The sequence below is a fragment of the Mesorhizobium sp. M8A.F.Ca.ET.218.01.1.1 genome (genome assembly GCF_004791165.1).
GTDB lineage: Bacteria > Pseudomonadota > Alphaproteobacteria > Rhizobiales > Rhizobiaceae > Mesorhizobium.
The window spans coordinates 1-55864 of the sequence record NZ_SRUZ01000006.1 but is presented as its reverse complement, the minus strand read 5'-3'; the positions used below and the strand labels follow the sequence as shown (position 1 = coordinate 55864).

At 63.3% G+C, this 55864-nt stretch carries 54 protein-coding genes, 1 tRNA gene and 1 pseudogene (1 of these 56 cut by a window edge); 22 read left to right on the top strand and 34 right to left on the bottom strand.

What is annotated here, in order from left to right:
* The 4 genes in view from EN861_RS21585 to EN861_RS21570 are tightly spaced (at most 47 nt apart) and all read left to right on the top strand, a layout consistent with a single transcriptional unit that may run on beyond the window.
* Window positions 1-846 carry the 3' portion of an ABC transporter permease gene (locus EN861_RS21585; protein WP_127275680.1) on the top strand. The gene continues 90 nt to the left of window position 1, outside the view, so only the last 846 of its 936 coding nucleotides appear in the window; the start codon falls outside the window, past its left edge; it ends in the stop codon at window positions 844-846.
* Between the two features lie 47 nt (window positions 847-893).
* Complete coding sequence (locus EN861_RS21580; protein WP_127275679.1) at window positions 894-1700, top strand: 4-pyridoxolactonase; 807 nt, start codon at window positions 894-896, stop codon at window positions 1698-1700.
* Between the two features lie 26 nt (window positions 1701-1726).
* Window positions 1727-2905: an alanine--glyoxylate aminotransferase family protein gene (locus EN861_RS21575; RefSeq protein ID WP_135865486.1), complete on the top strand. Its 1179-nt coding sequence runs from the start codon at window positions 1727-1729 to the stop codon at window positions 2903-2905.
* Window positions 2906-2942: 37 nt separating this feature from the next.
* Complete coding sequence (locus EN861_RS21570) at window positions 2943-3689, top strand: SDR family NAD(P)-dependent oxidoreductase (protein ID WP_135865483.1); 747 nt, start codon at window positions 2943-2945, stop codon at window positions 3687-3689.
* Between the two features lie 206 nt (window positions 3690-3895).
* Here the strand turns inward: EN861_RS21570 and EN861_RS21565 are convergent, their stop codons facing one another.
* Complete coding sequence (locus EN861_RS21565; protein ID WP_135865481.1) at window positions 3896-5206, bottom strand: Nramp family divalent metal transporter; 1311 nt, start codon at window positions 5204-5206, stop codon at window positions 3896-3898.
* A gap of 232 nt (window positions 5207-5438) precedes the next feature.
* Window positions 5439-5552 (bottom strand): annotated as a pseudogene (locus EN861_RS36850) (MucR family transcriptional regulator); the annotation flags it as partial.
* 305 nt (window positions 5553-5857) lie between these two features.
* On the opposite strand from EN861_RS36850, the gene EN861_RS21555 reads away from it, so the two are divergent.
* Window positions 5858-7903 (top strand): flotillin family protein, encoded by a 2046-nt coding sequence (locus EN861_RS21555; RefSeq protein ID WP_135865479.1) that lies wholly within the window; start codon window positions 5858-5860, stop codon window positions 7901-7903.
* 187 nt (window positions 7904-8090) lie between these two features.
* On the opposite strand, the gene EN861_RS21550 is transcribed toward EN861_RS21555, so the two are convergent.
* Window positions 8091-8167, bottom strand: a tRNA-Met gene (locus tag EN861_RS21550).
* A gap of 239 nt (window positions 8168-8406) precedes the next feature.
* On the opposite strand from EN861_RS21550, the gene EN861_RS21545 reads away from it, so the two are divergent.
* The gene (locus EN861_RS21545; protein WP_127275674.1) at window positions 8407-9366 is read left to right on the top strand and encodes a Gfo/Idh/MocA family oxidoreductase; all 960 of its coding nucleotides are present in this window, start codon (window positions 8407-8409) and stop codon (window positions 9364-9366) included.
* 93 nt (window positions 9367-9459) lie between these two features.
* Here the strand turns inward: EN861_RS21545 and mnmA are convergent, their stop codons facing one another.
* Complete coding sequence (gene mnmA / locus EN861_RS21540; RefSeq protein WP_135865476.1) at window positions 9460-10650, bottom strand: tRNA 2-thiouridine(34) synthase MnmA; 1191 nt, start codon at window positions 10648-10650, stop codon at window positions 9460-9462.
* 289 nt (window positions 10651-10939) lie between these two features.
* Between mnmA and EN861_RS21535 the strand changes: the two genes are divergently transcribed.
* Complete coding sequence (locus EN861_RS21535) at window positions 10940-11215, top strand: DUF1153 domain-containing protein (RefSeq protein ID WP_006203587.1); 276 nt, start codon at window positions 10940-10942, stop codon at window positions 11213-11215.
* Window positions 11216-11285: 70 nt separating this feature from the next.
* On the opposite strand, the gene EN861_RS21530 is transcribed toward EN861_RS21535, so the two are convergent.
* The gene (locus EN861_RS21530; RefSeq protein WP_135865474.1) at window positions 11286-12212 is read right to left on the bottom strand and encodes an NADP-dependent oxidoreductase; all 927 of its coding nucleotides are present in this window, start codon (window positions 12210-12212) and stop codon (window positions 11286-11288) included.
* Window positions 12213-12299: 87 nt separating this feature from the next.
* On the opposite strand from EN861_RS21530, the gene EN861_RS21525 reads away from it, so the two are divergent.
* The gene (locus EN861_RS21525; RefSeq protein WP_127279336.1) at window positions 12300-12698 is read left to right on the top strand and encodes a helix-turn-helix domain-containing protein; all 399 of its coding nucleotides are present in this window, start codon (window positions 12300-12302) and stop codon (window positions 12696-12698) included.
* A gap of 109 nt (window positions 12699-12807) precedes the next feature.
* On the opposite strand, the gene EN861_RS21520 is transcribed toward EN861_RS21525, so the two are convergent.
* Window positions 12808-13185 carry a flagellar export protein FliJ gene (locus EN861_RS21520; protein WP_027146385.1) on the bottom strand — a complete coding sequence of 126 codons (378 nt, stop codon included), beginning with the start codon at window positions 13183-13185 and terminating at the stop codon, window positions 12808-12810.
* Between the two features lie 451 nt (window positions 13186-13636).
* Between EN861_RS21520 and ctrA the strand changes: the two genes are divergently transcribed.
* A complete protein-coding gene (gene ctrA, locus EN861_RS21515; RefSeq protein ID WP_006203583.1) occupies window positions 13637-14332 on the top strand; it encodes a cell cycle two-component system response regulator CtrA in 696 nt (231 codons plus the stop codon).
* Window positions 14333-14460: 128 nt separating this feature from the next.
* Here the strand turns inward: ctrA and EN861_RS21510 are convergent, their stop codons facing one another.
* A complete protein-coding gene (locus EN861_RS21510; protein WP_127279335.1) occupies window positions 14461-14829 on the bottom strand; it encodes a response regulator in 369 nt (122 codons plus the stop codon).
* Window positions 14830-15076: 247 nt separating this feature from the next.
* Window positions 15077-15706 carry a histidine phosphotransferase family protein gene (locus EN861_RS21505; RefSeq protein WP_127279334.1) on the bottom strand — a complete coding sequence of 210 codons (630 nt, stop codon included), beginning with the start codon at window positions 15704-15706 and terminating at the stop codon, window positions 15077-15079.
* A gap of 387 nt (window positions 15707-16093) precedes the next feature.
* Here EN861_RS21505 and EN861_RS21500 point away from each other — a divergent pair, with 387 nt between their 5' ends.
* Both EN861_RS21500 and EN861_RS21495 read left to right on the top strand, forming a co-directional pair.
* Complete coding sequence (locus EN861_RS21500; protein ID WP_245458768.1) at window positions 16094-16630, top strand: EipA family protein; 537 nt, start codon at window positions 16094-16096, stop codon at window positions 16628-16630.
* 156 nt (window positions 16631-16786) lie between these two features.
* Complete coding sequence (locus EN861_RS21495) at window positions 16787-17941, top strand: hypothetical protein (RefSeq protein ID WP_135865472.1); 1155 nt, start codon at window positions 16787-16789, stop codon at window positions 17939-17941.
* A gap of 50 nt (window positions 17942-17991) precedes the next feature.
* Here the strand turns inward: EN861_RS21495 and EN861_RS21490 are convergent, their stop codons facing one another.
* The 5 genes from EN861_RS21490 to EN861_RS21470 all read right to left on the bottom strand — a co-directional run bounded on the left by EN861_RS21490 (window position 17992) and on the right by EN861_RS21470 (window position 21679).
* Complete coding sequence (locus tag EN861_RS21490) at window positions 17992-18786, bottom strand: RNA methyltransferase (RefSeq protein ID WP_135865469.1); 795 nt, start codon at window positions 18784-18786, stop codon at window positions 17992-17994.
* 101 nt (window positions 18787-18887) lie between these two features.
* Window positions 18888-19232, bottom strand: coding sequence for a metalloregulator ArsR/SmtB family transcription factor (locus EN861_RS21485; RefSeq protein ID WP_127280947.1), 345 nt, complete (start codon window positions 19230-19232; stop codon window positions 18888-18890).
* A gap of 164 nt (window positions 19233-19396) precedes the next feature.
* Complete coding sequence (locus EN861_RS21480) at window positions 19397-20167, bottom strand: HugZ family protein (RefSeq protein ID WP_135865467.1); 771 nt, start codon at window positions 20165-20167, stop codon at window positions 19397-19399.
* 76 nt (window positions 20168-20243) lie between these two features.
* Window positions 20244-21005 (bottom strand): 3-hydroxyacyl-CoA dehydrogenase, encoded by a 762-nt coding sequence (locus EN861_RS21475; protein ID WP_135865465.1) that lies wholly within the window; start codon window positions 21003-21005, stop codon window positions 20244-20246.
* Between the two features lie 149 nt (window positions 21006-21154).
* Window positions 21155-21679, bottom strand: coding sequence for an N-acetyltransferase (locus tag EN861_RS21470; protein ID WP_135865463.1), 525 nt, complete (start codon window positions 21677-21679; stop codon window positions 21155-21157).
* A gap of 267 nt (window positions 21680-21946) precedes the next feature.
* Here EN861_RS21470 and EN861_RS21465 point away from each other — a divergent pair, with 267 nt between their 5' ends.
* Window positions 21947-22939, top strand: coding sequence for a glutathione S-transferase family protein (locus EN861_RS21465; protein WP_135865461.1), 993 nt, complete (start codon window positions 21947-21949; stop codon window positions 22937-22939).
* A 1-nt stretch (window position 22940) separates the two neighbouring features.
* Here the strand turns inward: EN861_RS21465 and EN861_RS21460 are convergent, their stop codons facing one another.
* Window positions 22941-23438, bottom strand: coding sequence for an NUDIX domain-containing protein (locus EN861_RS21460; RefSeq protein WP_135865459.1), 498 nt, complete (start codon window positions 23436-23438; stop codon window positions 22941-22943).
* Between the two features lie 53 nt (window positions 23439-23491).
* Between EN861_RS21460 and EN861_RS21455 the strand changes: the two genes are divergently transcribed.
* Entirely contained in the window at window positions 23492-24421 is a 930-nt protein-coding gene (locus tag EN861_RS21455; RefSeq protein ID WP_135865457.1) for a metallophosphoesterase, read from the top strand.
* Here EN861_RS21455 and EN861_RS21450 read toward each other — a convergent pair.
* From EN861_RS21450 to leuA, 4 genes are all read right to left on the bottom strand, one after another.
* A complete protein-coding gene (locus EN861_RS21450; RefSeq protein ID WP_135865455.1) occupies window positions 24405-25019 on the bottom strand; it encodes a hypothetical protein in 615 nt (204 codons plus the stop codon). The two genes, EN861_RS21455 and EN861_RS21450, sit on opposite strands and share 17 nt — an antisense overlap.
* Window positions 25020-25138: 119 nt before the next feature.
* A complete protein-coding gene (locus tag EN861_RS21445) occupies window positions 25139-25924 on the bottom strand; it encodes an alpha/beta fold hydrolase (RefSeq protein ID WP_135865453.1) in 786 nt (261 codons plus the stop codon).
* A 223-nt stretch (window positions 25925-26147) separates the two neighbouring features.
* Window positions 26148-27914, bottom strand: a complete 1767-nt coding sequence (locus EN861_RS21440) for a hypothetical protein (protein WP_135865451.1) — start codon at window positions 27912-27914, stop codon at window positions 26148-26150.
* A 255-nt stretch (window positions 27915-28169) separates the two neighbouring features.
* Window positions 28170-29909 (bottom strand): 2-isopropylmalate synthase, encoded by a 1740-nt coding sequence (gene leuA / locus EN861_RS21435; protein ID WP_127869802.1) that lies wholly within the window; start codon window positions 29907-29909, stop codon window positions 28170-28172.
* Between the two features lie 401 nt (window positions 29910-30310).
* On the opposite strand from leuA, the gene EN861_RS21425 reads away from it, so the two are divergent.
* The 3 genes from EN861_RS21425 to EN861_RS21415 are packed head-to-tail and all read left to right on the top strand — an operon-like array spanning window position 30311 to window position 32572.
* On the top strand, window positions 30311-31477 hold the full coding sequence (locus tag EN861_RS21425) for an ATP-grasp domain-containing protein (RefSeq protein ID WP_127869801.1): 1167 nt from the start codon (window positions 30311-30313) through the stop codon (window positions 31475-31477).
* Window positions 31478-31481: 4 nt separating this feature from the next.
* The gene (locus tag EN861_RS21420; protein ID WP_127278818.1) at window positions 31482-32258 is read left to right on the top strand and encodes an alpha/beta hydrolase-fold protein; all 777 of its coding nucleotides are present in this window, start codon (window positions 31482-31484) and stop codon (window positions 32256-32258) included.
* Window positions 32258-32572 (top strand): nuclear transport factor 2 family protein, encoded by a 315-nt coding sequence (locus EN861_RS21415; protein ID WP_127278817.1) that lies wholly within the window; start codon window positions 32258-32260, stop codon window positions 32570-32572. The genes EN861_RS21420 and EN861_RS21415 overlap by 1 nt, the downstream gene beginning before the upstream one ends.
* Before the next feature lie 15 nt (window positions 32573-32587).
* Here the strand turns inward: EN861_RS21415 and EN861_RS21410 are convergent, their stop codons facing one another.
* Window positions 32588-34123 (bottom strand): MFS transporter, encoded by a 1536-nt coding sequence (locus EN861_RS21410; protein WP_135865448.1) that lies wholly within the window; start codon window positions 34121-34123, stop codon window positions 32588-32590.
* A gap of 147 nt (window positions 34124-34270) precedes the next feature.
* On the opposite strand from EN861_RS21410, the gene EN861_RS21405 reads away from it, so the two are divergent.
* The gene (locus tag EN861_RS21405; RefSeq protein WP_127278815.1) at window positions 34271-35158 is read left to right on the top strand and encodes a LysR family transcriptional regulator; all 888 of its coding nucleotides are present in this window, start codon (window positions 34271-34273) and stop codon (window positions 35156-35158) included.
* Window positions 35159-35176: 18 nt separating this feature from the next.
* Here the strand turns inward: EN861_RS21405 and EN861_RS21400 are convergent, their stop codons facing one another.
* The 4 genes from EN861_RS21400 to EN861_RS21385 all read right to left on the bottom strand — a co-directional run bounded on the left by EN861_RS21400 (window position 35177) and on the right by EN861_RS21385 (window position 38008).
* Window positions 35177-36280, bottom strand: coding sequence for an AbrB family transcriptional regulator (locus EN861_RS21400; RefSeq protein ID WP_135865445.1), 1104 nt, complete (start codon window positions 36278-36280; stop codon window positions 35177-35179).
* A 68-nt stretch (window positions 36281-36348) separates the two neighbouring features.
* A complete protein-coding gene (locus tag EN861_RS21395) occupies window positions 36349-36657 on the bottom strand; it encodes a putative quinol monooxygenase (protein WP_023770344.1) in 309 nt (102 codons plus the stop codon).
* 58 nt (window positions 36658-36715) lie between these two features.
* Window positions 36716-37501, bottom strand: coding sequence for an SDR family oxidoreductase (locus EN861_RS21390; protein ID WP_127278952.1), 786 nt, complete (start codon window positions 37499-37501; stop codon window positions 36716-36718).
* Window positions 37502-37570: 69 nt separating this feature from the next.
* Window positions 37571-38008 carry a DsrE family protein gene (locus tag EN861_RS21385; RefSeq protein WP_127278953.1) on the bottom strand — a complete coding sequence of 146 codons (438 nt, stop codon included), beginning with the start codon at window positions 38006-38008 and terminating at the stop codon, window positions 37571-37573.
* Window positions 38009-38113: 105 nt separating this feature from the next.
* Between EN861_RS21385 and EN861_RS21380 the strand changes: the two genes are divergently transcribed.
* The 3 genes from EN861_RS21380 to EN861_RS21370 all read left to right on the top strand — a co-directional run bounded on the left by EN861_RS21380 (window position 38114) and on the right by EN861_RS21370 (window position 39906).
* A complete protein-coding gene (locus EN861_RS21380) occupies window positions 38114-39211 on the top strand; it encodes a hypothetical protein (protein ID WP_127278954.1) in 1098 nt (365 codons plus the stop codon).
* Between the two features lie 66 nt (window positions 39212-39277).
* Window positions 39278-39523, top strand: a complete 246-nt coding sequence (gene vapB / locus EN861_RS21375; protein WP_127278955.1) for a type II toxin-antitoxin system VapB family antitoxin — start codon at window positions 39278-39280, stop codon at window positions 39521-39523.
* Window positions 39520-39906, top strand: a complete 387-nt coding sequence (locus EN861_RS21370; RefSeq protein WP_127278956.1) for a type II toxin-antitoxin system VapC family toxin — start codon at window positions 39520-39522, stop codon at window positions 39904-39906. The genes vapB and EN861_RS21370 overlap by 4 nt, the downstream gene beginning before the upstream one ends.
* 6 nt (window positions 39907-39912) lie before the next feature.
* On the opposite strand, the gene EN861_RS21365 is transcribed toward EN861_RS21370, so the two are convergent.
* The 7 genes from EN861_RS21365 to EN861_RS21335 all read right to left on the bottom strand — a co-directional run bounded on the left by EN861_RS21365 (window position 39913) and on the right by EN861_RS21335 (window position 48424).
* Window positions 39913-40860: a cation diffusion facilitator family transporter gene (locus EN861_RS21365; RefSeq protein ID WP_127278957.1), complete on the bottom strand. Its 948-nt coding sequence runs from the start codon at window positions 40858-40860 to the stop codon at window positions 39913-39915.
* A 5-nt stretch (window positions 40861-40865) separates the two neighbouring features.
* The gene (locus tag EN861_RS21360; protein WP_127278958.1) at window positions 40866-43055 is read right to left on the bottom strand and encodes an anthranilate synthase; all 2190 of its coding nucleotides are present in this window, start codon (window positions 43053-43055) and stop codon (window positions 40866-40868) included.
* A gap of 221 nt (window positions 43056-43276) precedes the next feature.
* On the bottom strand, window positions 43277-44332 hold the full coding sequence (locus EN861_RS21355) for a succinylglutamate desuccinylase/aspartoacylase family protein (RefSeq protein ID WP_127869794.1): 1056 nt from the start codon (window positions 44330-44332) through the stop codon (window positions 43277-43279).
* Window positions 44333-44484: 152 nt separating this feature from the next.
* Complete coding sequence (locus EN861_RS21350) at window positions 44485-45663, bottom strand: MFS transporter (RefSeq protein ID WP_135865443.1); 1179 nt, start codon at window positions 45661-45663, stop codon at window positions 44485-44487.
* Window positions 45664-45777: 114 nt separating this feature from the next.
* Window positions 45778-47154, bottom strand: a complete 1377-nt coding sequence (locus EN861_RS21345) for an FAD-containing oxidoreductase (RefSeq protein WP_135865866.1) — start codon at window positions 47152-47154, stop codon at window positions 45778-45780.
* Window positions 47155-47165: 11 nt separating this feature from the next.
* Entirely contained in the window at window positions 47166-47627 is a 462-nt protein-coding gene (locus tag EN861_RS21340; protein WP_135865441.1) for a DUF4126 domain-containing protein, read from the bottom strand.
* A gap of 149 nt (window positions 47628-47776) precedes the next feature.
* Window positions 47777-48424 (bottom strand): glutathione S-transferase family protein, encoded by a 648-nt coding sequence (locus tag EN861_RS21335; protein WP_127281053.1) that lies wholly within the window; start codon window positions 48422-48424, stop codon window positions 47777-47779.
* 247 nt (window positions 48425-48671) lie between these two features.
* On the opposite strand from EN861_RS21335, the gene EN861_RS21330 reads away from it, so the two are divergent.
* On the top strand, window positions 48672-49229 hold the full coding sequence (locus EN861_RS21330; RefSeq protein WP_135865438.1) for a sugar O-acetyltransferase: 558 nt from the start codon (window positions 48672-48674) through the stop codon (window positions 49227-49229).
* An 18-nt stretch (window positions 49230-49247) separates the two neighbouring features.
* On the opposite strand, the gene EN861_RS21325 is transcribed toward EN861_RS21330, so the two are convergent.
* Window positions 49248-50243 (bottom strand): helix-turn-helix domain-containing protein, encoded by a 996-nt coding sequence (locus EN861_RS21325; protein WP_135865436.1) that lies wholly within the window; start codon window positions 50241-50243, stop codon window positions 49248-49250.
* A gap of 127 nt (window positions 50244-50370) precedes the next feature.
* On the opposite strand from EN861_RS21325, the gene EN861_RS21320 reads away from it, so the two are divergent.
* Window positions 50371-51015, top strand: a complete 645-nt coding sequence (locus EN861_RS21320; protein WP_127280886.1) for a cysteine hydrolase family protein — start codon at window positions 50371-50373, stop codon at window positions 51013-51015.
* A gap of 66 nt (window positions 51016-51081) precedes the next feature.
* On the opposite strand, the gene EN861_RS21315 is transcribed toward EN861_RS21320, so the two are convergent.
* From EN861_RS21315 to EN861_RS21305, 3 genes are all read right to left on the bottom strand, one after another.
* A complete protein-coding gene (locus tag EN861_RS21315; protein WP_127869788.1) occupies window positions 51082-52761 on the bottom strand; it encodes a formate--tetrahydrofolate ligase in 1680 nt (559 codons plus the stop codon).
* Window positions 52762-53128: 367 nt separating this feature from the next.
* On the bottom strand, window positions 53129-54253 hold the full coding sequence (locus EN861_RS21310) for a DUF2333 family protein (RefSeq protein WP_127279963.1): 1125 nt from the start codon (window positions 54251-54253) through the stop codon (window positions 53129-53131).
* A gap of 103 nt (window positions 54254-54356) precedes the next feature.
* Window positions 54357-55661 (bottom strand): DUF6638 family protein, encoded by a 1305-nt coding sequence (locus tag EN861_RS21305; RefSeq protein ID WP_135865434.1) that lies wholly within the window; start codon window positions 55659-55661, stop codon window positions 54357-54359.
* Between the last annotated feature and the right edge of the window lie 203 nt (window positions 55662-55864).

Sequence of the window (55864 nt, the reverse complement as noted above, 5' to 3'; positions counted from 1 at the left end):
GAACAGATGTCGGAAAAGGCCGGCGTGCTCAACATCGGCATCGAAGGCATGATGCTGGCCGGCGCCTATCTCGGCTTCGTCGGCGCCTTCTATTCGGGATCGCTGTGGCTGGGCTTCCTCACGGGTGCGGCCGGCGGCATTGCGGTGGCGCTGATCATGGCGCTGCTTTGCGTGCGCATCGGGCTGAACCAGATCGTCATCGGCATCGCGCTGACGCTTGGTCTCGAAGGTCTGACGGCGCTGCTTCACCATTTCCAGTTCTCGCGCAGTTATCCCCGCCTGCCGGCGGCGGACGCAACCGTCATTCCGCTGCTGTCGGACATTCCGATCATCGGCCCGGCCTTCTTCAAGCATCATCTGATCGTCTATCTGGCGGTCGCCCTTGTGTTCGGCATGGGCTACCTCTACCGGCGCACGCAGCTCGGCCTCAATCTGCAGGCCGCCGGCGACAAGCCGGCCGCGCTCGACGTTGCCGGCATCGACGTCATCAGGACCCGAACCATCGCCGTGCTGACGACCGGCGCGCTGGCCGGGCTCGGCGGCGCCTATCTCGCCAATGTCGGGGCGGGCCTGTTCATTCCGTTCATCACCAATGGCGCGGGCTTTCTCGGCATCGTGCTGGCCATGCTGGCGCGCGGGCGTCCGATCTGGGTGCTCTTCGGGGCGCTTTTGTTCGGCGTCTGCCTGTCGCTGACCACGGCCATGCAGGTGGCGGGCATCAACATCCCGACCGACGTCATCCAGATGCTGCCTTTCCTGGCGGTGATGATCATGCTGGTGCTGTTCGGGCGGCGGGCCAGCCTGCCGGCGGCGCTCGGCATTCCATACGAGCGCGGCGCGCGCTGACAGAAACCAGATGCGCGGATGGGGCCGCGCCGGAAACGGAGGCAACAATGTCGGATACCAAGGTCTACCTGCTCGACGGCGGCTCGCTCGTCCTCGACGGCTATCATGTCTTCTGGAATCGCGGCCCGGGCGGCGAAGTGCGCTTCCCCGTCTACTCGATCCTGATCGAGCATGCCGAGGGCCGCTTCCTCATCGACACCGGCTACGACTATGACCACGTCATGAAGGTGCTGCCTTTCGAGAAGCCGATCCAGGAAAAGCACCAGACCATTCCCGGCGCGCTGGCGCTGCTCGGGCTGGAGCCCAGGGATATCGATGTCGTCGTCAACTCGCATTTCCATTTCGACCATTGCGGCGGCAACAAGTATTTTCCGCACGCCAAGAAGATCTGCCATCGCACGGAGGTCCCGCAGGCCTGCAATCCGCAGCCCTTCGAACATCTCGGCTATTCCGACTTGAGCTTCTCGGCCGAGGCGGCCGAAGCGCGTGGCGCGACCGCCCAGTTGCTGGAGGGCACGACGCGCGCCAACTCGACCTTCGAGGGCATTGACGGTGACGTCGACCTCGCCAAGGGCGTCAAGCTGATCTCGACCCCCGGGCACTCGATCGGTCATTACAGCCTCCTGGTCGAGTTTCCCAAGCGCAAGCCGATCATGTTCACGATCGACGCCGCCTATACGCAGAAGAGCCTTGAAACGCTTTGCCAGGCAGCCTTCCATATCGACCCGGTCGCGGGCGTCAATTCGATGCGCAAGGTGAAAAAGCTCGCCGAGGATCACGGCGCCGAGCTGATGTACTCGCACGACATGGACAACTTCAAGACCTACAAAACCGGCACGCAGTTCTACGGCTGACCGCCGCCAATCCGGAGACCAAGACCATGCGCTATCTCGAACACGCCGATCCGGTCATCACCCTGACCGCTGGACCGGTGAACGCTTATGCCGAGGTGCTGCGGGGCCTCGGCCGCACCGTGCTTTACGATTACGACCCGGCCTTCCAGCTCTTCTACGAGAAGGTCGTCGACAAGGCGCAGAAGGCGATGCGGCTTTCCAACAAGCCTGTCATCCTGCATGGCGAGCCGGTGCTGGGCCTGGAAGCGGCGGCAGCGTCGCTGATCACGCCCGACGACGTGGTGCTCAACCTTGCCTCGGGTGTCTACGGCAAGGGGTTCGGCTACTGGGCGAAACGCTATTCGCCGCATCTGCTCGAGATCGAGGTGCCCTACAATGAGGCGATCGACCCGCAGGCGGTTGCCGACATGCTGAAGGCGCATCCGGAAATCACGGTCGTCTCCGTCTGCCATCACGACACCCCGTCGGGCACGATCAATCCGATCGATGCCATCGGCGCGCTGGTATCGGCGCATGGCGGCTACCTGATCGTCGATGCCGTCTCGTCGTTCGGGGGCATGAAGACGCATCCGGAGGACTGCAAGGCCGACATCTACGTCACCGGGCCGAACAAGTGCCTCGGCGCACCTCCCGGCCTGACCATGATGGGCGTCAGCGAGCGGGCCTGGGCCAAGATGAAGGCCAATCCGCTGGCGCCGCGCGCATCGATGCTGAGCATCGTCGATTGGGAAAATGCCTGGTCGAGGGAAAAGCCGTTTCCGTTCACGCCATCGGTCTCGGAAATCAACGGGCTCGATGTCGCGCTCGACCTCTATCTCAACGAGGGGCCGGAAGCGGTGTGGGCGCGCCATGCCCTGACCGCCAAGGCCATGCGTGCGGGCGCCACCGCGATGGGCCTGTCGATCTGGGCCGCCAGCGACACGATCGCCTCGCCGACGACGACCGCTGTCCGCACGCCGGATGGTGTCGACGAGAAAGCACTTCGCCAGGCAGCGCGCGCCCGCTACGGCGTGGTGTTTTCGTCGGGCCGGGGCGAGACATTGGGCAAGCTGACGCGCATTGGCCATATGGGCCCGACGGCGCAGCCGATCTACGCCGTCGCGGCACTGACGGCGCTTGGCGGCGCCATGAATGCGGAAGGCCGGAAGCTTGCGGTCGGCAAGGGCATCGACGCGGCGCTGGCCGTGATCGACGCCGACGCCTGAACAGACATCACCAGATTGCGCATTGAGGAGAAATTTCATGACTGAACGGCTTGCGGGAAAGACGGCGCTGGTGACGGGCGCCGCACAGGGCATCGGCAAGGCGATCGCGGCGCGGCTGGCGGCCGACGGCGCGACCGTCATCGTCAGCGACATCGATGCCGAGGGTGCGAAGGCCGCGGCCACCGCGATCGGCGGCAAGGCGAAGGCTGTCGCCGCCGACATTGCCGATCCGGCCTCGGTCAAGGCGCTGTTCGGCGAGATCCACGCGCTGACCGGCGGCGTCGACATCCTGGTCAACAATGCCAGCATCGTGCCGTTCGTCGCCTGGGACGATGTCGACCTCGACCATTGGCGCAAGATCATCGACGTCAACCTGACAGGGACGTTCATCGTCACCCGGGCGGCGACCGACCAGATGCGGGCGGCGGGCAAGGCCGGACGCGTGATCAGCATCGCCTCCAATACCTTCTTCGCCGGCACACCGAACATGGCGGCCTATGTCGCGGCCAAGGGCGGCGTCATCGGCTTCACCCGGGCGCTGGCTACCGAGCTTGGCAAGTACAACATCACCGCCAATGCGGTGACGCCGGGTCTGATCGAGAGCGATGGCGTCAAGGCCAGCCCGCACAACGAGGCGTTCGGCTTCGTCGAGATGCTGCAGGCGATGAAGGGCAAGGGCCAGCCCGAACACATCGCCGATGTCGTGGCATTTCTCGCATCCGATGACGCGCGCTGGATCACCGGCCAGACGCTCAACGTCGATGCGGGCATGATCCGGCATTAGAGGCCATCAACACATCGACAGCCACGGCCGGCAGGTTGCGGGCGACAGGGACCCGCCTGAGGCTATGTGGATCGATTCGACGAAAGCGGGGCTTTCCGTACTCGTTCGCAGGCTAAGTCGGGCTAGATCGGCCGAACGGCCCCACACGCCCCTGCTGATGACGGTGTTGCGGTAGGCTTCCCCAACCCGGTTGGGACTCGCGGCATTCAAAAGACCCACTGCAGCGCAAGGCCGACCACGGACAGTCCCATTGTGACTGTCGCAAGCCATCCGAGAAAGCGCAGCCAACCCTCAACGGGGAATTCGCCCATGATGTCGGAGCGCCCGGTCATCAGCATCATGACGACCATTACAGGGACGGCGCATATGCCGTTGATGACAGCGCTCCAATAAAGCGCCTTTATGGGATCGATCGGCGTGAACATGATCCCCATGCCCAGCGCCACAGCAGCGGCCAAGGTTGCATAAAATGCCATCGCTTCCTTCGGCTTGCGCTCCAGTCCCACTGGCCAACGGCGCGCCTCACCCACGGCGAAGGCGGCCGAGCCCGCCAGAACCGGAACCGCGAGAAGGCCGGTGCCGATAATCCCCATTGCAAAGATCGCAAATGCGAATTTGCCTGCGGCCGGCTCCAGCGCCTTGGCCGCATCGGTGGAGGAATTGATGTCGGTCACTCCGGCCTTGTGCAAGGTGGCGGCGGTCGTGACGATGATTGCAATGGCTATCAGGTTCGAAAAAGCCATGCCCACCAAGGTGTCGGCGCGAATGCGCTGGAAGGCGCCCGACGCCTGCCACGGTGCCCATCTCAGCGGCTTGGCCTTCGGGTCGATCTTCTCCTCTTCGACCTCTTGCGACGCCTGCCAGAAGAACAGGTAGGGAGAAATCGTGGTGCCGAGTATGGCCAGAAGCGTCGTGAAGAACGCTCGGTTCCATTCCATGTGCGGGAGAACGACCCCCTTGAGGGCCTCCCCCCATGGGATATCAGCCAGAAACGCAGCCACCACATAGGCAAAGAGGCTCAGCGTTGTCCATTTCAGGACCGTGACGTATCGGCTGTAGTCGAGAAAGACGATCGCCAGAACGCATGCCACGCCGAACGCAAGGACGTAAAGCGAGCTTGGGCCGCCCACCAGCAGTCGCAGCGCATCAGCCATCGCGCTCAGATCCGCCCCGATGTTGATCACGTTGGCGGCGAACAAAAGCAAGGCTACAAAATACATCAGGGCAGGCGGGTAGTATCGGGAGAGATTGCCGGAAATACCTCGACCTGTCGTCCGCCCTATCCGCGCGGCTATCTCCTGGATCGCGACCATGAGCGGAAAAGTGAATACCATGGTCCAACCGACATTGAACCCCAGCTGGGCGCCCGCTTGGCTGTACGTGCCGATGCCCGAAGGGTCGTCGTCCGAAGCGCCTGTGATGAAGCCAGGTCCGATTGTGCGCAGGAATCGCTGGACTGGCCCTTTTGCCCGAATGTTGCTCTGTTTCTCCGAGACTTCGACGCTCGTGTTGCTCATGCAGGTGCTCCAGAAACGCGGATCCTTCGAGATCCGCTTGAAGCAAAATTCGGCGATCGCCGTTCGGTTCCTTTAGCCATTGCTGAAACGCCCGGCAGTAGCCCCTCAGCGCGCGAGAAATATCATGTCGCCAGCAAAGGAGGCACACTCCAAGCGACAAGATACCAACGGCCGCTTGGGAGAAGCATTTTTGGTGGGAGGCAACCGCGGTTTGCGTTCGAGTACCGCCGCCCTTCGCGAGCGTGGACATTTGAGCCGCGCAGTTCGGCGCAACCATCGCGTAATCCGGCTTCAAACCCCACTTCTAGCGATATTCATCTAGAGTTAGTCCGTAGTAGTGTAAGCGAGATGCTGTTTCAGCGATTTATACGATTTTCGCGCGGAATATCTTTAAACCTGTAGGCGCGATCCCTACGTCATTCTCTGTTATGTCTATCAAGGCAACACCGATGTAACATCGCTCACGGCCACGCCTGCCCTCACTGGGGACTCGGGACGCGCGGTCATTTTCCCATACAATGAGCAGCCCAAACGTTCGACACGCCCTTAGCGCGTCGAGCGTGTCGGCGCGCAGTCTCCCCGCGTCATAGATCAACACCAACCGGGTGACCGTCGGGTGAACGAACTCGCGCGCCCCATAGGAGAGAAAAGATGGAAGCCCTACAATATCTCGGCCCGATGGAATGGGTGGCTATCGAGGTGGCCGTGCTCGTCATCGTGCTGGCGATCCTGTTCTGGTGGAGCGGCGTGGTCCGCTACATCCCGAACGACAGGCTCGGCATCTTGGAAAAACTATGGAGTTTTCGCGGCTCGGTCAGCAATGGCTTCATCGCGCTCAACCGTGAGGCAGGCTATCAGCCGGAAGTCGTGCGCGGCGGCCTGCATTTCTTCATGCCGTTCCAATATTCGATGCATCGCGCCAATCTTGTCACCATCCCGCAGGGTCAGATCGGCTATGTTTTTGCCCGTGATGGCAAGCCGCTGCCTCCGACGCAGACACTTGCTTCCAACACCGATGCCGATGATTTCCAGGATGTGCGCGGCTTTCTCGAAAAAGGTGGACAGAAGGGACCGCAACGCAAGATCTTGCGTGAAGGCACCTATGCCATCAATCTCGCACAGTTCATCGTGCTCACCGCCCAGTCAATCCATTCCGTTAATCTGAGCTCGTCGGAACAAAACCTTTTTGCCAATATGTCCAGCATGATCTCGGAGCGGGGCGGCTTTGAGCCAGTCGTCATCCACAATGCCGAGGACATGATCGGTATCGTCACCATCCATGACGGTCCGGCCTTGCCGGACGGCGAGATCATCGCACCGACCGTCGCCAACGATCCGAACGACCCGAACTTCCACAACAATTTCCAGGACCCGGAGAAGTTTCTCGATGCCGGTGGTTACCGTGGCCGCCAGTTGCAGGTGCTGGCCGACGGCAGCTACTTCCTCAATCGCATTTTCGCGACTGTCGAACTGGTCGAGAAGACGATCATTGACGTCGGCACGGTGGGTGTCGTCGTCTCCTATAACGGCCGCCACGGCACGGATATTTCCGGGCAGGCATACCGTCACGGCGAGCTGGTCGAAATCGGCGCACGCGGTGTCTGGTCGACGCCGCTGCTGCCAGGCAAGTATGCGTTCAATACCTATGCCGGCAATATCATCACCGTGCCGACCACCAACTTCGTGCTCAAATGGACGAAGGAGCAGTTTGGCGAACACAGGCTGGACGAGAACCTGTCTGAAGTGTCGTTGATCACCAAGGATGCGTTCGAGCCTGTGCTGCCGCTGTCCGTCGTCGTGCATATCGACTATATGAAGGCGCCACTCGTGGTGCAGCGTTTCGGCGACATCAAGCGGCTTGTCGAACAAACGCTCGATCCGATGGTTTCTGCTTATTTCAAGAATATCGCCCAGACCAAGACGCTGATCCAGCTTTTGCAGGAGCGTAGCGATATCCAGCGTAAATCGGGCGAGGAGATGCGCGAGAAATTCAATTCCTACAGCCTCGAGCTGCAGGAAGTGTTGATTGGTACGCCACGTGCCGGCAATGGCCAGAACAGCATAGAGCAGATCCTTATCCAGCTGCGCGAGCGCCAGATTGCGGTCGAAAAGGTCGAGACTTATAAATTGCAGGAGAAGGCGGCCATCCAGGAACGCACGTTGCGTGAGAAGGAGGCGCTCGCCGAACAGCAAGCCAAGATCACGACTTCGGCACTTACCATCGAGATCAGCGAGAACGAGGGCAAGGCGCAACTCGCCCGCACCCGCCAGCAGGCGGAAACCATTCAGGTCACTGCCAAGGCAGAGGCCGAGAAGGTGCGCCTCGGCGGCCAGGGCGAGGCCGACATGATCAAGGCTATCGCGCTTGCCGATGCCGAACGCATCAAGGCGACCGGTTTTGCGGATGCCGAGAGGGTTCGCGCCGTCGGCCTGGCGGAGGCCGAAGCCACCGAGAAGAAGGTCGCGGCCTTCGGCGGCCCGGACTATCAGCTCAACTCGCAGGTTCTCATGCGCTTCGCCGAGGCGATCGAAAATGGCAGGCTACCGCTCGTGCCGCAGATCCAGATCGGCGCTACCGGTGGCGAGAAGGGGGCCGCCAACGGCCTTGTCGAGATGATGCTTTCGATGCTCGTTGCCGACCGGGTTGGACCGCAAATCCTACCGGATGAGGTCCCGGCACCCGTTGAGGAGGAGTGATCGAGGATGGGCCGGTTGGACCGGCCCATTTTGCGCTCTGCCGAAACATGCCGGGATGGGGGCGGCGCCTGCAATCTTGGGCCGCCCTCGACCGTGGCTCTCCACCCAGCGAACCCGCATGCCGAAAAGCGGGCCGCATCAATCGGCCGCCGCAATACAAACATTGCGTGCGATAGTGGGTTTGAAGTGGTAGCGGGAGAGGGACTTGAACCCCCGACCCCAGGATTATGATTCCCGTGCTCTAACCAACTGAGCTACCCCGCCAGGGCGGCGAAAGGCCCGAAATCCGCCTTAAATCGCAAGGCATTTCGAGGCGTTCGCCAAGGTCGGGCGGATATAAGGTTGGGAGGGCGAGCCTGTCAAGCTTCGATGCATTCGATAGGGCCGCATATTCTCGATGGCGAAAAGCTTTGCCGCGCGAACACCTGGATGCGGCCGCCGGGGTTGAGTTCGACGGGGCACGTCGCTATGTCTCGGCCACGAGTTTTTAGAGTTTGAAACAGATGAAGCCGCGCATTGCAGTCCTCGGTTGCGGATACTGGGGCTCAAACCACATCCGCACCCTCAAGGCGCTCGGCGCGTTGCACGCGGTTTCCGACACCAATCGTGCCCGCGCCGAAGGTTTTGCCAGCGAACAGGACTGCCTGGCGATCGAGCCGGACCAGCTGTTCGTCCGCGATGACATCGACGCCATCATCATGGCCTTGCCGCCGCAGTTCCATGCCGACCTCGCCGTGCGCGCCGTCGAGAACGGCAAGGACGTGCTGGTGGAAAAGCCGATCGCGCTGACGGTGGCCGATGCCGAGCGCTCGGTGCAGGCGGCCAGGGACAATAAGCGTGTGTTCATGGTCGGCCATGTCCTGCGCTTCCATCCCGCCTTCGAGACGCTGAAAGGGCTGATCGACAAGGGCGAGCTCGGCGAGGTCCGTTACATCCATTCGCACCGGCTGGGGCTCGGCAAGTTCCATACCGAGAACGATGCGCTATGGGACCTGGCGCCGCACGATCTGTCGATGATCCTGGCCATCACCGGCACCGAGCCGATCGAGGTGCGCGGCGAGGGGGCGGCCCTCCTCGACAATCTCAGCGATTTCGCGCACCTGCATATGCGCTTTCCCAACGGGCTGCGCAGCCATCTCTTCACGTCGCGGCTCAACCCCTATCGCGAGCGCCGGCTGACCGTGGTCGGCACCAAGGCGATGGCTGTGTTCGACGATGTCGAGCCATGGGAGCGTAAGCTTGCGGTCTACCGCCACGCGGTGTGGCAGGACAGCGGCCAGTGGGCGTTCACCACCAACGAGCCGTCCTATGTCGCGGTTGCCCAGGGCATGCCGCTGACCCGCGAGCTGGAGCATTTCATCCAGTGCATCGAGACGCGCGCCGAACCGCGCACCAGCGGCGAGGAAGCGATCAGGGTGCTGCGCATCCTGACCGCTGGCACCGTCACTCACACCAAATCCTGAGACTGTTCGGAAATTCTACTGTTTGGAAATTCTACTGGGGCGGCCATCTGATGGCTGCCTAAAGTGGATTTCGAAACGGTCTTTGAGAGGGTGTTATTCGGCGGGCACCCGCGCCGGCTTGGCGGCGAGCCGGTTCAGCATCGCCTCGGCCTCGGCGCCGCGCTCGGAACGCTCGATGAAGCCGCCGCCGAAGACGCGGGCCTCGTTGCCGTCGTCGGAATAGAGCACGCAGGCCTGTCCGGGCGCGATGCCCGATTCACCATCGGCCAGTTCGACCGAGGTCACGCCTGCCTCGTGGCGCAGCACCGCCGGCCGTGGCGGCCTGGTCGAGCGCACCTTGGCGAACAACTCGATGCCGCCGGCGGGAACATCGGCGAGGGCGCCGTCTCCCAGCCAGTTCATGTTGCGCAGATAGATCTTGTGCGTCTCCAGCGCCTCGCGCGGGCCGACGACGACGCGGGCGCGCTCGGCATCGAGATGGACGACATAGAGCGGCTCGCCCGATGCGATGCCGATGCCACGGCGCTGGCCGATCGTGTAGCGCAATATGCCCTCGTGGCGGCCAAGCACGCGGCCGTCGATATGGACGATGTCGCCCGGATTGGCGGCGGCCGGCTTCAGCTTGGCGATGATGTCGGAATATTTGCCCTGCGGCACGAAGCAGATGTCCTGACTGTCCTGCTTGGCGGCGACCGTCAGCCCCATCTCCTCGGCGATGCCGCGAACCTGCGGCTTCGACAGGCCGCCAAGCGGAAAGCGCAGATAGTCGATCTGCGCCTGCGTGGTGGCGAACAGGAAATAGCTCTGGTCGCGGTCGGCGTCGACCGGCCGGTAGAGGGCGCGGTGGCCACCATTGGCGCCGGAGCGGATGTAGTGGCCGGTGGCGAGCGCATCGGCGCCGAGATCCTTGGCCGTGGCCAGCAGATCGGCGAACTTGACCGTCTGGTTGCAGGAAACGCAAGGAATGGGCGTTTCGCCGGCGACATAGCTCTCGGCGAAGGGGTCGATGACCGCCTTGCGGAACCGCTCCTCATAATCGAGCACATAGTGGGGAATGCCCAGCGTCTCGGAGACGCGGCGGGCATCGTCGATGTCCTGGCCGGCGCAGCATGATCCGGCCCGATGCGTTGCCGCACCATGATCATAGAGCTGCAAGGTGACGCCGACGACATCGTAGCCCTCGCGCTTCAGCAGGCCGGCGACCACGGATGAATCGACGCCGCCCGACATGGCGACGACGATGCGGGTGTTTTCTGGGCGTCCGGGAAGGTCGAGGCTGTTCATGGTGCTTTCATTCTAACGCGGCGTCTGAATGCCAATGTCGAGAATATAGGTCAAGCTTTCCTGCTGCGCCAGCTTGCAGGGCGACCGGCGGCGCGTCGCGAACGCTGCGAATGGATACATTTCTCCCGGCCAAAACAGGGCTTCCAGCCGCATATTTCAAATGCCCGCTAAAAGACTAACGCGGCGTTCACGATCCTTACCTAGTCATTAGGGTCTGCTTAGGCAATTTTTAAAGCTGTGGCGGTAACGTGGCGGGGATTGGGTCTTTGAGTTTTTTGTAGAGAGTACGATGACCGATCTGGTTAGACCTAGAGTCAAATATGTTATCGGGCCTGACGGCAGCCCGCTTACGATTGCCGATCTGCCGCCGACGAACACGCGTCGCTGGGTCATCCGGCGCAAGGCGGAAGTGGTTGCAGCGGTGCGCGGCGGACTTTTGAGCCTTGAAGAGGCATGCCAGCGCTACAAGCTGACCACGGAGGAATTCCTGTCCTGGCAAGCGTCGATCGACGAATACGGCCTTGCCGGGCTGCGCACCACGCGTATCCAGCAATACCGGCACTAGGCCGGCCTCACCACGATCAAAGGGCGCGGCAAGCCGCGCCCTTTTTCTTTCGGAGCGACGGTGTCGCCGCTCAGATCGTCAGTGCCACCTTGCCGATCGGCCTGGTGGCGAGAAAGGCGTGGGCGGCTCCCGCCTGGTCGAGGGGAAAAGTCCTGGCCACGTGGACGGCAAGCTTTTGCGCGTCGATCAACCCAGCGAGCTCGAGCAGGCCCTCGCGGTCGGGCACCACCGACATGCGCTCGACCCTGATATCGCGCGAACTGGCGTCGGCGCGCGTGGCGTCGTTGACATTGAGCAATGACACCAGCACGCCGCCGGGCTTCAGCACCTTCAGGGAGCGATCGGCATGGTCGCCGCCCAGCGGCTCCAGCACCAGGTCGATGTCGCTGATCTGGCTGGTGAAATCACCCTTGGTGTAGTCGATCACCTCATCGGCGCCCAGCTTGCGCACGAAGTCGAGCTTGCCCGGGCTGGTCGTGGCAACGACGTAAGCACCACGCGCCTTGGCGATCTGCACGGCCAGATGGCCAACGCCGCCAGCTCCGGCGTGCACCAGCACGCGTTGGCCTGATTGCAGTGCGCCATGGCGGACAAGGCCTTGCCAGGCGGTGAGACCGGCCAGCGGCAATGCGCCGGCCCAGGTGTGGTCCGCCCTCTTCGGCTTCGGCGCGATCTCATCGGCCGGCACCACCGCCAGTTCGGCGTAGGCCGCGGCCTGCTTGGGAAAGCGCGGCATGCCGAACACGTCGTCGCCGACCTTGAAGCTGGTGACGCCGGCGCCCAGGGCCTCGACCGTCCCCGAAATATCCCAGCCAAGGATGAAAGGCGGCTCGCCGAGCAGCGGATAGTAGCCGGCGCGCACCGCGCCATCGACGGGATTGATGCCGGCCGCCTTGACGCGGACCAGCACCTCGCCGGCCTTCGGCGTGGGATCGGGCAATTCGGCGATGACAAGAACGTCGGGTCCGCCGACGGCATTCTGGGTAACGGCACGCATGAATCTCTCCTGCTGATCGATGCCACTATCATTTGGAGAGTAAGGAGCTATTGTCTAGTATGCACCTTATTGATACATAGGTACCTCATGGATAGTGATTGCGACTCCCCCTTAGGCTATGACGCGTTCCGGCGGACATGTCCGTCGCACACCGTTTTGGAAATGCTGGCCAGCAAATGGGTCTATCTGGTTGTCTGCGCGCTGCGCAAAGGCCGGCTGCGCAATGGTGCGCTTGCCCGCAAGCTCGAAGGCATCACGCCCAAGATGCTGACCCAGACCTTGCGTGTGCTGGAACGTGACGGCCTGGTGCGGCGAGAGGTCTATCCGGTCATTCCGCCACACGTGGAATATGAACTGACGGAGCTCGGCCAGAACCTGGCGGAACTGCTTACCCAGATCAGATCGTGGGCAGAGCAGCATGCGCCCGATATCAAGGATGCCCGGGCAAGGGCGACCAACGGAAATGAGGCGGACTGGGCGGCCTAGGTCTTGTGCGCCAGCAGCACTTCGCGGCGCCAGCCGGCGCTGGTTCAGGTTGCCGTCCCGACAGCGGGCGCGCTTGTGCGCGTGCCGAATAGCGCCGATGTCGGCCGGTTCAGCCGATCATGGCGCTGCGGCCGCCGGTTTCGGCCTCGCGAATCTTGGTATCGCGCGATTCCAGCATCTCAGCCTTGGAAAGCTCCGCTTCAGCTTCGCCGAGTAATGATTCGGCGGCGCTTCGCTGCTGGGCGAGGTCGCCTTGCGAGTTCCTGAGATTGTCGCGGCGCAGACGCGCCGCCTTGGCGAAGGTCGGATAGGCGAAATGGTTGATATCGGTGATGCCGGCTTTCTTTTCCTCGGCGGTGATCTGAAGCTCCAGTTCGACGGCCATGCGCTCGAACTCGGCGATCATCATGTCGAGCTGCAGCATCTGCCGCCGCTTCTCATTCACCTGAAACTGCTTCAGCCGGACGAGGTTTTCACGTGACTTCATGATTCGGTACTCCCGGAAACGCACACCCGCACATATCGTCCAAACCACTTGGAAAGGCCCAAGCACTGCCCGTATCCACCGGCTTTCCCCGCACTATGGGAAACAAAACCCTAAAGTTTTTTGCCGGCGGTAACCATTCGTTTACGGGCATTGTTAATCATACGGGTCAGGGCTTAAGGCCGGGTAAAAATTCCGGCCGCCGAAGCGAAGCCGCGTCGATGAGTCCCTGGAGTCACTTAGTCCAGGTTATTAATGTGTCGCATTAGGAATTTTGGTCTGTGATTCGTTATTAGATTCAAGAGGGTGTAGAAAGGGGTTAAAAAATCTGATACCGTAATGAACGGGAAATTAGGTTTTGTTAACCATTCGATGGCAGCCTCTCTACAAGGCAACCACTGCTCCGGGGCAGGACGGGTCGTGAAATGGTCCGGCGGCAGAAAAGGGGAATGAAATGCGTGTTCTGCTGATAGAAGATGACAGTGCAACCGCACAAAGCATCGAGCTGATGCTGAAATCGGAAAGTTTCAATGTCTATACGACGGACCTCGGCGAAGAGGGTGTCGATCTGGGCAAGCTCTACGACTACGACATCATCCTTCTCGACCTCAACCTGCCCGACATGTCCGGCTACGAGGTCTTGAGAACGCTTCGCCTCTCCAAGGTAAAGACGCCCATCCTCATCCTCTCCGGCATGGCTGGCATCGAGGACAAGGTACGCGGCCTCGGCTTCGGCGCGGACGACTACATGACCAAGCCGTTCCACAAGGACGAGCTGGTGGCGCGCATTCATGCCATCGTGCGCCGCTCCAAGGGGCACGCCCAGTCGGTCATCACCACGGGCGATCTGGTGGTCAACCTTGACGCCAAGACCGTCGAGGTCGGTGGCCAGCGCGTGCACCTGACCGGCAAGGAATACCAGATGCTGGAGCTGCTCTCGCTGCGCAAGGGCACCACGCTCACCAAGGAAATGTTCCTCAACCACCTCTATGGCGGCATGGACGAGCCGGAACTGAAGATCATCGACGTCTTCATCTGCAAGCTGCGCAAGAAGCTCGACGCCGCTTCCGGTGGCCAGAACTACATCGAGACCGTCTGGGGTCGCGGCTATGTGCTGCGCGAACCGGAAGACATCCGCGTCAGCGCCTGAGCGCAGCCGGCAGAGCTTTTCTAAAAAACCCGGCCATGGCCGGGTTTTTGCATTGTAGGCCGACAATCATTTGTTTTTGCGCACTGCCGGACAGACGGCAGGCCGCCGCGGTTCTCCTGGAACAGCGTTCAGGCAGCGATCTTCAAGGCGCGAAAGCGCTCGAGCAGTTGCGGGCGATTGAAGGGCTTCAACAGATAGCCCTGGGCGCCGGCGCGCTTGGCGCGCATGATCGACGCAATATCGAGTTCGACCAGCGAGATCAGGATCTGCGGCTTGATCGGGCTTTCCAAGGCGCGCACGCGCCGGATGAGGTCGATCGCCTGCATGTCCGGCAGGGCGCCGTCGACGACGATGATGTCGGGCATGTCGGCCGCGCACATCTCCAGTGCGTCAAGCCCGCTGGCTGCCTCGATGACCATCATGTCGGAACCGCCCAGGATGCGTTTTGCGACCTTCCTGATGACGCTTGAATCGTCGACGAACATGCAGCGTTTCATTTTCCGGGTCCTCTTTGCCCTTTGGCAATCCGGTCGTGCGGGGCATCTGCGGCGTAGCCTAGACCGATCTGGTAAAGAAGCCGAAAAGCCGTTAGGTAAAATTTTTGCAAAGATACCGTTCGACGCGCTTTTCCTTGCGGATGCTTCGGCGTTGCCGCGCAGGCAAAGTTCATCGCACCCCGATTGGGGCGTCAATGAAATATTTCAGATTGAAATACTTTGTTCGATCGCGCTGCCAGCGTCGATTTCAGGCCGCCGAAAGGACGATTTCTTCAGCCGTCGCATGGATCGAAATCGTCATGTTGGCCTCGCGGGCCAGCAGCAGCGTGTAATAGGGCTGCACCGAATGCGCGTCGATCGGCTCCTCAGGCTTGTGACCGGAATGCAGTTCGAGGAATTTCGGCGGCACACGCAGCATCGGCCCGCTTGCCGAAAGCGAAAAACGCGGCTCGGTTTCGAGATTTTCGAGCGTCACCACCAGCTTGCCGCCGCGCGGAATGGCGGCATTGGCAACCAGGAGCAGGTTGAGCAGCAGCTTGACCTTGTTCTTGGGCAGCAGCGCGCGGATGCCGTTCCAGACCAATTCCGGCTTTTCGTTCTTGAGGAAGGCGATGGCGACGGCCTCGGCATCTCCGGTGTCAATCATCATGCCGGCCGAGCCGGCGGCGCCGAAGGCGATCCGGGCGAACTGCAAACGGGCGGAGGCGTTCTTTGCGCTCTGGCGGATCAGCCGCATGGCGTCTTCGTCGGCACCACCTTCGTCGAGCAGTTCAAGCCCGTTGTTGATCGCGCCGACCGGCGAGATGATGTCGTGGCAGACGCGGCTGCACAAGAGCGCCGCCAGATCGGGGGCGGTGAGGGTGAACAGATCGGCCATCGGTGAAAATCCCTGCAAATTCCACTAGTCGTGACCGGGCGACCTGCTATCGCGCTACCCACACGAATCACGTTCCAACCCGAGGCTCTCTGAATACACAGCACTCGTTCGTACAGCAACAAATCCAAGATTGTCGTCGGGGCAAATGGCGTGTTCGCCCAGGCTGCCGGCCCCGCGCGCTCCCCAAACAGCCTTCGAACCGCCATCTTCATGTGGGAATTTAATGGTTGAAAAAGGATTACGGCATAGTTTGCCCCTAACAGTCATCCTTAACGGCCGCCTAAAAAGAGCCGTACGGATGCGAGGCGTCGGCGAAAGTGCTTCATGACGGAGATTGGAAGCATGTTTTCCCGATTCTATGACCGGAGTTTTCTCCGCGTCCTCTCAATGGCGATCACGCTCATGGGCGTTCTCGTCTTCACGACATCGCCCTTGCGGGCCCAGGAGTACACCGCTCAGGAAATTATCGATTCCGGCCACAAGTTCTTCGGCGCGACGTCGGGCGGGTTGGCCACCGTCGTGGAGAAGATTTTCGCCTCCTACGGTCTGCCCAATGGCTATCTGCTCGGCGAGGAGGGATCCGGTGCGCTGATCGGCGGCCTGACCTATGGCGAAGGCACGCTCTACACCAAGAATGCCGGCGATCACAAAGTGTTCTGGCAAGGCCCGTCGCTGGGCTGGGATTTCGGCGGCGAGGGGTCACGCGTGATGATGCTGGTCTACAATCTCGACGATGTCGGCAACCTCTACAATCGCTATGGCGGCGTCGCCGGTTCGGCCTATGTGGTGGCGGGTGTCGGCTTCAACGTGCTGAAGAACAACAATGTGCTGCTGGTGCCGATCCGTACCGGCGTCGGCGCCCGGCTCGGCGTCAATCTCGGCTATCTGAAACTGACCGAGCGGGCGACCTGGAACCCGTTCTGATCTGTCCAACATGATCGAATCGCGGACAGTTTGACCGGATTCCCGAGCCCACGCCCCGAATGAGCCGCGGCAAGCCCTTGCCGCGGTGCCGGATTTCCGCCATGCCAAGATGGCACAGTCCAGCCTTCCAAGTTGTCGTCGATAACGGGTAGTCCTTTGGTTCAGTCGGTCCTGTTCTTTGCCCTCGGCTTTCTCTGTGCCGGCTTTCTGGCGCTGATGGTGGCTCCGGCCGTCTGGCGGCGCGCCGTCGCCCTGACCCGCAGGCGCATCGAGGCCTCCATCCCGCTGACGCAAGCCGAGATCCAGGCCGACAAGGACCGGGTCCGGGCCGAGTACGCCATGACGACGCGGCGGCTCGAAATCAACGTCAAGACGCTGCGCGAAAAGGTGGCCGAACAGCTCGTCGAGATCAACCGGGGCCGCGAGGCGCTGAAGGGGCTCGCGGTCGAGCGCGCGGAAAAGGACCACGCGCTCGCCGAACTCGGCGCCAAGGGCGAAGCGTTGCGGCGGCGCGAAGAGGAACTGCATCAGCTTTCGGAGCGGCTCAAGGAAACCGAACGAAAGCTGGAAAGGCGGGCGCTCGAGCTCGAGAAGCTGGAGCGCATGTATGACGACGCCAGTTTTGCCTCCAGCAGCCGCCAGATCGAACTCGTGGCCCGCGAATCCGAATTGCAGAAGCTCGCCAGCGACATCTCGCTGCTGCGTGGCCAGCGCAAGGAAGCGGATCGGCGCGGCCAGGAGATCGCGGCCGAAAGCAAGGCCGCGCGCGATGCCTTGAAGGCCGAAAAGAAAAGGGCCGCCGAACTCGACAAGAAGGTCGAGCGGCTGCTGGCAACGCTCGCCGACCGTGAGGACAAGCTTGATCGGCGCGAAAAGGAGTTGGCGCGGTTGCGGGAAAAAACGAAAGCCGAGGACGGCGCCCCAGCCTTGCGGCTGGTTGGCAAGCCCGATGAGTCGGACCGGCATGACGAGGCAGGCAAGCGCGACGACATGGACCGCGCGATCGCCAAGCTCGACAGCGACCGCGAGCGGCTGGAGGCCAGGCTGACGGCGCTGGCGCGGGAGAACAAGCGGCTTAAGGCGGATCTCGGCGCTGTGGCATCGTCGGGTTTGACGAATGGCAATGGCGCCGCGCTGCGTGAGCAGATGAACGAACTGGCGGCGGAGGTCGTCCACCTGACAGCCAAGCTCGAAGGACCGGATTCACCGATCGCCAAGGCGTTGGCGGCACCGCAGGACAACCGCTCCGCCGGCCACGACCGCAGTCTCGCCGACCGCGTGCGCGCCTTGCAGAAGGCGGAAGCCAACTGACGCGGTGCGGGCTGGCGGCCTGCCGGCGTCTTGGCCTCAGACGGCGCCCGTCAGCGCGAGAAATGATGCAGGGCGATGGCCGAGGCGGCAGCGACGTTCAAGCTGTCGAAGCCATTCGACATGGTGATCCGCACGGTTTGCAAGCGGGCAAGCAGTCTTTCGGGCAGGCCTTCGCCCTCGGTGCCGAGATAGAGCGCCAGGCGCTCGCCGCGCCGTGCATCGCGTATGTCGATCCGGCCGCGCGGCGACAGCGCGAACTGGTCGTAACCCCGCCGATCGAGGTCCGCCGTGAAGTCCGCCGTGTCGGCGAAGGACGCGAAAGGGATCTTGAGCGCGGCGCCGACCGAAACCCGGATCGCCTTGCGGTACAGCGGATCGCAGCATGTCGCGTCCATCAACACCGCATCGGCGCCGAAAGCGGCGGCGTTGCGGAAGATCGAGCCCATATTGTCATGGTTGGCGATGCCGACAAGCACCACGACCAGGGCTTGAGCGGGCAAGGCATCCAGCAATGACCCAGACGGCAGGGGTGTCTCCTTGCGGCCGATGGCCAGGATGCCGCGATGCATGTGGAATCCGGCGATCGCGTCCATCACCGCGCCGGCGACGACATAGACCGGCAGGTCCGTTCGTGTCTTGCGCAGTATGTCCTCCAGGCCGCCAAGCCGGTTTTCCAAGACCAGGATGGATTCGGCGCTGAAGCGGCTCGACGACAAAAGCAGGTCGAGCACCACCTTGCCTTCTGCGACGAAGCGGCCTTGCCGGCCGGCCAGGTCGCGCTCGCGGATATCAAGATAGGCCGCGACACGTGGGTCGCGTGGATCGTCGATGCGAATTGGGTCCATGTCCCGCTCAACAATAAAGAGCGTGGCTCGTGTGCCGCGAAAGACACATGAGCCACGCTCCGGAAATCGTCAGCGAGGTAAACGGCCGCGGCAGCGTCCGGTCAAGTCCCGGCGCGGCGCAATCTCTGCGCCATCTGGGACAGATCTTCCTTGCTGCTGCCGAAGATGCCGTCCAGCACGGCGAGCAGTTCGCGCACCGCATCGGATTTGCAGGAATAGTAGATCATCTGACGATCGCGGCGGGTGTCCACGAGGTCGAGCGCCCGCAACTTGGCCAGGTGCTGCGAGAGGGCGGATTGGCTGAGCATCACCTTTTCGGCGATGGCGCCGACCGACATTTCACCGTCGATCAGATAGCTCATGATCAACAGCCGTTTTTCGTTGCCCATCAGCATCAGAAATTCGGCAGCCGATTCGGCGTTCGCGATTAGCTTTGTCGAGACCATTGATGCCCCATGCTGTTTGCTCATCGAGGCGCCATGGGGGCAATGGTGCCTGAATCCATAAATTCACTTGTGAAGGTGCCGACGAGTCAGCACCACAGCTAAGCCTAGAACATTTCTTTCAAATCTCAAGGGTTGCTTTTGATCAAATGCAATTTAGTTTCGTCTTATGCCTCCGATGCGGCCCTGCCGATCCTGGCCATTTCGACCAGGGCGGGACGTAATTCCGAAGCCTTTACCAGCGGTTGCGGGAAGAATACCCGGCAGACATTGTCCCCCGACACCAGATCCATGCCATCGGCGTCCAAACCGGCGATCGTCCAGCCATCACCAGGTGCCTTGGCGAAATGACGGGCATAGATGGCGATCGCGTCGAGATGGTCGGCATTCATGTGCTCGACGGCCGATTGTTCGCTTCCGGCAAGTTCCTCGATGATGGGCCCATTGGTGAGGAGGTCGGCCCGTTCGAGCAGATAGGCCTTGCCGAACCCGCCGTTGAGGCTGGCGCGTTGCGGCTCCAGGCGAAAGATCGAAAAGTCGCCGAGCCCGGCATAGAGGCTCGCCTTGGGATTGCGGTTGAGATAGCGGCGCTCGGCGCGGGCATGCGCCTGCGAGCCGCGCTCCAGCCGCGATGCCTGACAGACCAGCGTCAGCCGCGGATGCGCCAGCGGATCACCTTTGCCGGGTTCGCCAAGCAGCAGGGAGCAACGCGGATCGGCAAGCAGCGCCGACGTGTGCGCCGCGAGCATCGACACCAGAATAAGCGGCGCGCCGTCGATGTCGGTCGCGACGCCGGCCCGGCTCGCCAGCGGCGCCCCGGTCCGTGGTTCCAGCACCGCCAGGGCGCCGAAGCGGGCACTGCGCAGAAGCGTTTTCGCCAACCGGATCGCCTCGGCGTCGGTCTCTCGGATCACATCCCTATCTTGATTTCGCTGCATCGAAGCGCTCGCCACAATTTGTCTCGCTTGTCGGTGTTGCCGGCCGGATTCGGTCTTCCGCCAACTTCGGCTCGCACTATTTCGGCGCCATGCGGATGGCGCCGTCGAGGCGGATGGTTTCGCCGTTCAGCATCTGATTTTCGATGATGTGCAGGGCAAGTGCGGCATATTCGGAAGGTTCGCCGAGGCGTGAGGGGAAGGGCACCGCGGCGCCCAGCGAATCCTGCACGTCCTGCGGCATGCCGGCCATCATCGGCGTCTTGAAGATGCCGGGCGCGATGGTGCAGACCCTGATGCCGGAACGGGCGAGATCACGCGCCACCGGCAACGTCATGCCGACCACGCCGCCCTTGGAGGCGGAATAGGCCGCCTGGCCGATCTGGCCGTCATAGGCGGCGACCGAGGCAGTGTTGACGATGACGCCGCGCTCGCCGCCCTGCAGCGGCTCCAGTTTCGCGGCACGGTCGGCAACCAGGCGGATCATGTTGAAGGTGCCGATCAGATTGACCTCGATCACCTTGCGGTACTGGTCGAGCGGATGCGGGCCGTCCTTGCCGATCGTCTTCACGCCAATGGCGATGCCCGCGCAATTGACCAGGATGCGCGGCTCGCCCAGCTTGGCGGCGACATCGGCGAGGGCGGCGCTGCCGCTGTCGGCACTCGCGACGTCGCACCGGACGGCGATGCCGCCGATCTCGGCCGCGACCTTGGCGGCGCGCTCGATGCCGACATCGAGGATGGCGACGCGGGCGCCCTTGGCGGCAAACGCGCGCGCTGTCGCCTCGCCAAGGCCGGAGCCGCCGCCGGTGACGATCGCGATCTGGCCGTTGGGATTCATGGCGTCATCCTTATGCGTGTGAACGGGCTTTTGCGTGAGAACGGGACGGATCAGGCCCGGATCGACCGACAAGGTCAAGATGGAGAGGGCCGCCGTCTTGCAGAAACGGCGAACCACGGAAAACCCGTCCACACTTTCCAGGAGCCGCCCTAGGCGTGCTCGACGATCCTGGCCTGGCTGGCGTGGCCGACCTCGCCCGAAAGCCTGGCCACCGCGCCTGGCGCAATCTCATGCGACAGCAGCCGGTCGAGGTCGACAGGCCGCGGCATCGAAATCTGGCCGCGCGGTATGCGCTTGAAGCCGAGCGGCCCGTAATAAGGCTCGTCGCCAACCAGGATCACGGCGGGTGCACCGGCCTTGGCGGCGGCCTCCAGTGCGATCGCCACCAGCCGGCGGCCGATGCCGAGATTCTTGAAGGCGGGCCGTACCGCGAGCGGCCCAAGCATCAGCGCCCGGCCGGCACCGGCCGCTATGCGCGTCATGCGCACCGAGGCGACGACGAGGTCGCCGTCGACCGCGACAAAGGACAGAGCACGCTCATGCCCACCGGCCTCGCGGATCTTGTAGGCGGCCAGCACGAAACGGCCGGGCCCGAAGGCCTCGTCATTGATTGCTTCGATTTCAGGATCGTGCGCCGGGGTTTCCGGCAGGTACTTCACGTCGGCAAGGCTCATGGTCTTTGCGTTCCGGTAGAGGAGGAAAGGTTGCTGCAAACGGCAGCATTCGCCAGTCAGCGCTTCATCAAGCGCGGGCGCCCTTTCGTCGTCGGTCAAACCGGATCAAAGCAAAATCGAACATGCAAAGTGTCCGCTAGCATCAATTTTGCGCCGCCGCAATCGGCCCGTCCGCTGGCCCTATCGATTGACGATCTGTTCAGTCCTGACTAATTCCGTCTTGCCGCATCGCGCTCTACATGAGGTGGAAACGCGAAAGGATATTCCATGGGATTGTTGGTCGACGGTAAATGGCAAGACCGCTGGTATGACACCAAGGACAGCGGTGGCAGGTTCGTGCGGCCGCAATCGCAGTGGCGAGATTGGATCACGCGCGACGGTGCACCGGCGGAAGGCCGGCGCCGAGGCTTCAAGGCGGAGCCCGGCCGCTATCACCTTTATGTTTCGCTCGCTTGTCCCTGGGCTCAGCGGACGCTGATCTTTCGCGCGTTGAAGAGGCTCGAAGGCATCATCTCCATCTCGATCGTGCATCATTTCCTGGGCGCCAACGGCTGGACGTTTGTCGCCGAGGACGGCGCCACCGGCGACACGCTCTATGGCCTCGACTTCCTGCACCAAATCTACACCAGGGCGGATTCCGCCTATTCGGGCCGGGTGACGGTGCCGGTGCTGTGGGACAAAAAGGAACAGACCATCGTCTCCAACGAATCCTCCGAAATCATCCGGATGCTCAACTCAGCCTTCGATCAATGGGGCGATGCCGGCCTCGATTTCTATCCCCAGGCGCTGCGCGGCGAGATCGACGCGATCAACGCGCTGGTCTATCCCTCCGTCAACAACGGCGTCTACCGCGCCGGCTTTGCCACCACGCAGGCGGCCTATGAAGAAGCGTTCGGCGAGCTGTTTTCGACGCTCGATGGGCTGGAGGACCGCCTGTCCAGGCAACGCTATCTGGTGGGTGACCGCATCACCGAGGCCGACTGGCGGCTGTTTACCACTCTGGTGCGCTTCGACCCGGTCTATGTCGGCCATTTCAAGTGCAACCTGCGCCGCATCGCCGATTATCCGAACCTGTCGAACTATCTGCGCGACCTCTATCAGGTGCCCGGTGTGGCGGGGACGGTGAACCTGCATCACATCAAGGCGCATTATTACGGCAGCCACGAAACGATCAATCCGACGCGGATCGTGCCGGCGGGACCGGAGCTTGACTATGGCGCGCCGCATGATCGGGCGAAGTTCGCGAGGGCGGCGGCCTGATCTACCAATAGGGCGATGCTGGCACGCCGCGGAAAACCTCGGCGATCCGCCGCAGCGTCGCCGGTGTGGTGCCTTCCGGCAGGCGATCGAGTGGAAAAAAGCCGGCCTCGGCGATTTCATGGTCGGGCCGTTTCGGCGCGGTCTGGCTGAAATTTTCGACGAGATAGAAGCCGACATGATCGCGCCGGCTGGCGCGGCGGTTGAAGTGCATCGACTTCAGCACCGGCGTGGCGGCCATCGCGATGTTGCCCTCTTCGGCGAGTTCGCGGGCCAGCGCCTCGGCCAGCGTCTCGCCAACCTCGACGCCACCGCCGGGAAGCTGCCAGCCGGGCACATAGGTGTGGCGAATGAGGAAGACGGAATTGGTGGCGGCATCGTGGATCAGGCCGCGCACACCGAGCGTCATCGGCCGCCGCAGCACGAAATAGAGATGGAACAGCCGGGCCCTCAACCCCGCCCAGCCGGTCTGGCGGAACGCGGCTTCGTCGTCGGTCGGCATCAGTAGCGAAACCGTGGGTGGAAAGCGGCGTGCACGTCGCCTATGAAGGAGGAATGTTCAGGCTCGCGCATATTTCCGATGTCCATCTGGGGCCGCTCCCCGATGTATCCTATCGCGATCTCGCCTCCAAGCGCGTGCTCGGCTACGTCAACTGGCAGCGCAACCGCCGCCGCCACATGCACGATGCCGTCATCGACGCCATCGTCGCCGACATCAAGGCGCAAAGCCCGGACCATCTCGCTGTCACCGGCGACCTCGTCAACCTGGCGCTCGACGGCGAGATCGAGATGGCCAAACACTGGCTCGAGACGCTGGGGTCGCCGCATGACGTTTCGGTCGTGCCGGGAAACCATGACGCCTATGTGCCCGGTGCCTTCGACAAGATCTGCCGGTCATGGGCGGCGTGGATGAGCGGCGACGGTGTCAACACGCCGGTCGATCGCAATGCATTTCCCTATCTGCGCGTGCGCGGCAATGTCGCGCTGATCGGCGTCTCGACGGCGCGCGCCACGGCGCCCTTCATGGCCAATGGTTTCTTCATGGAGGGGCAGGCGGCTCGCCTCGGCAAGATCCTCGAGACCACGGCCAAGCAAGGGCTGTTCCGTGCGATCATGATCCACCACCCGCCGGTGCGGGGCGCCGTCTCCCAGCACAAGCGGCTGTTCGGCATCGCCCGCTTCCACAAGATCATCCGCCGCCATGGCGCGGAGCTCGTGCTGCACGGCCATTCGCACCTGCCGTCGCTGTTCCAGATCGGGCCTCGCGATGCAAAGGTCCCGGTCGTCGGGGTCGCCGCCGCCGGCCAGGCGCCGGGCGGCAATCACCCGGCAGCACAGTACAATCTGTTCGACATCGACGGCGAAAAGGGAAACTGGCGCATCCGCCTGACGCGACGCGGCCTGACCGGACCGTCCATACCGCCTTCCGATCTGCAGACCGTGGAACTCGGTGTCGAGCCAGACGCGGCTATGGTCGCCAGTTGAGAACCATCGCCGAGACGCGGTCCCACAACAGCGCCGCCGACACCGCGAGACCAACAAGTCCGCCGGCGGCGACCAGCCCAAGGCCCGACAGGAAGGCCGACCAGCCCTTGCCTTGCGTCGAGGCTCGCAGCGGCGGCTCGGCTTCCGCGACCTCGGCGCGTCTCATGCCGGCGACCGCCGGCTCGACGCCACCCTCCATCATTCTCCGGCGTTCGACGATGCGCTCGGCGACATAACGCGTCACGGAATCGGCGACCGGCTTCATCTCGGTCGATTCGGCAAGCACGACACGGCCAATGCGAGTGTCCTTGAGGAAGCGGTAGGTGCGGCGGTCGCGCCCCATCGCGACATGGCTGACGGCGTCGATCCACAGGCGCGGCTGTAGGCCCGAGGAGACGACAAAGTCGAAATTATCCATGTCGGCCGGAACATCGGCAAAGACGGGCGCGAGGTCCGCGGCCAGGAGGTCGAGGCGCATGCGGTGCGCCTCGCGCATGTCGACGACGACATCGTCGCGGTCAGCGAAGGCGTTCTTCACGTCACGGATGGCATCGGACAGTTTGCTTGACGGATCGATCTTCTCGCCTGCGTCCTTCATCGGCGTCTGCCTCGCGGGGTTGGTTAACACGCAGTTAACACAGCCGCCGGCAAAATGCACTGGCGCGATCAAGACGGCGAGGCGCCCGGGTGGTGTCGCGCTGGCCCAGCCGGTCGCGGCTAATTCGGGCGCAAGGGCCTGGCACGGCGGTTCATGTTGCGCCGGATGATCGTGGCGATCAGCTCTGGCGCCTCCTCGATCAGCATATGGCCAGCCCCCGGGACGTGGTGCACATGAAATTGCACGGGCAGATTGTCGGTGTGGGCAACGGGTAGCATCGGGTCATCGCTTCCCCATACCACCATCACCGGCATGGTCAGTGTTTCCAAGCGGTCGCGCGGGATGACGCCCTGCCGGTCTTGGCTGGTCATGGCGGCAGCGATCTCTATGAGTCTCTCGACTTGGCCGGGTCGCCCGCGCATGTCCCCAAGGGCGTCCAAGGTGTGATCGATAGGCCGCGTCAGTGGTCCCGACATCGCCAAGAGGCACGCCTGGATGTCGGATGGGTCCCTTGCGGCGGCAAAGCGGCGCAACAGCGGACCGTTGATCTCGGCGCCGAAGCCGCCAGGCGCCAGAAGTGTCAGCGACGCCACCTTGTCGGGCTCGGCCAGCGCCATCAGCGCCGCAACCGCGCCGCCCATCGAGTGGCCGACCAGATGAAAGCGCTTTACCGATCGCGCGGTGAGATCGGCCAGGACGGCCCTTGCCGCCAGCTTGGCCGGGCCGGCACCGGGGAAATCGAGCGACAGCCCGTGCCCCGGCAAATCATAAGCGAGTGTGCGCACCGCAGGCGACAGCGCCGGGATCACTTCGTGCCAAATATCGTGGCAGCCGCCGAAGCCATGCAGCAAGACGATGGCCTTCGAGCCAACACCCTTTTCGGCGGCGTGAAGCGATGCGATCATGAAATCTGAAAGCTTTATTGCGGAACGGCAAGGTGGGAAATGCGGGTGGTTTGCTCCTTGTCCAGAACGATGGCCAGTAAAATCTTCACGACGACTGGCGCTTGCGACCTCTCGATCTCGCGGGTTCGCGCGACAAAGCCGGCAAACCAGTCATATCGGGGCTTTGCCACCTGCTTCGGCGGCCAACAATTCGGTTGGTCCAAACAGTCCTGTCCGCGGGACGTCAGCTCGCGTTGCCGAGGCCTGCCGCGCGCAGGGCCCCAACCAGCCGCTCGGTCAGGTCGGGCGGATATTTCCGGTCGATGAAGGTCGCGCGCGGGTCGGCGGCGAATTTCGGAAATTTGGCGGTCAACTCGTCGACCAGCTTGCGCGCCAGATTGTCCTGACCGGCGATCTTGGCACCGATCAGCCGGGCGGCAAGATAGTGCGACTTCGTTGCGGTTGTTCTCAGAGAGGAACTGGCGATCGCGGCCTTGTTGGTGTCGCCAAGCATGAGTTCGCCGGCGAAAAGTCCAAAATCCCACCATGTCGGATGACCGCTGGAGGCGTCCACCGCCTGGGCCAGGATCGGCGTCCCCTCGGCATAGCGGCCGGCGAAAATCAGCCCGTAGCCATAAGCGGCGGCCATGGCGAGATCGTAGGGATTGAGGTCATAGGCCTTGCGCATCCAGCGCAGCGCCTCGTCGGCGTTGCCAAGACGGGAATTGATGTAGCCGTAGGAACGATGCGCGTAGGGACTGGTCGGCCCCATCTGCACGGCGCGATGGGCGAATGTCATCGCCTTCTCGATCGTGGCATCCGGCGGATAGGCGTAGTGGTCGTTCACGGCCTCCAGGTGGAGCGAGGCGATTTCCGAATAGACCAACGGTGATTTGGCGCCGTTTTCGGCGAGGGTTTCGAGGCAGCGATAGGCGGCCTCGTGGGTCCTGGCGTTCTGGTCGAGATAATATTTGTCGTTGAGCGTCAGGCATTGCGTGAGGGCGGTTTGTATGCCGCTCTGTTCGAGATAGCCGTAGATCGTGCCGGAAGCGGGAAGAGCGGACGTCAAGATGCCGGCTATACGGCTCTCGACGGTGGTCGGCGCGCTGTCGGCGGCGGTCAGGTTGCGCGACAAAAGCACCCGTCCGGTGGCCACGCTCTGCAGTTCGATCGTGATGTCACCCGTATCCGGTCCAGGCAGGATATCGAAGATGAAGCTCGTCGCGCTAGCGACCGGATCGGCCTTGTTGACGATGTCGCGACCGATGAAGTCGATCGTATCGAAGCCGCTCAGTCCGGCACGCAGCGTTGCGGCGACACGGCTGGCATCCGTGCCACTGGCCTTGACGGCGATGTAGACCAGCGGCAAAGCCTCGCTGGCGGCGGACGGCGCGATGCTGCCGGTCAGGGTCGCGGTCTCGAGCGTTGCCGCAGGGTCGCCGCCTGCCAGCAGCGCACCGCTGCCCTGACGCAATATCAGAACGCCGAGCATGGCTATGACCACGGCGATCGCCATCCAGAAGAACCGGAGATGGCGTGCCACCGAGGGCTCCGGCGCCGCCGCCGGTGCCAGCAATGCAGCGGCGGCAATGGCATCACCGGGGGGCTCGGATGGTGCCGCTACGGCTTCGATCTGCTCGGCGGGTTTCGCAGGTTCCGGCAAGCGGATCGCGTTGAGCTCATAGGCCGGGACATAGCTGCCGCGCGGTATCGCTATGCGAAACGGCTCCGCGACGCCTTCATTGGCGAAATATTGCTGCAGCAGCTCGCGTAGCCTGCCCGCCTGCACGCGTACCACCGCGTCGGTCGAAGGATCGAAATCGCCATCCTTGCCGAAGACATCCATGGCGATGGAAAAGCCCTTGAGCCGGTCGGCTTCGCCTGCCTGTTCGCGCTCGACAAGATAACGCAACAGCTTGCGTGCACGCTCGGATCGTCCGAACGTTTCGCTGGCAAGCAGTCGCTCTAGTGTCTCGCGCACTGCGGGGGCGGCAGGCGTGGCATGCTGCAAGTGTCGATCCTCTCGAAGTCGGCACAGGTTGAGGCGCGATCATATAGTTCCCGCACCGGCACACAAGTATGCACCCATTATGCGATCGCGTACCTCACCGGAGAATACTCTGGTGGTTAACGGCCCTGCCGGTATAAGCCACGGCATGGTCGTGAGAGTCGGCATCGGCCAGTCGAGGCCAGAGCCTTTTGCGGGCTTGAAAAAGTGGCGGCGCGGAGAGCTGTTCCTGCCTCCGGCGCCGCCGACCGGCCGATGCTACCGCGCCTTGCGACCGACGATACGATTGGCCGCCGACGTCACCGCTTCCAGCGAGGCGGCGACGATGTTGGTGTTGATGCCGGCGCCGAACAGCTTGCCCCCGGGATATTCCATCTCGACATAGGAGATGGCCGACGCGTTCGAGCCGCGCTGCAACGAGTGCTCGGAATAATCGAGCACCGACATGTCGACGCCGACATGGCGCGACAGCGCATCGACGAAGCCGTCGATCGGGCCCGTGCCGGTGCCTGATATCGTCACTTCCTTGCCATTGTCGAGGATGACCGCCTCGATCACCCGCCGGCCCTTGACCTCGGTATCGGGATAGGTGTGGTGGTCGAGGAATTTCAGCCGCGCGCCCGGCTGGTCGACATAGGTCTCCAGGAAGCGCTCGTAAATGCGCTTGGCCGGAACCTCCTTGCCTTCGGCATCGGTGATCGCCTGGATCGCCTGGCTGAACTCGATCTGCAGGTTGCGCGGCAGATTGAGGCCGTAATCGGCCTGCAGCACATAGGCGATGCCGCCCTTGCCCGATTGCGAGTTGATGCGGATGATCGCCTCGTAGCTGCGGCCGACATCGGCCGGGTCGATCGGCAGATAGGGCACTTCCCAGTGCGGCGTGTTGGCCTTCTTCAGCGCCTTCATGCCCTTGTTGATGGCGTCCTGGTGCGAGCCGGAAAAGGCCGTGTAGACGAGTTCGCCGACATAGGGATGGCGCTCGGGAATCTTCAGCTGATTCGAATATTCATAGACGTCCTTCATCCGGTTGATGTCGGAGCAGTCGATGCCCGGATCGACGCCTTGCGTGTACATGTTGAGCGCCAGGGTGACGATGTCGACATTGCCGGTGCGCTCGCCATTGCCGAACAGCGTGCCTTCGACGCGGTCGGCACCAGCCATCAGACCGAGTTCGGTGGTGGCGATGCCGGTGCCGCGGTCATTGTGCGGATGCAGGGAGATGATCAGGTTTTCCCTGGCGTCGAGGTTGCGGCACATCCACTCGATGCGGTCGGCATAGATGTTGGGCGTCGACATCTCGACGGTCGACGGCAGGTTGATGATCAGCTTGTTGTCAGGCGTCGGCCTGACGATCTCGGTGACGGCGTTGCAAATCTCCAGCGCGACCTCGAGTTCGGTGCCGGTGAAGCTCTCCGGCGAATATTCGAAACGGTAGCCGCCGCCCGCCTTGGCCGCCATGTCGGTGATCATCTTGGCGGCGTCGGTGGCGATGCGCTTGATGCCGCCGACATCCTTCTCGAAGACGACGCGGCGCTGCAATTCGCTGGTCGAGTTGTAGAAATGCACGATCGGGTTGGTGGCGCCGTTGAGCGCCTCGAAGGTGCGGCTGATCAGTTCGGGCCGGCACTGGACCAGCACCTGCAATGACACATCGGCCGGCACATTGCCTTCCTCGATGCACCAGCGGGCGAAGTCGAAGTCAGTTTGCGAAGCCGACGGGAAGCCGATCTCGATCTCCTCGAAACCCATGTCGAGCAGCAGCGCGAACATGCGCGCCTTGCGCTCGTGGCCCATCGGATCGATCAGTGCCTGGTTGCCGTCGCGCAGGTCGACCGAGCACCAGATCGGGGCCTTGTCGATCACCTTCGAGGGCCAGGTCCGGTCGGTGAGACCGACCGTAGGATAAGGTTGGTATTTTCGGGCTGCGTCCGGCATGCCCCGGCCGACCTGCTTGCCGGTCGCGGCCTCGCTGGCGCGGATGTCTTCTCGTGCGTTCATCGTCGTTTCTCCCGGCGGCTGGCGGTCCACCTTTCAGGCGGATGTGGTGCCAAGCGGCGCCTTTACCAGATTTTCGTTCGCTTGATATGATTTGCCAAGGAGCATGCGCTTGCGCGGCGGTTCGACCGCCGGGCGCTCCTTCAGCGAACCCGGCGATCGCCGATAAGGCCGAGAAGAAGCAGGGTCGAGGCAAGCGCGCGAACGGTCTCGCCGGCAAAGCCGGTCTGACGGGAAGCGGTGGTGGCGCGCGTGTTCATGGCCGCTCTCATACAGGAGCGGCCTGTTGGAGGCAAGCGGGGCCGGCCCGGTCGAATTTTATCCCTAACGCGGATGCTCTTCCCCGCGCGCTGCAAATGCGCCAGACTTGAACGGTGGCGGGGTGCCGCCGGCAGGGGTCATCCATGAATTTCGTGTTCTTCTCGCCGCATTTTCCCGCCAACGGCGCCGATTTCTGCGACCGGCTGAAGAAGGCCGGCGCGACCGTGCTCGGGATTGGCGACGCACCCTTTGACGCTCTGGACGGCAAGCTGAAGGCAGCGCTTTCGGAATATTACCGTATCGCCGACATGGAAGACTACGATGCGGTGTTCCGGGCGATCGGACATTTCATCCACAAATGGGGCCGCATCGACCGGTTCGAATCGCTCAACGAGCATTGGCTGGAACTGGAAGCCAACATCCGCACCGACTTCAACATCTACGGCACCAAGCTCGATTTCGTGAAGAATCTGAAGCGCAAGAGCCGCATGCGCGCCTTCTTCCGCAAGAGCGGCGTCGAGACCATCGCGCAGCGCAAATGCTCCGACCGGGCCGGCGCCATGACCTTCATCCGCCGCGTCGGCTATCCCGTGGTGGTAAAACCGGATTCTGGCTCCGGCGCTTCGAACACGTTCAAGATCTCGAATGCGAAAGAGCTCGACCAGTTCTTCCGGGACAAGCCGGAGGATGTGACCTTCGTCATGGAGCAGTTCATCGAGGGGCTGGTGGTGACGTATGACGGGCTGGTCAACCGCGACGGCGAGGTGGTGCTGGCGGCCAGCCATCGCTACGACCAGAGCGTCATGGAGGTGGTCAACAAGGACCGCCACATGAGTTACACCTGCTTTCCCCGGATCAGGCCTGTCGTAGAGGAGGCCGGCGGCAAGATCCTGAAAGCATTCGACGTGCGCGAACGCTTTTTCCACATCGAACTGTTCGAGACCAGGGACGACCGCATCATCGCTCTGGAGGTCAACATGCGCCCGCCCGGCGCCTGGATGACCGACGCGATCAACTACACGTTCGACATCGACGTCTATGCGGCCTGGGCAGACATGGTCGTGAGGGACGCAGCCGGCGGCCCCTATGAAGGCAAGTATTTCACCGCCTATGCCAGCCGCAAGCGCCACCTCGACTATTTGCACAGCCATGCGGACGTGCTAGCCGCGCACCGCGACAAGATCGTCCACCATCAGGCCATCGAGAAGGTTTTCAGCCGCGCCATGGGAGATTACGCCTACCAGATGCGCTCGAAGGATCAGGCGGAGCTGCGCGAGGCGGTTGCCTATATCCACGCGGAAAAGGCTTGAGGACATGGACATTTCCTATCACAAGGCTTTCGCCCGCAATCTCGGCCGCGACATGGAGTACAAGCGCTATGGCCATGCCGGCCGGCCCGTCGTGGTGTTCCCGACCTCGCAGGGCCGGTTCTACCAGTTCGAGGATTCCGGCGGGGTGGGCGCGCTCGCCGAATTCATCGACACCGGCCGCATCCAGTTGTTCACGGTGGACGGCATCGATTCGGAATCCTTCTTCGACAAGCGTGCCGACCCCGCGCACCGCATCGCCCGCCACGAGGCCTATTTCCGCTATGTGCGAGAGGAGGCGCTGCCGGAATTCCTGGAAACCGCCGCGCAGGCCAATGGCGGACGGCGGCTGAAGCCCTTGTTCTCAGGCTGTTCGATGGGCGGCTACCATTCCTCGAACTTCGTCTTCCGATTTCCCGAACTCGCCAGCGGCGTCATCTCGCTGTCGGGTGTCTATTCGGCCCGCGATTTCTTCGGCAAGGCGCTCGACGGCGACATCTTCTACAACTCGCCGCTCGATTATCTGCCCGGCATCGTCGACCCGAAATTGCTGGCGCGGCTGAAGGCGCTGAGGCTTATCTTCTGCTGCGGGCAGGGCGCCTGGGAAGAGCGCATGCTGGTCGAGACGCGCCAGCTGGAACAGATCCTGCGCGACAAGTCCATTCCCGCCTGGGTCGACTATTGGGGCGGCGACGTCAGCCATGACTGGCCGTGGTGGCACAAGCAACTGGTCTATTTCTTCGGCCGCTGGCTGGATGACGACCTGATGCACAGGCTGGACTGATGACCACACCGGATCCCATCCGCCGCTTTGTCGAGGCCACCAACAGTGGCGACACGGACGCCTTTCTCGATACCTTTGCCGACAACGCGTTCCTGAGCGACTGGGGTCGATCGTTCCAGGGTCGCGAGCAGATCGCGCGATGGAACCAGTCGGACAATATCGGCGTGAAGTCACGTCTGGGCATCGTCAGCATCACGCCGGCGGACGGCACTTATCGCGTCCGCATCGCCGTCAAGGGCAAGGGCTTCAATGGCGAGGGCGACATGACTTTCACCCTGGATGGTGACCACATAGCGAGCCTCGTCATCACCTGATGTCCTAGCCGATGATCACGCTTCCTGGCATGCCGGCAACGGGACCGCCTCGTGTTCCGCCGCCGATGCGCGCCGCAGGCCGAGAAAGACGACAAGGGCGGTGACGATGGTGATTACGGCCAGCACGATCAGCAGCCTGTCGAACGCCGTCTCGTAGGCCTCGACCAGAACTGTGGCGCCGGCCATGGGCAGATGCCGTGCCGTTTCACCGACATTGCCGGTCACCAGCAATTGCGCCGCCGCGGACGCATCGCTGGAAGACGCCGCGCCCCGGGCGGTGAGCTGAGCGGCGGTGAAGCCCGACAGGGTCGCCATGACGATGGCCAGCGCCACGCCCTCGCAAGCGACGCGCGTGGTGTTGAAGATGCCGACGGCCATGCCGGCGCGCTCGGTCGGCACGACGCTGACGGCGAGCCCGTCCATCAACCCCCAGGGCAGAGCGATGCCGACGCCGATCAGGATCAGCGGCGCGACCAGGGCGGCGCCGACCGATGGCGTCAGGCTCAGCCAGACCAGGCCGGCCGCGGCGACGAGCAGGCCGGCGCCGCAGATGGTGGCCGGAGCGATCCAGCGCGCCAGCTGGCCGGCAAGCAAGGGCAGGACCAGCAACGGCCCGGAGAGGCAGATCATCAATTGTCCGGCCCTGATCTCGCCCATGCCTTCGATGCCGATGAAGCGGATCGGCAAAAGCACGAGCAGGACGACGAAGCCATAGGCGGGCGCCGCCGCCAGGAACTGCACGCCGACGAAGCGCGGATAACGAAACAGGGTGAGATCCAGCATCGGCCGGCGCACGCGCCGCTCGACGACGACAAACAGCACAAAGCAAAGGACGGCCACGCCCAGAAGCGTTATCACGAGAGGATCGGCCCAGCCGCTCTGCGGCGCCTGCAGCACGCCATAGGTCAGCGAGGCCAGCGCGACGGTGAACGTGCCGGCGCCCGCCCAGTCCAGTCCTGTCGCATCCGGATCACGCGATTCCCTGATGGTGCGCAGGCCCAGCAGGGCGGCTGCAATTGCAAGCGCGGTGACCAGGAGGAAGATCGACCGCCAGCCGAACGCGGCGATGAGCAGGCCCGACGCGATCGGACCGAAGGCGAGGCCGATGCCGAAACTGGTGCCGAGGAAGCTGAAGGCGCGCAGCCGCGGCGCTCCCTCGAATTCCTGGGCAAGCGCGGAGGCACCGCCGGCGAAAGCCAGGGCACTCCCCAAGCCCTGCGCTGCCCTGAAAATGTCGAACCAGGCGATGTCGGGCGCCAGCATCGCGCCGAGCGATGCCAGGACGTAGAGGCCGAGACCGGCGAGGAAGATCCGCTTGCGGCCGTGATTGTCGGCAAGCGCGCCCGCCGCCATCAGGCTGGCGGCGAAGGTCAGCATGAAGGCGTTGGTCACCCAGTTGAGCGCGATCGGGCTGCCGCCGAGGTCGGCCCCGATGCGGGAGAGCGCGACGGCCGGGCCGGTGAAGGTCAGGGGCATCGTCATGGCGGCAAGGCATACCGACAAAAGCACGAGCCATCTCTCGGCTGGGCCGCTGGTGGTCTTCGAGGTCATGGATTTTCCTATCTGAAGCAGTCTGCACCGGCGGCCCGCGCAATCGCGGCGCCGCTATGACGACCAAGATAGGTCAGCGACAGTTCCGGAAAAATAGTGTTAAATATCTCGACATAACGGACTGAAACGCTCGAATGGAGCAACCCGATGGATCGCCTCAGCGGCCTTCTGGCCTTCGCCCGCACGGCCGAATTCGGCAGCTTCGTCGCCGCCGGCCGGGCACTCGGCATCTCCGCTTCAGCGGTAGGCAAAAGTGTCGCGCGGCTCGAACAGGAGCTCGGCGTGCGGCTGCTGCAGCGCTCCACGCGGCGGATCGGCCTGACCGAAGAGGGCAAGCTGTTCAATGAGCGCGTGCGGCGCATCCTGGACGACATCGACGATGCCGAGGCGATGCTGTCGCGGACACGGGAGACGCCGCGCGGGCGGCTTCGCGTCTCGACCCCGATCGTCACCTACCACCTCTTGCTGCCGGTGCTGTCGGAGTTCATGGCGCGCTATCCCGAGATCGAGCTCGATATCGACTTCAACGACCGCATCGTCGACGTCATCGAGGAAGGCATCGACGTTGCCATCCGCAGCGGCGAGCTGCCCGATTCACGATTGGTGTCGAGGCCCATTGCCCCCTTCCGCATGATGCTGTGCGCGGCGCCGTCCTATCTCGACCGTCACGGCATGCCCGGCACGCCGGCCGACCTCATCAGGCATTTCGGCATAAATTTTCGCTATCTCAACAGCGGCAGGCTGCTGGAGTGGCCGTTCGCCACCGGGAGTGCCGAGCCGGAGATCCGCTCGATGTTGACCTGCAACAATATGGAAGCCTTGAAGGGCGCCACGATCGCCGGTCTGGGCATCGCCTGCATGCCGGATTTCCTGGTGCGCGAGGCGCTGAGCGAAGGAAAATTGCGTACCGTGCTCGACGACCAGGTCGATGGCCGTGGCCAGTTCCGAATGCTGTGGCCATCCAACCGCCATTTGTCGCCAAAGGTGCGCGTCTTCGTCGATTTCCTTCCCGAACGGCTCGCGGCGGCGCGGTAACTCGCCGGTGCCGGGCTTTCACGTCCTGATGCTCCTGGCCACCAGCCGCGCGATGCTCGGGCCTACTATCAGCACGATCAGGAAGCGCGCCGACTGCAGCGCCATGACGAAGGAGATGTCGACGTTGTGCGCGGCGGCGGCGATGATGGCGACGCTGTCCATGCCGCCGGGGCTGGTCGCCAGGTAGGCGGTCAGCGGGTCGACGCCGGCGAGACGGCTGATGAGAAAGGCAAGGCCGCCGCAAAAGGCGATCAGCGCGACGATCGAAGCGATGATCTGCGGCAGCGCGCGCGCCGCATGGCGCAGGATCGGCCTGGTGAAGTTCAGGCCAATCGACCAGCCGACCATCGCGTAACTGAGCGCCAGCAGCCATTGCGGCAATTGCATCGGCACCCCGAGACCGAGATGGATGATGGTGCCGAAAATGAAGCTGCCGAGGAAGAAGGGCGAGGGCAGCCGGCAAAGCCTGCCGGCCAGGCCGCCGATGATTGCCATGCCGATCGTGGCGGCGAATGGTTGCGGATCGATCTCGGGGAACCAGACGATGGCCGGGACCTCGATGCCCGAGGTGTCGACCCACATCTTGGCGACGAGGGCCGCCGTCATCGACACGAAGATGACGCGCAGATACTGCATGAAGGCGACAAGGCGCTGGTCGGCGCCAAAGGCGCCGGCCATCAGCACCATGGCGGTAGCCGCCCCCGGCGAAGAGCCCCAGACGGCGGTGGTGCCGGGCAGGATGCGCCAGCGGCTGATCAGCCAGCCAAGCAGGCTGGAGGCCGCGACCGTGGCGATCACCACGCCGAGGAACAGCGGCCATTCCTTGTAGAAGACCGGAAAGATATCGGCCGAGATCGAAGCCGCGACGAGGCAGCCGACGATAGCCTGGGCGGAGCCGAACAGAAGGCGCGGCACACGCACCGTGGCGCCATTGGTGCCGGCGACGATGGCCGCCAGCATCGGTCCGATCAGCAGCGCCGCCGGCAAGGCGGCGAGTTCCAGCGCACCGGCAAACAGCGCGGAGATAACCAGCAGGATCAGCCATTGCCAAGGCTTGCCCAGCCGCGTCATGCGCTCGACGGCGGGCTGGTCGGGAGGTGGCTGCTCGGCCGCGGAATCCATGCTCTGGTCTTAGACCGGGATGCGAAAAATGCGAACCCCGGCGTACCGGAAAAGCAGGTCCCGGCGCCTCAGCCGGTTTTGGCCTCAGCCAACCCAAAGCCGCCGACGGGATGCGTCTCCACCTGGAACTCGAAGCCGCCGATGAAGGGCCGCGCCTTGGCGATGGCCGCCTGGACTTCCGGAAGCTGCAGCGAGGCCTTGTGGCTTGCCTGATCGGTCCACACTTCGGTCACCCAGATCGCGTCGGCGTCGGCCGGGTCGGTGGCGATGATATAGCTCAGGCAGCCGGGCAGGGCGCCGGTGCTCTCGCGCAGCACAGTCATGACAGCGTCGCGTTGGCCGCGCGCCGCCCGCATCTTGCCGATCAGTCCGTACATGTCGTCGTCTCCCCCAGGGTTGGCGCGAAAGGAGTGTGTCCAGTATGCCGGTCGCTGGTCAAGGCATCAACTGGCCGCCATTGACCTCGATCACCTGGCCCGTGATGTAGCCGCTCAACAGGTCCGATGAGAGGAACAGATAGGCGCCGACGCAATCTTGCGCCGTGCCGGCGCGGCCCTGCGGAATGGTGGCGACCATGCCCTTCATCTGCTCGTCGGTCGAATAGCGTTCGTGGAAGGGAGTGAGGATGGTGCCCGGCGCCACGGCGTTGACGCGAATGCCGAAGCCGATCAGTTCCTTGGCCATGCCGCGCGTGACGTTGGAGACGAAGGCCTTGGCCGAGCCGTAAAGGCCGGCGCCGCCGCCGGCGCCATTGCGCGCGGCGATCGACGAGGTGTTGACGATGAAGCCGCCCTGTTTCTTCAGCCATGGCATCGCCTTGCGCGAGGCGGTCAGCACCGAGCGGGCGTTGAGATCCATCACCGCGTCGTAATGCGCCTCGGTCTGCTCGGCATAGGGGATGCGGCCAAGCATGCCGCCGGCATTGTTGACCAGCCCGTCGAGGCGGCCGAAATGTCGCGCGCTGTCCTCGACGACGCGCTCGACATCGGCGGGAAGAGAAAAATCGCCCTGGACGAGGAAGACCTCGCCGCCGCGGTCGCGAATGGTCTGGCCGAGTTTCTCGGCGGCGTCGCGGCTGGAATTGTAGTGCAGCGCCACCCTGCATTTCTGCTCGGCATAGGCGAGCGCGAGCGCCGCGCCGATGCCGGTCGAGGCGCCTGTGACCAGCACCGCCTTGCCGGCGAGATCGGGGATGACAAGACCAAGGGCTGTCTCTGGCACTGCTGTTCCTCCGGGGATTCCGATATTGTTGGCGGGTCTTGCCACCCTTGCATTCGAGGCGGTGCCGCTTCAAGGCCTGAGATAGACATAGCCCTGGCTTTGCAATTCGGCGAGCTTGACGACGCCGCCTTGGTCGGCGGCATGGAAGCCGTCGAGCAGGTCGGCGAGCGTAATATCCATGCCGCGCATGGTGTTGCCGCAGGCATGCGGGTCGAGCCCTTGCTGGACAAGACCGGCAAAGCGACCCGAAATCGCCGCCGATATGCCCTTCGACTTGAAGCCGGCAAGGGCTGGACCATGCACGACCAGCGCGATCTCGACGTTGCCGCCGGTGCCCTCATAGTGGTTCTTGATGTTGCCAAGCACGAAATTGACCTTGTCGAGGTCGCTGAGGTGATAGACGACCTTCAGCCTGGCAGGCTCGGTGGTTGCCGCCCGGACCGCCCGCAGGCCGAGAAGCGTTCCGGCTCCGGCGAGAACCGCCCGGAACATGTCACGTCGGCGCATGGCGTCCCCTCCCTGGCTTGCCGGCGCAGCGCAATTTGCGTGGCCGCTGCCGCAATACTAGCATAAATTGACCTTACGTCCTGTCGAGGCGGAGGAGGGGGGCACATGGCGTTCTGGGAATGGAAGACGTTCGCCGGCGCCGGACTTGGCGCCGCACTGCTTGGCGGACTTGTGGGTTCTGCTTTTGCCGATGATACGCTCAAGCTCACCGAACTCAGCCCCAACGGGGCGGACGCCTGTTTCGGCCGGGTCTATGACGCGGCGCACCTCAAGGCGCATCCGAAGCAGAAAGTGGCGCGGATCTTCTTCTACTACGGCCATGATCCGGTCAGCCGTCCGAATGAGGAACCGAGCGCGAATTCCGATACGTCCTACAATGGTTTCCTCACCACCACGGTGCGTGGCGCCAAGGCGCCGGAATGGGCCGGCGGCTGGTGCAATCACGAGTCCGAGGACGACAAATCGGGCCCGATCCGCTGCGGCATGGATTGCGACCGTACGCTGGCGTCGCTGAAGGTCGACGACAAGGGCCGGCTGATCCTGTCGGACCTGTCTTCCGATATCTACCTCGATCCGGATTCGGAGGAGCAGCTCGGCAAGGCGGAATATGTCAGGCAGGCGCTCGGTTCGGAGGACGACAATTTTCGCCTCGACCCGATGCCGGCGGCGACCTGCAAGGCCGAGTTCGCACGCATCGATCCGATCGACCCGGCGCTTGGGCCGCCACTGCGCGAGCGGTTCAAACCCGATCAGGCCTTCTGCTACGGGCACGACTATGACGCCGCGCATATGAGTTCGCATCCCGACCAGTTGACGCAGTCGATCCGGGTGTTCCGCGGACCGGTTGAACTGGCATCCTTCGCTTCCGGCGGCGATATCGCGAACTGGCCCGACGGCGCCGACATCGCCATCTCGGTCACCACGCGGCAGAAGGGGGCCAAGGTCACGCAGACCTATTCCTGCCAGGGCGAGGCCGACCAGTGGCGCTGCGCGGCGAGCGCCAAGATGAGCGATTTCTCCTGCGACATCGCGCAAAAGGAAATCTTCCTCAAGCGCGGCGCCAACGGAACCATCATGCTGGCCAATCCCAACAGCAGCATTGCAATCGTCGACCTGTGCTCGAAAGCCGCCGACGGCAAGACGAAGTCGGATGACAAGGTCTATCGGCTGCAGGCGATGCCACAATCGGCTTGTGCGCCGTGAGCACGGGCTTGTCTACAATGCCGCGAAGGGATATATCTTTGCTATATCTCATTTGAGGATGGCATGATGGACAAGGCAAAGGTGTTCTGGTCGGGCCGGTCACAAGCTGTGCGTCTGCCCAAAGAGTTTCGTTTCGAAACGGACGAGGTTTCGATCCGTCGCCATGGGCATACTGTCATACTTGAGCCACTCGTGCAGGATTGGGCGTGGCTTGACCAGGTGATCGGACCAGTCGACGAGGATTTTGTCGAAGCGGCGCTGGAACGGCAGGAGGGGCAGGATAGACCTGCCTTGGACGACATCTTCAAGTGATCTATCTGCTTGATACCAACGCCGTTATTGCCGTCATCAAAGGTGACGCGAGTCTACTCGCGCTTCTGAAACAGCACACGCCGCAGGATTTTGCGCTTTCGGCGATCGTGGCACATGAACTGTACTATGGTGCCGAAAGGAGCCAGAGAAGAGCTGAAAATCTGGCGCGCATCGAAGCTTTGCAATTCCCGGTGCTTGAATTCGATCGAGAGGACGCGAGGCATGCCGGAGAGATTCGGGCAACGCTTGCAGCGTTGGGGACGCCAATTGGCCCCTATGATGCGCTCATTGGCGGGCAGGCGCGCGCTAGAAGCCTCATTCTGATCACCCGCAACGTCCGGGAATTCGAGCGCATCAACGGCCTCTCAATCGAGACTTGGTGAACCGCCTCAGGCGAACGGCACCGCCGTCGTACCCTTGGGCAGTTTTGCCTCATCATCCGGCTCGACATGGATGGTCACCCGCACCGAAGGGAGTTCGGCCTTCAGCGCGTCCTCGATGCGATCGCAGATGACGTGGCTGGCACCGACCGACATGTCGGCGTCGACGACCAGATGGAATTCGATGAAGGTGGCGCGGCCGGCGATGCGGGTCTTGAGGTCGTGCACCTCCATCGCGCCTTTGCAATTGGCCGAGATGATGTCGCGGATGCGCATGTGCTCCGCCGTGCCGACGGCCCGGTCCATCAGGCCGTTCATCGACGAGCCGATGACATGCCAGCCCTGCCACAGGATGTTGAGCGCGACGATGACGGCCAGTGCCGGGTCGAGGATTTGCCAGCCAGTCAGGATTGCTCCGACCAAGCCGCCGAAGACGCCGATCGAGGTTACCACATCGGTCATGATGTGATTGCCGTCGGCGACCAGCGCCGGTGACTTTTCGGCTCGGCCCACGCGGATCAGCGCCCAGGCCCAGAAGGCATTGATGACGGTGGCGACGCCGTTGACGGCAAGGCCTTTCCAAGGCTGTTCGAGCGGAGCCGGCGCCTGCCAGGAGCGCCAGACTTCGTTCAGGATCAAAAGCGCCGCGAGCACGATCAGTACGCCTTCGAGCACGGCCGAGAAATACTCGGCCTTGTGGTGGCCGAAGGGGTGATCCTGGTCGGCCGGCTTGTAGCTGACCTGGATCGCCCAGAAGGCGGCGACCGAGGCGATGACGTTGACGATCGATTCCAGCGCGTCCGAATAGAGCGCCACGGATCCGGTTATGTACCAGGCGGCGGCTTTCAGCGCGAGCACGACAAAGGCGATCACGATCGACCAGAAGGCAAGGGTGGCGACCTTGCGCTTCGCGGCGGCCCTCGCCGTGATCGCCATGGTGTTCTCGGCTTCGGCCATTACCGTCAGGCTGCCTTTTCCTTGGCCTTGCGCGGCAAATGCGCAACGATGTTCTCGATGATGCGCATGCCGGCATTGTGGCCGAGCGTCATGATCGATTCCGGATGGAACTGCACCGCTGCGATCGGCTCCTTGCGGTGCTCGAAGGCCATGATGACGCCGTCCTCGGTCTCGGCTGTCACCATGAAATCATCCGGCAGGCGCACCGGATCGGCGAAGATCGAGTGGTAACGGCCGACGGTGACTTCCTTCGGCAGGCCTGAGAAGATGATACCCGGCTTCGAGACGCGGATGCGCGACGGCTTGCCGTGCATGGGAATGTGCAACTGCCTGAGTTCGCCACCATAGGCCTCGGCCAGCGCCTGCAGGCCAAGGCAGACGCCGAAGATCGGCAGGTCGCGGGCGCGCGCTCGTCTGATGGTCGCCGCGCAGTCGAAATCCTTGGGCGTACCGGGTCCGGGCGACAGCACGACGAGATCGGGCTTCAGCCGGTCGAAGACTTCCTCCGGCACCGGCGTGCGCACGGTCGAGACATTGGCGCCGGTCTGGCGGAAGTAGTTGGCCAGCGTGTGGACGAAGGAGTCCTCGTGGTCGACCAAAAGGATGTTGACACCGTCGCCGACGCGCGCGGATGCGCGCTCGGTGCTGGTCGAATTGCCCGTCTTGGCGTCACGGATGGCGGAGAGCATGGCGGATGCTTTCAGTTCGGTTTCGGCTTCTTCTTCCTCGGGAATGCTGTCGAAGAGCAATGTAGCGCCCGCGCGCACCTCGGCGATGCCGTCCTTGATGCGGATGGTGCGCAAGGTCAGGCCGGTGTTCATGTCGCCGTTGAAGTTGACCATGCCGATGGCGCCGCCATACCAGGCGCGCGGGCTCTTCTCGTTCTGCTCGATGAAGCGCATGGCCCACAGTTTCGGCGCGCCGGTGACGGTGACCGCCCAGGCGTGCGAGAGAAACGCATCGAAAGCGTCCATGCCCTCGCGCAGCCGCCCCTCGATATGATCGACCGTATGGATCAGGCGCGAATACATCTCGATCTGGCGGCGGCCGATGACGCGCACCGAGCCTGGATCGCAGACCCGCGACTTGTCGTTGCGGTCGACGTCCGAGCACATGGTGAGCTCGGATTCGTCCTTCTTGGAGTTGAGCAGCTTGATGATCTGCTCGGAGTCCGAAATGGCGTCGTCGCCGCGCTTGATGGTGCCGGAGATCGGGCAGGTCTCGACGCGGCGGCCGTTGACGCGCACGAACATCTCAGGCGACGCGCCGATCAGGTATTCGTTCTCGCCCAGATTGATGAAGAAGGAATAGGGCGACGGGTTGATGGACTTCAGCTTGCGCGAAATCTCGGATGGCTGCGTCTCGCAGCGCTCGTAGAACATCTGGCCGGGGACGACCTCGAACAGGTCGCCGCGCTTGAAAGAGTCCATCGCCCGGCGCACCAGATTGGCGTATTCGCCGGGCTCATGATCGCCGCGCGGCGGGATGCGATCGGCGGTCTTGAACGGCTCGGCGATCTGGTCGCGCGGCAGGCCTTCGGTCGAAAAACCCTCGCCCGCATAGTCGTAGCGGTCGGTCCAGGCCTTGGCCGAATAGTGGTCGACGACCAGGATCTCGTCGGGCAGGAACAGCACCAGGTCGCGCTGGCTTTCCTTGCGAACCAGCGTGTGGTCGACCGGGTCGAACTGGAAGGCGAGGTCGTAGCCGAAGGCGCCGTAGAGGCCGAGATTGGCATCTTCGGCCGTCTTGAACAGAGCGGTGATGGCGCGCAGCACGGTGAAGACCGAGGGAACGCGGCTGCGTTCCTCTTCGGTGAAGACACGGCCGGGCTTGGCGACGTCGAGGCGGATCAGCTTTTTCGAAGTCTCGGCGATCGTGACCTCGGAGAGACCGCCGAGCGTCCTGCCGATGACCGGCAACAGTGCCTCGCCACGGCCGTTCAACGCCTCGATGCGCATGGCACGGCCGCGCGCGGAGATGACCAGCGGCGGATCGATGATGGCCGTATCCCAGCGCGTATAGCGGCCGGGATATTCGTAATTGGAGGAAAACACCGCGCCCCGACGGGAATTCAGCCCATCGACATAAGTGTCGATCGCCCCTTCATAGGGCCGGTCGTGGCGCACGCGGGTGATGGTGATGCCACCCGCCGTCACGAAGCTTTCAGCGCCGTTTTCCAGAACCTTCAACGTCATTGCCGTCTCCATCAGCTACTTGGGCAACGGACCCGGGAATGGCTTGAAAAAAACAAATGGCCGCCCGGACATTCCGTTGCGGCCACCTCTCTTTTCACGCGCACGCGTTAAAACAGGCCGCTGTCAGCAGGCCCACCACCAAATGGTCTTGGTCGAACGCATGTTCATGGCGATTCCCTTAGCGGCGATTGGGCGGCGGCGCAACTGGATTCGACGGAGGCTCAGTCTTCCAGCGTGCCCGACCTGGCGTCGCCGCTCTTCCTGTCGCCGACCAGTTTCAACAGGTCCTCGCCGGCGCGGATGATGCGGCGCGAGCGCCGCGTCAGGATGATGCCGTCCTGCGGCGCGAACACTTCGGTGCGGCCATCGGCTTCGCCCGGTGCGTGGACGATGGTGGCGAGGCGCGCGCCCTTGGCGACGCGGTCGCCGGGCTTCACGTCATAGAGGACGGCACCGGCACGGGGTGCGGGCATCATGTCGATGTTTTCCAGCGGCGCCGCGACACCCGTGAACGGGCCGGGTGCGGGGAGGGTGGTGTCGGATATCACGCCGCGCATCGCCAGCAGCCGGTAGAGGCCTGCCGCGTCGGCCGAGGCGAGCGCGCCATCGACATCGAGGATGCCCCGATATTCGACGGTGGTGGCGACGCGCCTGTCAAGCTTCGCCACATCGGCTGATGCGTTCTGGTAGGGCATGATCGAGGCGCCCTCGAAAGTGCCGTCGGTGTCCTCGCTCCACAGCACGACGGCATCGACGCCCATGGCGGCGGCGCAATCGGCCATGGCTGGCCAGAGGCTGGAGTGGACATAGAGATAGGCAAGGCCCTCGTCGTCGCAGTGCAGGTCGAGCACGATGTCGTGGCCGAGCGAAAGCTGCACTAGGCGCGACTTCAGCCGCTGGTCGGCGCCGCCAAAGGTGGCGTCTGGCAAGAGCCTGGCGTCGGGCGCGGCCAGCAGCGGAAAGCCGCGGTTGAAGTTGGTGCGGGTGCCCAGATGAAAGCGGCCCTGGTGCTCGCCGAAATGATATTGCGCGCGGCCGATCGGGTTGGCCCAGGGCACGATGGTGATGTTGCCCTTGATACGACCTTCGGCCTCGGCCTTGCTCAACATCGGTATCAACGCATCGATGGCGACGACGCCCGGCAATTCGCCGGCATGGAGTGCGGCCTGCAGGTAGGTCGACGGGGCCGCCTTGTCGGCGCCGTCGAAGCGGAACACGGGGAATTCGTAGGAAACCCCGTCGCTGTCACCGGCGATGCGTTCGATCGATTTCTGCATGACGTTCTCCATCAAGAGCGAGAAGACATGCCCATTTGAAGGTGCCGATGTCGATTGGTCCAGCCCGCCGCGCTATGGGCGCAAGAGTAGTCTTTTGCCTTGCCGCATGTCGTTGACCCAAAACCGCTGCGCACTTTTGGGAGGACAGGCAGTTATTCGGCGGCAGGCTGGAGGGCGGCGACCGGCGCGCGCCTGTCCAGCGCCTGCGATAGCACCGCCACGCCAACCGCCAGCAGGGCGAGCACCGCGCCGACCAGCGGCAAATCGGCATAGGAAACGCCCGCCGACAGCGCCACGCCGCCGATCCAGGCGCCGCCGGCATTGCCGACATTGAAGGCGCCCTGGTTCAGCGTGGCGGCAAGGTTCGGTCCTTCCGACGCCGCCTCGACGACACGGATCTGCAGCGGCGGCACGACGACGAAGATGAGCACGCCCCACAGGAAGACGATGCCGATGGCGACGCTGGCGATGGCGCCGAACTGGATGAAGCCGAGGAACAGCAGGGCCATCAGCAGCAGTGTGCCGATCACCGTCGGCATCAGTTTCCAGTCGGCCAGCCTGCCGCCGATGATGTTGCCGATGGTCATGCCGGCGCCGAACAGCAGAAGCACCCAGGTGACCGCCGCTGTCGACAGGCCCGACACGTCGGTGAGATAGGGTTTGATATAGGTGAAGACGGCGAACAGGCTGGCCGAGGTCAGTGCCGCGATCAGCATCGCCAGCCACACCTGCAGCTTGCCAAGCACGCGGACTTCGGCACGCAGACCGCCGCCGCTCGGTTCCGTGACGTCCGACGGCACCAGCCAGGCGATGGCCGCGACCGAGATCAGGCCGATGCCGACCACGGCCAGGAACGTGGCCCGCCAGCCAAAGGCTTCGCCGAGCGCGGTGCCGGCCGGAACGCCGAGGATGTTGGCGAGCGTCAGGCCGGCGAACATCAGCGCGATGGCGCTGGCGCGCTTGTTGCGCGGCACCAGGCTTGCGGCGACGACCGAGCCGATGCCGAAGAAGGCGCCGTGGCCGAAAGCGGTGAAGACGCGCGCCGCCATCAGCAGCCAGTAATTGGGCGCGATGGCGCAGAAGAGGTTGCCGACGACGAACAAAGCGGCGAGCCCCACCAGCACGGGCTTGCGCGGCAGATGCGCGGTGGCCATGGCCACAACGGGCGCGCCGAAGACGACGCCCAGCGCATAGCCCGTGACCAGCAGTCCGGCGGCCGGGATCGTCACGCCGAGATCGGCGGCGACCTCCGGCAGCAGGCCCATGATGACGAATTCGGTGGTGCCGATGCAGAAGGACGCAATGGCAAGCGCAAGGATCGGCAAGGGCATGGGAGGTCCAGACTGAATCGGTTCAATTTCAGACTGCGCGAGGATCCCCGCCGGGCACAATGTCTATTGCCGCAATGCAGCAATGCAGAAAGTCGGGAGCTTGACGAGAGTGGCTCAGGCCAGCGGCTTCAGTTCCTGGGCGATGGTGGGCAGCAGTTCCGAGACATTCGGGTGGATGTGCATCGCGCGCGCCAGCGTGTCGACCGGCGCCTTGGCGTACATCAGGTCGAGCACGCAATGCACCGCCTCGTCGCCGCCCGGGCCGAGCACCGAGCAGCCGAGGATCTCCCTGGTGTCGGCGTCGACCAGGATCTTCATGAAGCCTTGCGTCTCGCCCTTCTCGACGGCGCGGCCGACGCGGGTCATCGGCCGCTGGCCAACAAGCGCGCGGCGTCCGGATTTCCTCACCGCCGTCTCGGTCATGCCGCAGCGGCCGAGCGGCGGATCGATGTAGAGCGCATAGGCCTCGATCCGGTCGCTGATCCTCCGTGGATCATGGTCGAGCAGATTGGCGGCGACGATCTCGTAGTCGTTGTAGGAGGTGTGGGTGAAGGCGCCCCTGCCGTTGCAGTCGCCCATCGCCCAGATGCCGGGCACGCTGGTGCGCAACTGGTCGTCAACGGTGACGAAGCCGCGCTTGTCGACCTCGACTCCGGCCCTGTCGAGGCCGAGATCATCGGTGTTGGGAGTGCGTCCCAGCGCCAGCAGCACATGCGACCCTATCGCCGGCGGCTGGCCGGCCGAGAAGGTCACGGCAATGTCCTCGCCCTGTCTGGCGAAGCCGATATCGTCTGCGCCGACGTGTACCGCAATGCCTTCGTTTTCGAGGATCGACAGGATGGCGGCCGAGACGTCCTCGTCCTCGCGGCCGGTCAGGCGCGGGCTCTTTTCGATGACGGTGACTTCCGAGCCGAAGCGGCGGAACATCTGCGCGAATTCGAGCGAGATATAGCTGCCGCCGACGACGATCAGGTGGCGCGGCAAAACGTCGAGATCCATCATCGAGGAGTTGGTCAGATAGTCGATGTCGTGGATGCCGGGCAGGTCCGGCACCGAGGCGCGGCCACCCGTATTGAGGAAGATCTTTTCGGCGGTCAAAAGGTCGTCGCCGACACGCACCGTGTTGGCCGATTCGAAGCGGGCATGGCCGCGATAGAGCGTGCAGCCCTTCATGCCGGCGATCCATGTCTCCAAATTGCCACGGGCGTCGTTGGTGACCTTGTCCTTGCGCGCCTTGATCTTTTGATAGTCGACGCCGACAGGACCGCCGAGCGTCACGCCATAGTCGGCGGCGCGGCGAGCGAGATGCGCGGCATAGGCGCTTGCCACCATGGTCTTGGTCGGCATGCAACCGGTGTTGACGCAGGTGCCGCCGACCAGCTTGCGCTCGATCAGCGCCACCGTCATGCCGGCGGCCGTCAGGCGGCCCGCCAATGGCGACCCTGCCTGTCCGGCGCCGACGATGATGGCGTCGAAGGTCTTTGTGTTCAAGGTCTGGGCCGTCATGCCACCGCCGCCACGATAAGCAGGCCGCCGATGATCGCCACCGCATCCTCGATGAAGGCGGCGGGCGGGTCCTTGCCGAAAGCGGCCGCCAGCCGGCCGCGCGCTTCGGCGCCACCCAGCGTGCCGATGACCGCGCCGATGACGCCAGCGATCAGGCACACGATGGTGGCGCCGCCGGCCGCGCCGATCACCGCGCCAGAGAAGGCGCCGAGCAGGATGCGGGCGCCGAACTGCTGCGGCACCTTGCGGCTTGGCGTCGACGGCAACTGGTCGGTGACCAGTTCGACGATGGCCAGGATGGTGAAGATGACGACAGCCGCCCAATGGCTCATGAAGCTCGCCCAGGTGCCGGCAACCGGCAGCCAGCCGAGATAGGCGCCCCAGGCGACGGCGGCAGGTGCCGTCATGGCGCGCAGGCCGGCAATGACGCCGATCAGGAGTGCAAGAATGTAGAGCATGGTCGATCCCCCTCGATCCCGGGCCGGAACGGCCCTGAGGGCAGGCTACCATAGGCCGGATATTTGGCTAGGCCGCAGACTCATGAGCGCGCAAACGTGGTCGAGCTGGAAGCGCCGAGCGAACATGCTCGGCTCCATGAGCCAATGTTTCAGTTGGCTGATGGAGCGTTGACCGCAAATTGCGCGGCGAAAGCCCTGAGATAAGCTGGCCGCGCTTCCCCGCGCGCCACATAAGCAGCCAGGTTTTGGTATTCATCCAGAATGCCTGACATTCTCAGTCGCAGCAGCACCGACACCATCAATAGATCGCCGGCGCTGAACGCATCATCGAGCCAGTCGGCGACGCCCAGATGAGCCGAGAGCCTGTCCAGCCGGGCGCGAACACGGTCCTTTACCAGCGGCAAGCGCTCCTCGCTCCAGGGCTTGTCAGCTTCGAAAATCCTTGCCGTGGTCAATTCGAGGACCGGCGGCTCGATGGTGTTCAATGCGGCAAACATCCACGTGATCGCACGGGCGCGCTCCTTGCGATCCTTCGGCAGCAGGCCCGCATGCTGCTCGGCAAGATGAAAGACGATAGAGCCGGTCTCGAACAGCGAGAGAGAACCGTCCTCATAGGTGGGAATCTGGCCGAAGGGATGGATGGCCAGGTGCTCAGGCGCCTTCATCCCCGCGAACGAAACAAAACGAACCTCATAGGGCTGCCCCACTTCTTCCAGCGCCCAGCGAACGCGGGTATCGCGCGCCAGTCCCTTGCCGCCATCGGGCGATCGTTCAAAAGCCGTGATCGTGATTGTCATCGCTGTCGTTTCCTTGCCTGGGCGAATTTCTTCGGCCACTTATCGTGAAGACGAATGAGCCTGCCGGAAATCGACAGCGGTCTTGAACTATTTTCATTTGCTGGAGCAGGTCGCGAATGGCCGCTTCCAATCAAGGTCGTGATAGCACGGTGACCAATTCCGTAAGGCCGCGTATCCTGGCTTATGGGTTCATGTCCTGGTCCTTGCCTCGGCGCTGTTCGCAATGATGTCAAACGGAGGCACTGCCATGGTTCAGAGCGAACGTGCGAGAATGGCGGCCGGCGAATGGTACAGGTGCCTGGATGACGATCTTGGCGCATTGCGCGCCGTGGCCGCGGATGCCGTGTTCGAACACAATACGCTCCCGCCCCGTCGCCGCGGGAACCTCGGGCCAGCCCTACGGACACTGCTGGGCGGCGTGGGCGAGGGTGCCCGCATCGAGGCGCCTTTCCATTGCGCCTACGGCTTCAACATCTTTCTCGGCGACGGCGCCTTCCTCAATGCCGGCTGTACCATCCTCGATACCGCTTCGGTGCGCATCGGCAAAGGGACGCTGCTTGGCCCGAATGTGCAGATCTATTGTGCCGAGCACCATAAGGAGCCGGCAGGCCGGCAGGCGGGACTGGAGATCGCCAGGCCGGTCACGATCGGCGACAATGCCTGGATCGGCGGCAGCGCGGTCATCCTTGGCGGCGTCAGCATCGGCGAAGGCGCCATAGTGGGCGCCGGGGCGGTGGTGACGCGCGACGTGGCGGCGAATACGACGGTGGTCGGCAATCCGGCGCGGGTGATCAAGCGCGGTTGAAGGTGCTTTCGTCGGCAATCAATGCGACAGGGCGCCCGCCGTGCGCTCGTCCCGCTCGCTCCGCCTGGAAAATTCACGCCGGTACTGCGCCGGTGAGGTCCGGAGCCGCGCCGAAAAGTGCTGGCGCAGCGAGGTGGCGCTGCCGAAGCCGGCCTCGAAGGCGACGATGTCCATCGATTTCTCCGTCGCTTCCAGCAAGCGCTGCGCCAGTTCGATCCGTTGGCTGGTCCGCCAGTCGCCAAAACTGGTGCCGATCGATTTCTGGAAGCGCCGGGTGAAGGTGCGCCGCGTCAGGCCCGCGGCTTCGGCGACGCTGTCGAGGCTGTGCGTTTCGCCAAGCGTCGCGCGAACCGCGTCGAGCGCCCCGGTGAAGCGGTCGGCCTTGGCGCTTTTTGCCACGGGACGCTCGATGAACTGCGCCTGTCCACCCTGCCGGTGCGGCGAAAGCACGACGTGCCGGGCGAGCCGCAGCGCCGCCTCCGCGCCGTAGCGGGCGCGCACGATGTGCAGGCAGCAGTCGAGCCCGGCGGCGACGCCGGCGGAGGTGACGATGTCGCCGTCATCGACATAGAGCACGTCGGCATCGACCGAAATGTCGGGATGGAGAGCCCGCAACTGCTCCGTATAGGCCCAGTGGGTGGTGGCTTTTCGACCCGAAAGCAGACCGGCGGCGGCGATGGCAAAGGTGCCGAGACACAGGCCCACGATCAGCGCGCCGCGCCGGTGGGCGCGTCCGAGCGCGTCCTCGAGCGGTTTGGCCAGGGGCGCATCGAGATCCTTCCAGCTCGGGATGATGACCATATCGGCGTCCTGGAGCGCGGCAAGCCCGTGCGGGACCAGGATGCTTAGCCCGGCATCGGTCCGGATCAGCCCTTCCTCGATGCCGCAGACACGGAAGTCGAAGCGCGGCAGGCCAAGGCCAGTGCGGTCCGCGCCAAACACCAGGCAAGGCACGGAGAGATGGAACGGGCTGATGCCGTCGAAGGCGAGGACGGCGATGATGGGAGCGGTCATGCGGCGATTTTCCAGTGTGAATGCGGATTGTCCCAATTCTTTCGAATGATGTCAATCGGGCCACTTTTGACTGCCAGCCAACCATCCTATTTTCGGTCCGTCGCATTCAAGCCGGAAGGAAAACACCATGTCTGACCTAGCCAACACCGCGCCGCGCCGGGCGCTCGTCGTCATCGACGTCCAGAACGACTATGACGGCGGTAACCTGGCCATCCAGCATCCGCCGTTCCGCGACAGCGTCGTCAACGTGACACGCGCCATGGATGCCGCCGCCGCTGCCGGCATCAAGGTGGTGGTCGTCAAGCAGATGGCGCCCGAGACGTCGCCGATCTTCGCCAAGGGCAGCCATGGCGGCGAACTGCATCCCGAGATCGCCAAGCGTCGTCGCGACCACTATGTCGAGAAGAATTTGCCGAGCGCCTTTACCGGCACCGATCTCGAGGCCTGGCTGCGCGCCAACGCCGTCGATACGATCGCGGTCATCGGTTACATGACGCACAATTGCGACCTGTCGACCATCATCCACGCCGTGCATATGGGCTTCGCGGTCGAGTTCCTGTCCGACGCAACCGGTTCGGTGCCCTACGCCAACAGCGCCGGCTATGCCTCGGCCGAGGAAATCCATCGCGTGGTGAGCATCATCCTGCAGTCCCGTTTCGCTGCCGTGCTCAAGACCGCCGAATGGATCGACTGCCTGAAGACCGGCACGCTGCCGGAACGCGACACCATCTACGTGTCCAACCAGCGGGCACTGGCGCGCAGCGCCGCGTAGCACGATCCGCAAACAAAAAGGGCGCCGCGGCGATGCGGCGCCCTTTTCAATTGTCGGGACAGAGGATCAGAACAGGCCTTCGATCTGGCCGGCCTCGTTGAGGAAGATCTTCTCCGACGACGGCTTGCTTGGCAGGCCAGGCATGGTCATGACCTCGCCGCAGATGATGACGACGAAGCCCGCGCCGGCCGAAAGCCTGACCTCGCGCACCGGCACGGTGTGGCCGGTCGGCGCGCCGCGCAGGTTTGGATCCGTCGAGAAGGAGTACTGGGTCTTGGCCATGCACACCGGCAGATTGCCGTAGCCGGCCTGCTCCCAGGCGTGCAACTGGTCGCGCACCGACTTGTCGGCGATCGCCTCCGAGCCGCGATAGATTCGCTGCACGATGGTGTTGATCTTCTCGAACAACGGCATGGCATCGGGATAGAGCGGCGCGAACTGCGAGGCGCCGGATTCGGCCAGCGCCACCACCTTGTTGGCGAGGTCCTCGATGCCGGCAGAGCCCTTGGCCCAGTGCTTGCACAGGATAGCCTCTTCGCCCATCGAGGCGACATAGTCCTTCATCGCCTGAATCTCGGCGTCGGTGTCAGAATAGAAGTGGTTGATGGCAACCACCGCCGGCACGCCGAACTGGCGGATGTTCTCGATGTGGCGGCCGAGATTGGCGCAGCCCTTCTTCACCGCCTCGATGTTTTCCTTGCCGAGGTCTTCCTTCTTGACGCCGCCATTCATCTTCATGGCGCGCACGGTGGCGACGATGACGGCTGCCGCCGGCTTCAGGCCCGCCTTGCGGCACTTGATGTCGAAGAATTTCTCGGCGCCAAGATCGGCGCCGAAGCCGGCTTCGGTGACGACGTAGTCGGCGAGCTTCAGCGCCGTGGTGGTGGCGACGACCGAGTTGCAGCCATGCGCGATATTGGCGAACGGGCCGCCATGGACGAAAGCCGGGTTGTTCTCCAGCGTCTGTACCAGGTTCGGCTGCATGGCGTCCTTGAGCAGCACGGCCATGGCGCCGTCGGCCTTGAGGTCGCGGGCGAAAACCGGCGTCTTGTCGCGGCGATAGGCGACGATGATGTCGCCGAGGCGCTTTTCCAGATCCTTCAGGTCGGTAGCGAGGCACAGGATCGCCATGACTTCGGAGGCGACGGTGATGTCGAAGCCGGCTTCGCGCGGGAAACCGTTGGCGACGCCGCCGAGCGAGGCGATGATCTCGCGCAGCGCGCGGTCGTTCATGTCCATGACGCGGCGCCACACCACGCGGCGGGTGTCGATGCCGAGTTCATTGCCCCAGTAGATGTGGTTGTCGATCAGCGCCGACAGAAGGTTGTGCGCCGTGGTGATGGCGTGGAAGTCGCCGGTGAAGTGGAGGTTCATGTCCTCCATCGGGACCACCTGCGCGTAGCCGCCGCCGGCGGCACCGCCCTTGACGCCGAAATTCGGGCCGAGCGAGGCTTCGCGAATGCAGACGATCGCCTTCTTGCCGATGCGGTTCAGGCCGTCGCCGAGGCCCACGGTGGTGGTGGTCTTGCCTTCGCCGGCAGGCGTCGGGTTGATGGCGGTGACGAGGATCAGCTTGCCGTCCTTGTTGCCCTTTACCGACTTGATGAATTCGGCTGAGATCTTGGCCTTGTCGTGGCCGTAGGGCAGCAGATGCTCGGTCGGGATGCCGATCTTCTGGCCGATCTCCTGGATCTGCTTTTTCTTGGCGCCACGCGCGATCTCGATGTCGGACTTCACTTCGGCCATGACGGCTTTCCTCTGGATTGGACGGTGGAGGGGACGGGGTTGATGTCTCTTGCAAGAAGGCTGGAACCGGACGCGCGGGCATCTAACCCTGTCGCTGCGGTTGCGTCAACTTTCATGCAACTATGTTTCCTATAGAGAAAATTCCTCTGCGGCGGGCCGACCTATCCCCGGTTCTTTATGGCTCCGCTTGCCGCGCCGTATAGAAGCCAGAGCAGGGACGCTTCCGCCGTCTCAAAACAGCCGCACAATGCACGGAATGCGACAGACGCGACGGCGCAAATTCGCCATCTCTGATGCATGTCGTTCTCCCAAAACCGGGATCACTTTTGGGCGACATGCATTGGGCCGTCGCTGCCCGCCAATGCCGTTACTGCGTCAGTACGTTGCTGATTTCGACCATGTTGGAGCGCACCCGCAGGATGTAGAAGCCCATCGTCGTCAGATGCGTCGGCAGCAGCCAGCCGTCCTCGCGACCGTTGGCGATGATGAAGGGCTGGATACGCAGGGCCGACACGAACTGCGCGTCCATCGTATCCCAGAGGCTCTGCAGGTGCTTTTCCTTGAGGACGTCCTCGAAATCGGCCTGGGCGCCTTTCATCAGGCCGTAATAGGCATAGAGCTGGCCATAGGCGAACCAGTAGCGGTCGTCGGCGCGGGTGTCGAACCAGCCATTGTTGTGGTTCTCGGCGCGCTCCTTGAGGATGGCGGAAGTCGAGCCGATGTCACTGGCGATGCGGTCGATATACTGCTTCAGATTGTCGGCGCGGGCATCGAAAGTGGCCTGACAGGTGGCGAGCCGGGCATTGAACGAACGCAGCTTGCGCACCGCGTCGCGATAGTAGCTCGGTGTCGGCGTCTTCGGCCCGAACGGGCTCACGCCGAAATACCAGGTGTATTCGTCGAACTGCAGATTGCCGCGCGCGTCCTGCAGGTCGGCGTCGATCTGCGAGGTCGTGCGGACGCGGCCGAGATTATCGGCAAGCTCGGTCGCCGTGCGCCGCACCGCCTGGTTGATGCCGCGCTGGAAAGAGGCCTTGTTGTCCATCCACGGGGTGTTGTCCCAGTCGATGCCGAACAGGCCGAGCTTGTAGAGGATCATCGAAGAAATCCAGGCATTCTGGTTGACGTTGAAGTCCGTCAGGTCCGCCGCTACTTGGGCGATGCCGGAGTTGCCGCAAGTCTTGGCCGTGTCCGTGCCGGTCCCGGCGGCCACCTGCTCACCGGCCGAAACATTGCGCTTCTCGAACGTATAGGTGTCCGGGTAGTTCGGGTTGAAATTGTTCCACCACTGGGTGGCGTAGAAGAAGTTGGCGTAGAGACCGATCAGCACCAAAAGGGCCAGGCCGACTATCGCCTTCAGGATCCAGCCGCGCTGACCGTACCAGCGCCCGGCCCACATGAACGGCCACAGGATCACGCCGATCAAAAGACCGATGCCGCGGCCGATCCACTGGAAAATCCCGGTGAAGAAGTTCACGATCGGATCGAGCATGGCGATGTCACCCCCTCAACATGATGCCAAAAAGTTGCTGACTTTTTGGATAACATCATGCACCAAAACAACAAGTTAGAACGGAATGACGGTTCATTTCGTTCTAGTCGGTCAGGCCGTAGAGGCGTGTGCGAAACGCCACCTTGTCCTTCAAATATGTGGTTTTCAGAACGTCCACAACATGCGATCGCCAGGCGTCGCTGAAGCCGTCATAGTCCTTGTAGAAGCCGTCCTTGTTGAAGATGTAGCGCGAGACGAAGTCCGACGGCACGAAATCCGAGATCAGCCGGTTGGTCAGCCAGGCGTCGGGGTGGTCCGGTTTGGCGCGGACCACCAGGAAGCGCTGCTCGGGGAAGACATCCTCGATCTTGAGGTGGCCGAGCTGCGCGATCTCGCGCTTGGCGGCGTTGAGAAAGGGAAAATTGCCGTCCTTGGTGATCAGGTCGGCGTGGCTCTGGATCCAGGTCTGCAGCCAGACCTTGTCGACATCGGTCAAATTGCGGTCCGGCTCGGCGTCGCGGATCAGCGCGCGCACCACCATTTCGGCGCGATGCTCAAGGTAGCCCGAGGCCTCGATCCAGGAGGCGCGCGGCAGTTCGATACGGCCGGTGGCTGCCAGGAATTTGAACACCTTGTCGGCATCCTTGATCGAGAGATAGCTCACCTGCCAGGGCCGCGAGCGGCGGAAGCCAGGAGCGGCCGGATCGCTGATCACCGTCGTCATGTCGGGATCGACGAACACGTAGAGCCCGCCGAAATGGCTGGTCCAGTAGGCGTTGTGGCGGAAGATCACCTGGTCCGGCACCAGCGCGTTCTCGCGGATGTCGCCGCAGACCTTGGCGAGTTCGACCATGCGGGTCAGCATGGCATTGTCGCGCCAGGCGTCGGGCTCCTGCTTCAGCCGGTCGACGAGCTTGCCGAGTTCCGCGGCCTTGCCCAGCACGTCTTCCGCCGACAGCACCTTGAACTCGACCTGGTTGATCGACAGCAGATCCTCGATGTCGTTGACCTTGGGAACGGAATCCTCGATCTCGCCGTAGATGACGTCCTTGATGGTCAGCGCGTCGATGGCGCGCTGGTTCCTGGACATGAACTCGAACATCAGCTGCGAGGTGTTGGAGAAGGCGGTGTGCACCACCGGCAGGTCGATCTGCGACGGCGTCAGGATGATGAAGCGGCGGTTGACCTCATTGGGGTCGAGATAGTCGTAGTCGCCACACTCCTCGGCCACTTCGGGAGAAAAGCCGGTGCGGTCGATCTGGAAGCTCTTCAGCTTGGTGGGCTTGAGGCCGAAAGCGGCCAGCGCCTTGTTGTAGCGCTGGATGAGATGGGCTTCGTCGACGGGGAGCAGACGCCCGTAGATGAGTTCGTTGTCGCGAAGGAGGTCGGTTTTTTTGGCGTGGGGCATTATGCCTTCTCCCCGCTTACGGGGAGAAGGTGCCCGAAGGGCGGATGAGGGGCGCGGGCTTCCCTTCTCCCCTTGTGGACCTGTTGCGTAATTGGCTGGTTGTGATTCTCTGAGATGAAAGCTCGGAGGGAATCGCAATGGCGGTGAAGCAGACGGGTCAGTTGAGCTTGGCGGAGGCTTTCCTGGGCAACAGGCTGGCTGGC

Excerpts from the sequence above, each read along its gene's own strand:
- EN861_RS21580 (WP_127275679.1), top strand. The coding sequence starts at position 894 with ATGTCGGATACCAAGGTCTACCTGCTCGACGGCGGCTCGCTCGTCCTC.
- EN861_RS21575 (WP_135865486.1), top strand. The coding sequence starts at position 1,727 with ATGCGCTATCTCGAACACGCCGATCCGGTCATCACCCTGACCGCTGGA.
- EN861_RS21570 (WP_135865483.1), top strand. The coding sequence starts at position 2,943 with ATGACTGAACGGCTTGCGGGAAAGACGGCGCTGGTGACGGGCGCCGCA.
- EN861_RS21565 (WP_135865481.1), bottom strand. The coding sequence starts at position 5,206 with ATGAGCAACACGAGCGTCGAAGTCTCGGAGAAACAGAGCAACATTCGG.
- EN861_RS21555 (WP_135865479.1), top strand. The coding sequence starts at position 5,858 with ATGGAAGCCCTACAATATCTCGGCCCGATGGAATGGGTGGCTATCGAG.
- EN861_RS21545 (WP_127275674.1), top strand. The coding sequence starts at position 8,407 with ATGAAGCCGCGCATTGCAGTCCTCGGTTGCGGATACTGGGGCTCAAAC.
- mnmA (WP_135865476.1), bottom strand. The coding sequence starts at position 10,650 with ATGAACAGCCTCGACCTTCCCGGACGCCCAGAAAACACCCGCATCGTC.
- EN861_RS21535 (WP_006203587.1), top strand. The coding sequence starts at position 10,940 with ATGACCGATCTGGTTAGACCTAGAGTCAAATATGTTATCGGGCCTGAC.
- EN861_RS21530 (WP_135865474.1), bottom strand. The coding sequence starts at position 12,212 with ATGCGTGCCGTTACCCAGAATGCCGTCGGCGGACCCGACGTTCTTGTC.
- EN861_RS21525 (WP_127279336.1), top strand. The coding sequence starts at position 12,300 with ATGGATAGTGATTGCGACTCCCCCTTAGGCTATGACGCGTTCCGGCGG.
- EN861_RS21520 (WP_027146385.1), bottom strand. The coding sequence starts at position 13,185 with ATGAAGTCACGTGAAAACCTCGTCCGGCTGAAGCAGTTTCAGGTGAAT.
- ctrA (WP_006203583.1), top strand. The coding sequence starts at position 13,637 with ATGCGTGTTCTGCTGATAGAAGATGACAGTGCAACCGCACAAAGCATC.
- EN861_RS21510 (WP_127279335.1), bottom strand. The coding sequence starts at position 14,829 with ATGAAACGCTGCATGTTCGTCGACGATTCAAGCGTCATCAGGAAGGTC.
- EN861_RS21505 (WP_127279334.1), bottom strand. The coding sequence starts at position 15,706 with ATGGCCGATCTGTTCACCCTCACCGCCCCCGATCTGGCGGCGCTCTTG.
- EN861_RS21500 (WP_245458768.1), top strand. The coding sequence starts at position 16,094 with ATGGCGATCACGCTCATGGGCGTTCTCGTCTTCACGACATCGCCCTTG.
- EN861_RS21490 (WP_135865469.1), bottom strand. The coding sequence starts at position 18,786 with ATGGACCCAATTCGCATCGACGATCCACGCGACCCACGTGTCGCGGCC.
- EN861_RS21485 (WP_127280947.1), bottom strand. The coding sequence starts at position 19,232 with ATGGTCTCGACAAAGCTAATCGCGAACGCCGAATCGGCTGCCGAATTT.
- EN861_RS21480 (WP_135865467.1), bottom strand. The coding sequence starts at position 20,167 with ATGCAGCGAAATCAAGATAGGGATGTGATCCGAGAGACCGACGCCGAG.
- EN861_RS21475 (WP_135865465.1), bottom strand. The coding sequence starts at position 21,005 with ATGAATCCCAACGGCCAGATCGCGATCGTCACCGGCGGCGGCTCCGGC.
- EN861_RS21470 (WP_135865463.1), bottom strand. The coding sequence starts at position 21,679 with ATGAGCCTTGCCGACGTGAAGTACCTGCCGGAAACCCCGGCGCACGAT.
- EN861_RS21465 (WP_135865461.1), top strand. The coding sequence starts at position 21,947 with ATGGGATTGTTGGTCGACGGTAAATGGCAAGACCGCTGGTATGACACC.
- EN861_RS21460 (WP_135865459.1), bottom strand. The coding sequence starts at position 23,438 with ATGCCGACCGACGACGAAGCCGCGTTCCGCCAGACCGGCTGGGCGGGG.
- EN861_RS21455 (WP_135865457.1), top strand. The coding sequence starts at position 23,492 with ATGTTCAGGCTCGCGCATATTTCCGATGTCCATCTGGGGCCGCTCCCC.
- EN861_RS21450 (WP_135865455.1), bottom strand. The coding sequence starts at position 25,019 with ATGAAGGACGCAGGCGAGAAGATCGATCCGTCAAGCAAACTGTCCGAT.
- EN861_RS21445 (WP_135865453.1), bottom strand. The coding sequence starts at position 25,924 with ATGATCGCATCGCTTCACGCCGCCGAAAAGGGTGTTGGCTCGAAGGCC.
- leuA (WP_127869802.1), bottom strand. The coding sequence starts at position 29,909 with ATGAACGCACGAGAAGACATCCGCGCCAGCGAGGCCGCGACCGGCAAG.
- EN861_RS21425 (WP_127869801.1), top strand. The coding sequence starts at position 30,311 with ATGAATTTCGTGTTCTTCTCGCCGCATTTTCCCGCCAACGGCGCCGAT.
- EN861_RS21420 (WP_127278818.1), top strand. The coding sequence starts at position 31,482 with ATGGACATTTCCTATCACAAGGCTTTCGCCCGCAATCTCGGCCGCGAC.
- EN861_RS21415 (WP_127278817.1), top strand. The coding sequence starts at position 32,258 with ATGACCACACCGGATCCCATCCGCCGCTTTGTCGAGGCCACCAACAGT.
- EN861_RS21410 (WP_135865448.1), bottom strand. The coding sequence starts at position 34,123 with ATGACCTCGAAGACCACCAGCGGCCCAGCCGAGAGATGGCTCGTGCTT.
- EN861_RS21405 (WP_127278815.1), top strand. The coding sequence starts at position 34,271 with ATGGATCGCCTCAGCGGCCTTCTGGCCTTCGCCCGCACGGCCGAATTC.
- EN861_RS21400 (WP_135865445.1), bottom strand. The coding sequence starts at position 36,280 with ATGGATTCCGCGGCCGAGCAGCCACCTCCCGACCAGCCCGCCGTCGAG.
- EN861_RS21395 (WP_023770344.1), bottom strand. The coding sequence starts at position 36,657 with ATGTACGGACTGATCGGCAAGATGCGGGCGGCGCGCGGCCAACGCGAC.
- EN861_RS21385 (WP_127278953.1), bottom strand. The coding sequence starts at position 38,008 with ATGCGCCGACGTGACATGTTCCGGGCGGTTCTCGCCGGAGCCGGAACG.
- EN861_RS21380 (WP_127278954.1), top strand. The coding sequence starts at position 38,114 with ATGGCGTTCTGGGAATGGAAGACGTTCGCCGGCGCCGGACTTGGCGCC.
- vapB (WP_127278955.1), top strand. The coding sequence starts at position 39,278 with ATGGACAAGGCAAAGGTGTTCTGGTCGGGCCGGTCACAAGCTGTGCGT.
- EN861_RS21365 (WP_127278957.1), bottom strand. The coding sequence starts at position 40,860 with ATGGCCGAAGCCGAGAACACCATGGCGATCACGGCGAGGGCCGCCGCG.
- EN861_RS21360 (WP_127278958.1), bottom strand. The coding sequence starts at position 43,055 with ATGACGTTGAAGGTTCTGGAAAACGGCGCTGAAAGCTTCGTGACGGCG.
- EN861_RS21355 (WP_127869794.1), bottom strand. The coding sequence starts at position 44,332 with ATGCAGAAATCGATCGAACGCATCGCCGGTGACAGCGACGGGGTTTCC.
- EN861_RS21350 (WP_135865443.1), bottom strand. The coding sequence starts at position 45,663 with ATGCCCTTGCCGATCCTTGCGCTTGCCATTGCGTCCTTCTGCATCGGC.
- EN861_RS21340 (WP_135865441.1), bottom strand. The coding sequence starts at position 47,627 with ATGCTCTACATTCTTGCACTCCTGATCGGCGTCATTGCCGGCCTGCGC.
- EN861_RS21335 (WP_127281053.1), bottom strand. The coding sequence starts at position 48,424 with ATGACAATCACGATCACGGCTTTTGAACGATCGCCCGATGGCGGCAAG.
- EN861_RS21330 (WP_135865438.1), top strand. The coding sequence starts at position 48,672 with ATGGTTCAGAGCGAACGTGCGAGAATGGCGGCCGGCGAATGGTACAGG.
- EN861_RS21325 (WP_135865436.1), bottom strand. The coding sequence starts at position 50,243 with ATGACCGCTCCCATCATCGCCGTCCTCGCCTTCGACGGCATCAGCCCG.
- EN861_RS21320 (WP_127280886.1), top strand. The coding sequence starts at position 50,371 with ATGTCTGACCTAGCCAACACCGCGCCGCGCCGGGCGCTCGTCGTCATC.
- EN861_RS21315 (WP_127869788.1), bottom strand. The coding sequence starts at position 52,761 with ATGGCCGAAGTGAAGTCCGACATCGAGATCGCGCGTGGCGCCAAGAAA.
- EN861_RS21310 (WP_127279963.1), bottom strand. The coding sequence starts at position 54,253 with ATGCTCGATCCGATCGTGAACTTCTTCACCGGGATTTTCCAGTGGATC.
- EN861_RS21305 (WP_135865434.1), bottom strand. The coding sequence starts at position 55,661 with ATGCCCCACGCCAAAAAAACCGACCTCCTTCGCGACAACGAACTCATC.